The organism is Ewingella sp. AOP8-B2-18 (assembly GCF_052376015.1).
Classification (GTDB): domain Bacteria; phylum Pseudomonadota; class Gammaproteobacteria; order Enterobacterales; family Enterobacteriaceae; genus Ewingella; species Ewingella allii.
Genome location: NZ_JBQSVB010000001.1, coordinates 631981 through 688870 on the forward strand (window position 1 = coordinate 631981; position 56890 = coordinate 688870).

At 55.1% G+C, this 56890-nt stretch carries 50 protein-coding genes, 1 tRNA gene and 1 pseudogene (2 of these 52 running past the window's edge); 26 read left to right on the plus strand and 26 right to left on the minus strand.

Annotation, left to right across the window (positions count from 1 at the left end; genetic code table 11):
• Window positions 1-483 carry the 3' portion of a GNAT family N-acetyltransferase gene (locus ACT3RR_RS02920; protein WP_084674052.1) on the plus strand. 18 nt of this gene lie to the left of the window's left edge, so the window shows 483 of its 501 coding nt (coding positions 19-501); its start codon lies off the left edge, out of view; its stop codon occupies window positions 481-483.
• A 12-nt stretch (window positions 484-495) separates the two neighbouring features.
• On the opposite strand, the gene ACT3RR_RS02925 is transcribed toward ACT3RR_RS02920, so the two are convergent.
• Window positions 496-1098, minus strand: a complete 603-nt coding sequence (locus tag ACT3RR_RS02925; protein ID WP_496199698.1) for a cupin — start codon at window positions 1096-1098, stop codon at window positions 496-498.
• A 246-nt stretch (window positions 1099-1344) separates the two neighbouring features.
• Here ACT3RR_RS02925 and osmE point away from each other — a divergent pair, with 246 nt between their 5' ends.
• On the plus strand, window positions 1345-1677 hold the full coding sequence (osmE, locus tag ACT3RR_RS02930) for an osmotically-inducible lipoprotein OsmE (RefSeq protein WP_034789322.1): 333 nt from the start codon (window positions 1345-1347) through the stop codon (window positions 1675-1677).
• Between the two features lie 118 nt (window positions 1678-1795).
• Here the strand turns inward: osmE and ACT3RR_RS02935 are convergent, their stop codons facing one another.
• Window positions 1796-3523 carry a potassium/proton antiporter gene (locus ACT3RR_RS02935; protein WP_353501597.1) on the minus strand — a complete coding sequence of 576 codons (1728 nt, stop codon included), beginning with the start codon at window positions 3521-3523 and terminating at the stop codon, window positions 1796-1798.
• Window positions 3524-3737: 214 nt separating this feature from the next.
• Here ACT3RR_RS02935 and ACT3RR_RS02940 point away from each other — a divergent pair, with 214 nt between their 5' ends.
• The gene (locus ACT3RR_RS02940; RefSeq protein WP_486030069.1) at window positions 3738-3938 is read left to right on the plus strand and encodes a hypothetical protein; all 201 of its coding nucleotides are present in this window, start codon (window positions 3738-3740) and stop codon (window positions 3936-3938) included.
• A gap of 82 nt (window positions 3939-4020) precedes the next feature.
• Here the strand turns inward: ACT3RR_RS02940 and ACT3RR_RS02945 are convergent, their stop codons facing one another.
• Window positions 4021-4605 (minus strand): nuclear transport factor 2 family protein, encoded by a 585-nt coding sequence (locus tag ACT3RR_RS02945; RefSeq protein WP_496199699.1) that lies wholly within the window; start codon window positions 4603-4605, stop codon window positions 4021-4023.
• Between the two features lie 136 nt (window positions 4606-4741).
• On the opposite strand from ACT3RR_RS02945, the gene ACT3RR_RS02950 reads away from it, so the two are divergent.
• Entirely contained in the window at window positions 4742-5608 is an 867-nt protein-coding gene (locus ACT3RR_RS02950) for a LysR substrate-binding domain-containing protein (protein ID WP_485903281.1), read from the plus strand.
• 98 nt (window positions 5609-5706) lie between these two features.
• Entirely contained in the window at window positions 5707-6300 is a 594-nt protein-coding gene (locus tag ACT3RR_RS02955) for a GNAT family N-acetyltransferase (protein ID WP_496199700.1), read from the plus strand.
• Between the two features lie 425 nt (window positions 6301-6725).
• On the opposite strand, the gene ACT3RR_RS02960 is transcribed toward ACT3RR_RS02955, so the two are convergent.
• From ACT3RR_RS02960 to ACT3RR_RS02975, 4 genes are read right to left on the minus strand one after another with little or no spacing between them, the layout of a single operon-like run.
• Window positions 6726-7703 (minus strand): ROK family protein, encoded by a 978-nt coding sequence (locus tag ACT3RR_RS02960; protein ID WP_496199701.1) that lies wholly within the window; start codon window positions 7701-7703, stop codon window positions 6726-6728.
• Complete coding sequence (locus ACT3RR_RS02965) at window positions 7700-8566, minus strand: ABC transporter permease (protein WP_034789356.1); 867 nt, start codon at window positions 8564-8566, stop codon at window positions 7700-7702. Before ACT3RR_RS02965 ends, ACT3RR_RS02960 begins: the two co-directional genes overlap by 4 nt.
• Window positions 8566-9486 (minus strand): ABC transporter permease, encoded by a 921-nt coding sequence (locus ACT3RR_RS02970; protein WP_034789358.1) that lies wholly within the window; start codon window positions 9484-9486, stop codon window positions 8566-8568. The genes ACT3RR_RS02965 and ACT3RR_RS02970 overlap by 1 nt, the downstream gene beginning before the upstream one ends.
• 1 nt (window position 9487) lies before the next feature.
• Window positions 9488-11014, minus strand: coding sequence for an ABC transporter substrate-binding protein (locus ACT3RR_RS02975; protein WP_353501603.1), 1527 nt, complete (start codon window positions 11012-11014; stop codon window positions 9488-9490).
• 335 nt (window positions 11015-11349) lie between these two features.
• On the opposite strand from ACT3RR_RS02975, the gene ACT3RR_RS02980 reads away from it, so the two are divergent.
• The 4 genes from ACT3RR_RS02980 to hemB all read left to right on the plus strand — a co-directional run bounded on the left by ACT3RR_RS02980 (window position 11350) and on the right by hemB (window position 17083).
• Window positions 11350-12522: an ROK family protein gene (locus tag ACT3RR_RS02980; RefSeq protein ID WP_496199702.1), complete on the plus strand. Its 1173-nt coding sequence runs from the start codon at window positions 11350-11352 to the stop codon at window positions 12520-12522.
• Window positions 12523-12562: 40 nt separating this feature from the next.
• Window positions 12563-13996, plus strand: coding sequence for a M81 family metallopeptidase (locus ACT3RR_RS02985; RefSeq protein WP_496199703.1), 1434 nt, complete (start codon window positions 12563-12565; stop codon window positions 13994-13996).
• Window positions 13997-14035: 39 nt separating this feature from the next.
• Window positions 14036-15874, plus strand: coding sequence for an ABC transporter ATP-binding protein (locus ACT3RR_RS02990; RefSeq protein ID WP_496199704.1), 1839 nt, complete (start codon window positions 14036-14038; stop codon window positions 15872-15874).
• A gap of 234 nt (window positions 15875-16108) precedes the next feature.
• The gene (gene hemB, locus ACT3RR_RS02995) at window positions 16109-17083 is read left to right on the plus strand and encodes a porphobilinogen synthase (RefSeq protein ID WP_034789371.1); all 975 of its coding nucleotides are present in this window, start codon (window positions 16109-16111) and stop codon (window positions 17081-17083) included.
• 80 nt (window positions 17084-17163) lie between these two features.
• Here the strand turns inward: hemB and ACT3RR_RS03000 are convergent, their stop codons facing one another.
• From ACT3RR_RS03000 to ACT3RR_RS03010, 3 genes are all read right to left on the minus strand, one after another.
• Window positions 17164-18183, minus strand: a complete 1020-nt coding sequence (locus tag ACT3RR_RS03000) for a glycoside hydrolase family 18 protein (protein ID WP_353501607.1) — start codon at window positions 18181-18183, stop codon at window positions 17164-17166.
• 45 nt (window positions 18184-18228) lie between these two features.
• Window positions 18229-18894 (minus strand): acyl-homoserine-lactone synthase, encoded by a 666-nt coding sequence (locus ACT3RR_RS03005; RefSeq protein ID WP_353501608.1) that lies wholly within the window; start codon window positions 18892-18894, stop codon window positions 18229-18231.
• A 104-nt stretch (window positions 18895-18998) separates the two neighbouring features.
• Complete coding sequence (locus ACT3RR_RS03010; protein ID WP_353501609.1) at window positions 18999-21302, minus strand: glycosyl hydrolase family 18 protein; 2304 nt, start codon at window positions 21300-21302, stop codon at window positions 18999-19001.
• Window positions 21303-21590: 288 nt separating this feature from the next.
• On the opposite strand from ACT3RR_RS03010, the gene ACT3RR_RS03015 reads away from it, so the two are divergent.
• A complete protein-coding gene (locus ACT3RR_RS03015) occupies window positions 21591-22307 on the plus strand; it encodes a helix-turn-helix transcriptional regulator (RefSeq protein ID WP_353501610.1) in 717 nt (238 codons plus the stop codon).
• Between the two features lie 59 nt (window positions 22308-22366).
• Here the strand turns inward: ACT3RR_RS03015 and ACT3RR_RS03020 are convergent, their stop codons facing one another.
• From ACT3RR_RS03020 to dalD, 3 genes are all read right to left on the minus strand, one after another.
• Window positions 22367-23662 carry an MFS transporter gene (locus tag ACT3RR_RS03020; protein WP_353501611.1) on the minus strand — a complete coding sequence of 432 codons (1296 nt, stop codon included), beginning with the start codon at window positions 23660-23662 and terminating at the stop codon, window positions 22367-22369.
• 77 nt (window positions 23663-23739) lie between these two features.
• Window positions 23740-25209, minus strand: coding sequence for a xylulokinase (xylB, locus tag ACT3RR_RS03025; protein WP_496199705.1), 1470 nt, complete (start codon window positions 25207-25209; stop codon window positions 23740-23742).
• A 10-nt stretch (window positions 25210-25219) separates the two neighbouring features.
• Window positions 25220-26617 (minus strand): D-arabinitol 4-dehydrogenase, encoded by a 1398-nt coding sequence (gene dalD, locus ACT3RR_RS03030; RefSeq protein ID WP_353501613.1) that lies wholly within the window; start codon window positions 26615-26617, stop codon window positions 25220-25222.
• A 207-nt stretch (window positions 26618-26824) separates the two neighbouring features.
• Between dalD and ACT3RR_RS03035 the strand changes: the two genes are divergently transcribed.
• A complete protein-coding gene (locus tag ACT3RR_RS03035) occupies window positions 26825-27769 on the plus strand; it encodes a sugar-binding transcriptional regulator (RefSeq protein ID WP_496199706.1) in 945 nt (314 codons plus the stop codon).
• 2 nt (window positions 27770-27771) lie between these two features.
• Here the strand turns inward: ACT3RR_RS03035 and ACT3RR_RS03040 are convergent, their stop codons facing one another.
• Window positions 27772-27987: a YgdI/YgdR family lipoprotein gene (locus tag ACT3RR_RS03040; RefSeq protein ID WP_353501615.1), complete on the minus strand. Its 216-nt coding sequence runs from the start codon at window positions 27985-27987 to the stop codon at window positions 27772-27774.
• Window positions 27988-28397: 410 nt separating this feature from the next.
• Here ACT3RR_RS03040 and opgB point away from each other — a divergent pair, with 410 nt between their 5' ends.
• From opgB to zinT, 5 genes are all read left to right on the plus strand, one after another.
• Window positions 28398-30698, plus strand: a complete 2301-nt coding sequence (opgB, locus tag ACT3RR_RS03045; protein WP_396132058.1) for a phosphatidylglycerol--membrane-oligosaccharide glycerophosphotransferase — start codon at window positions 28398-28400, stop codon at window positions 30696-30698.
• Window positions 30699-30863: 165 nt separating this feature from the next.
• Window positions 30864-31844 carry a chemotaxis protein gene (locus ACT3RR_RS03050; RefSeq protein ID WP_353501617.1) on the plus strand — a complete coding sequence of 327 codons (981 nt, stop codon included), beginning with the start codon at window positions 30864-30866 and terminating at the stop codon, window positions 31842-31844.
• A 781-nt stretch (window positions 31845-32625) separates the two neighbouring features.
• Entirely contained in the window at window positions 32626-33441 is an 816-nt protein-coding gene (locus ACT3RR_RS03055; RefSeq protein ID WP_353501618.1) for a LysR family transcriptional regulator, read from the plus strand.
• Window positions 33442-33601: 160 nt separating this feature from the next.
• Entirely contained in the window at window positions 33602-33943 is a 342-nt protein-coding gene (locus tag ACT3RR_RS03060) for a phage holin family protein (protein WP_353501619.1), read from the plus strand.
• Between the two features lie 125 nt (window positions 33944-34068).
• Window positions 34069-34704, plus strand: a complete 636-nt coding sequence (gene zinT / locus ACT3RR_RS03065; RefSeq protein WP_496199707.1) for a metal-binding protein ZinT — start codon at window positions 34069-34071, stop codon at window positions 34702-34704.
• A 90-nt stretch (window positions 34705-34794) separates the two neighbouring features.
• On the opposite strand, the gene ACT3RR_RS03070 is transcribed toward zinT, so the two are convergent.
• The 6 genes from ACT3RR_RS03070 to ACT3RR_RS03095 form a co-directional block, all read right to left on the minus strand.
• Window positions 34795-34870: transfer RNA gene (locus ACT3RR_RS03070), tRNA-Asn, on the minus strand.
• 132 nt (window positions 34871-35002) lie between these two features.
• A complete protein-coding gene (locus tag ACT3RR_RS03075; protein WP_496199708.1) occupies window positions 35003-35776 on the minus strand; it encodes a FadR/GntR family transcriptional regulator in 774 nt (257 codons plus the stop codon).
• Window positions 35777-35792: 16 nt separating this feature from the next.
• Window positions 35793-36578, minus strand: coding sequence for an ATP-binding cassette domain-containing protein (locus ACT3RR_RS03080; RefSeq protein WP_496199709.1), 786 nt, complete (start codon window positions 36576-36578; stop codon window positions 35793-35795).
• Window positions 36575-38371 carry a dipeptide/oligopeptide/nickel ABC transporter permease/ATP-binding protein gene (locus ACT3RR_RS03085; protein ID WP_496199710.1) on the minus strand — a complete coding sequence of 599 codons (1797 nt, stop codon included), beginning with the start codon at window positions 38369-38371 and terminating at the stop codon, window positions 36575-36577. Before ACT3RR_RS03085 ends, ACT3RR_RS03080 begins: the two co-directional genes overlap by 4 nt.
• On the minus strand, window positions 38368-39315 hold the full coding sequence (locus tag ACT3RR_RS03090; RefSeq protein ID WP_353501624.1) for an ABC transporter permease: 948 nt from the start codon (window positions 39313-39315) through the stop codon (window positions 38368-38370). The genes ACT3RR_RS03085 and ACT3RR_RS03090 overlap by 4 nt, the downstream gene beginning before the upstream one ends.
• Before the next feature lie 15 nt (window positions 39316-39330).
• On the minus strand, window positions 39331-40905 hold the full coding sequence (locus tag ACT3RR_RS03095) for an ABC transporter substrate-binding protein (protein ID WP_353501625.1): 1575 nt from the start codon (window positions 40903-40905) through the stop codon (window positions 39331-39333).
• A 161-nt stretch (window positions 40906-41066) separates the two neighbouring features.
• Between ACT3RR_RS03095 and ACT3RR_RS03100 the strand changes: the two genes are divergently transcribed.
• Together ACT3RR_RS03100 and ACT3RR_RS03105 are read left to right on the plus strand one after the other, a co-directional pair.
• Window positions 41067-41717 (plus strand): DUF1028 domain-containing protein, encoded by a 651-nt coding sequence (locus ACT3RR_RS03100; RefSeq protein ID WP_353501626.1) that lies wholly within the window; start codon window positions 41067-41069, stop codon window positions 41715-41717.
• A 221-nt stretch (window positions 41718-41938) separates the two neighbouring features.
• Window positions 41939-42391, plus strand: a pseudogene (locus ACT3RR_RS03105) (LysR family transcriptional regulator); the annotation flags it as partial.
• 246 nt (window positions 42392-42637) lie between these two features.
• Here ACT3RR_RS03105 and lsrK read toward each other — a convergent pair.
• Both lsrK and lsrR read right to left on the minus strand, forming a co-directional pair.
• The gene (gene lsrK / locus ACT3RR_RS03110; RefSeq protein ID WP_486030015.1) at window positions 42638-44227 is read right to left on the minus strand and encodes an autoinducer-2 kinase; all 1590 of its coding nucleotides are present in this window, start codon (window positions 44225-44227) and stop codon (window positions 42638-42640) included.
• 67 nt (window positions 44228-44294) lie between these two features.
• Window positions 44295-45269 (minus strand): transcriptional regulator LsrR, encoded by a 975-nt coding sequence (lsrR, locus tag ACT3RR_RS03115; RefSeq protein WP_496199711.1) that lies wholly within the window; start codon window positions 45267-45269, stop codon window positions 44295-44297.
• A 233-nt stretch (window positions 45270-45502) separates the two neighbouring features.
• Here lsrR and lsrA point away from each other — a divergent pair, with 233 nt between their 5' ends.
• From lsrA to ACT3RR_RS03150, 7 genes are all read left to right on the plus strand, one after another.
• Entirely contained in the window at window positions 45503-47053 is a 1551-nt protein-coding gene (lsrA, locus tag ACT3RR_RS03120) for an autoinducer 2 ABC transporter ATP-binding protein LsrA (RefSeq protein ID WP_496199712.1), read from the plus strand.
• Window positions 47047-48111, plus strand: coding sequence for an autoinducer 2 ABC transporter permease LsrC (lsrC, locus tag ACT3RR_RS03125; RefSeq protein WP_496199713.1), 1065 nt, complete (start codon window positions 47047-47049; stop codon window positions 48109-48111). Before lsrA ends, lsrC begins: the two co-directional genes overlap by 7 nt.
• On the plus strand, window positions 48111-49133 hold the full coding sequence (lsrD, locus tag ACT3RR_RS03130) for an autoinducer 2 ABC transporter permease LsrD (protein ID WP_496199714.1): 1023 nt from the start codon (window positions 48111-48113) through the stop codon (window positions 49131-49133). Before lsrC ends, lsrD begins: the two co-directional genes overlap by 1 nt.
• A 13-nt stretch (window positions 49134-49146) precedes the next feature.
• The gene (lsrB, locus tag ACT3RR_RS03135) at window positions 49147-50163 is read left to right on the plus strand and encodes an autoinducer 2 ABC transporter substrate-binding protein LsrB (RefSeq protein ID WP_353503937.1); all 1017 of its coding nucleotides are present in this window, start codon (window positions 49147-49149) and stop codon (window positions 50161-50163) included.
• Between the two features lie 29 nt (window positions 50164-50192).
• Window positions 50193-51068: a 3-hydroxy-5-phosphonooxypentane-2,4-dione thiolase gene (lsrF, locus tag ACT3RR_RS03140; RefSeq protein WP_353501632.1), complete on the plus strand. Its 876-nt coding sequence runs from the start codon at window positions 50193-50195 to the stop codon at window positions 51066-51068.
• 14 nt (window positions 51069-51082) lie between these two features.
• Window positions 51083-51373 (plus strand): (4S)-4-hydroxy-5-phosphonooxypentane-2,3-dione isomerase, encoded by a 291-nt coding sequence (lsrG, locus tag ACT3RR_RS03145; RefSeq protein WP_353501633.1) that lies wholly within the window; start codon window positions 51083-51085, stop codon window positions 51371-51373.
• Between the two features lie 954 nt (window positions 51374-52327).
• Complete coding sequence (locus ACT3RR_RS03150) at window positions 52328-52564, plus strand: hypothetical protein (RefSeq protein ID WP_353501634.1); 237 nt, start codon at window positions 52328-52330, stop codon at window positions 52562-52564.
• Window positions 52565-52618: 54 nt separating this feature from the next.
• Here ACT3RR_RS03150 and ACT3RR_RS03155 read toward each other — a convergent pair whose 3' ends face one another.
• Window positions 52619-53689, minus strand: coding sequence for an ABC transporter substrate-binding protein (locus ACT3RR_RS03155; RefSeq protein ID WP_496199823.1), 1071 nt, complete (start codon window positions 53687-53689; stop codon window positions 52619-52621).
• Window positions 53690-53869: 180 nt separating this feature from the next.
• Window positions 53870-54781 (minus strand): LysR substrate-binding domain-containing protein, encoded by a 912-nt coding sequence (locus tag ACT3RR_RS03160; protein WP_496199715.1) that lies wholly within the window; start codon window positions 54779-54781, stop codon window positions 53870-53872.
• A 141-nt stretch (window positions 54782-54922) separates the two neighbouring features.
• Here ACT3RR_RS03160 and ACT3RR_RS03165 point away from each other — a divergent pair, with 141 nt between their 5' ends.
• Complete coding sequence (locus ACT3RR_RS03165; protein WP_496199716.1) at window positions 54923-55705, plus strand: hypothetical protein; 783 nt, start codon at window positions 54923-54925, stop codon at window positions 55703-55705.
• A 7-nt stretch (window positions 55706-55712) separates the two neighbouring features.
• Here the strand turns inward: ACT3RR_RS03165 and ACT3RR_RS03170 are convergent, their stop codons facing one another.
• Window positions 55713-56558 carry an amino acid ABC transporter ATP-binding protein gene (locus tag ACT3RR_RS03170; protein ID WP_496199717.1) on the minus strand — a complete coding sequence of 282 codons (846 nt, stop codon included), beginning with the start codon at window positions 56556-56558 and terminating at the stop codon, window positions 55713-55715.
• Between the two features lie 19 nt (window positions 56559-56577).
• Window positions 56578-56890, minus strand: the end of a protein-coding gene (locus ACT3RR_RS03175) for an amino acid ABC transporter permease (protein WP_353501639.1). 596 nt of this gene lie beyond the right edge of the window; the window shows 313 of its 909 coding nt (coding positions 597-909); its start codon lies beyond the right edge, outside the window; its stop codon occupies window positions 56578-56580.

The following is a 56890-nucleotide window of genomic DNA, read 5'->3' on the forward strand; positions in this document are numbered from 1 at the left end:
CCATCCAACGCCTGTGCTGTGAAGATTGCCAACCTTGCGGATGTTCCCCAGTACCTCGAGGTGATCACAGAATACCTGCATGGCGAATGGTCTGCTTTTCCGCACTGGGCCCAGAAAGAGTATATTCGTCAGCGACTTACCCAGAGACTTGCCAGCAAAGGCCGCCAGTTCGTGCTGGTCGCTTTTGATGAGAATAACGAGGTTGTCGGCACTGCCGGCGTGATGCGCTATGAGCTGGACGACGTGGCCGAGCGCAAATATTGGCTGGGCGAAGTCTTTACCCGCCACCACCTGCGCGGCCGTGGTATTGGCTCCGCCTTGATCAATGCCAGCATCGAGCGCGCGCGCGCGGCGGGTGTTGATACCCTTTGGCTTTATACGCCGGACCAAAAGGGACTTTATTCCCGTCTTGGCTGGCAGGAAGTGGAAACACGCGAAGTGGACAACGAGCAGGTCACGGTTATGCAGCGCCCGCTGCGCTAATCCTGCCTCATCTTATTTCGCCGTGTGCCAGTAGTGCATACTTCCTTCTGAATGGCCGGTGACCGGATCGCTCTCCGGCATCGGCACCTGATTTATCGCCTTAATTCGCTCCGCCATCTTCTTCGGCTCATCGTGGCACAGGTCGGCGGTGACGTTCGGCGGATAGGCGCCCACCAGCATAAAATTGTCATCCGCTGAAATCTGTTTGTGGCCGACGCCGGCCGGAATAAGCAGCACATCGCCAACATTAACCTCAATGATCTTGCCTTTCTCTCCCCCCAGTTGCAGCTTGGCCGCGCCTGCGTACACGCCGACCACTTCATGGGTATTAGAGTGAAAGTGGGTGAAAGGGTAGACCGGGTAGCGCCACTGCGGCGGCCAGCCGTTAGCGCGGAACAGATGTTCAAGGTATTCGGCGTTGTCAGCCACTTCTGGCGGGATAACGTGATGATAAATCAGCACCGGCAGCTTGCTGTTGGGCACGCCACCGTCCGGTTTGCCGGTATGTAGGATCTCCACGGCGACCTCCCGAGGTTGGGCTTTAAGGGTTAAAGGTAAGGGCAGCAGGGCGGCAACGCTGAGTAAAGTACAAAATCGACGTCTGTCCAAAGCCATTAGCACTGCTCCTTGTTACAAAAGAGAAACCAATAACCCTAAGTTCAAGGGTTTACTTCCTTCATTTATAGAACAAAGTGGCTGCTTTCACATCAGCTGAACGGCAATGTCGGCTATTCTTTAACCGCTCTTATCAGAAAAAGCCTAATTAGCCGACTTATTCACATATAAAAGTCATATTAACTGGCGAAATTGACCGTTTCTTCTAGTCTTAACTAAACATAAGCACTTCAGGAGAAAGAAGTCATGAATAAGAAGATGTTAATTATTGTTGCTACAGCGGTATCAGTCCTTGCTGGGTGTCAGACTTACGATCGCGCAGCGAGCTATGTCAAAGAGCCTGTGGTCAGCGACGTTAAAGTCGGTATGACCAAAGCGCAGGTTCGTGCTCTGGCGGGTCCACCTTCAACAGAAGCGACGCTGGTCCATGCTAAAGGGACTTGTCAGACCTACGCCGTTGCGCCACGTGATGGTAAAGCTCAGACTTACTTCGTCAGCTTTAACGACACGGGCCACGTAATGAATAAAGGCTACCAGTCTTGTTCTGATTACGACAAAGACCCACAAGCCGGCCAATAACGGTTGATTTAGCGGCTAGTTTGCTGGCCGCTAAAGAAGAAAACGCCTGTCAGGTTTAACCTCACAGGCGTTTTTTTTATGATTTTTTTGGCGGGAAGTTTAGCAGGAAGCCTGTTACTTAGGCTTTTTCGGTCACAATTCTTACCCCGACTTTGCTCACGTCTTTGCCATCCATCTCGGCAATGGTCCAGGTTAAGCCGTCCCATTCAATATGGTCACCAATAACCGGCTCGCCGCCCAACAGCTGAATAACGAAGTTGCCCAGTGACAGGGATTTATCCACCGAGTCATCCAAATTCAGGCCATAAAGCTGTGAAATGGCGTCCAGCGGGGCATCGGCTTGCAGGATAAAGTCACCGAAGAATCTGTCATCCAGCACCACCGCGTTGCTGTCGCTAAACAGCTTGCCCAGCTCTGGCAGGTCTTTTTCCTGCCCAATCACGCAGAGAATATCCCCCTCTTTCAGCCGCGTGCTGCCCGTGGGGTGCAGCATCTCAGTGCCGCGAAACAGGGCGGCAATGCGCGTTTCAGCGGGCATTTTCAGGTCACGCAGCGCCGCGCCCACGCACCATTTCTCAGAACCCAGCTGGTAAATAAACTGTTCCCAATTGCTGTACACGTCGATATCCAGCCCCACGCGGGAAATTGGTGTCGGCATCGGCGGCACGATCACCTTAGCTTTCTTGGCGGCAAAGCCCAGCGAGGTGCCTTGCAGCAGCAGGGAAACCAGCACCACGAAGAAGGCCACGTTGAAGTACAGGTTGGCCTGCGGGATGCCCGCCATCATGGGGAATACCGCCAGAATCACCGGCACCGCGCCGCGCAACCCGACCCACGAAATAAAGAAACGCTCGCGCAGGGTAAAGTTTTTGAACGGGAACAGCCCGACGAATACCGAAAGCGGGCGGGCAACCAGAATCATCCACAGAGACAAGGCCAGCGCGCCGGCGGCAATCGGCAGCAGATCGCTTGGCGTCAGCAGCAAGCCGAGCACCAGGAACATGCCGATTTGGCTCAGCCACGCCAGCCCGTCGAAAGTCTGCATAATGCCGTGGCGGTTGCGGATCGGCATATTGCCCAGCACCAGACCACAGAGATACACTGCCAAAATTCCGCTGCCGTCCATCGCCACCGTCAGGGCGTAGACCATCAGCCCGCCGCTGAAGGCCAGCAGGGGGTATAAGCCGGTGGCCAGAGAGATTTTGTTGATCAGCTTATGCAGCAGCCAGCCGCCGCCCAGCCCGAAGAAAATGCCCAAACCAAATTGCTGAATCACGTCGAGAACGAACATCCAGCTCAGTCCGTGCTGGCCTTTGGCAATCATGTCGATCAGGGTGATGGTCAGGAATACCGCCATCGGGTCGTTACTGCCTGACTCAATCTCCAGCGTGGCGCTGACGCGTTCGTTTAAGCCTTTGCCGCCAATCAGTGAGAACACCGCCGCGGCGTCGGTGGAGCCGATGATCGCGCCAATCAACAGGCCTTGAATCATATCGACTTTAAACAGCCATGCCGCCGCCATGCCGGTTAACCCGGCGGTAATGAGGACACCGACGGTGGCCAGCGACAGGGCGGGCCAGAGGGCCACGCGAAAGGAGGAGGCCCGGGTGCGCATGCCGCCGTCGAGCAGGATCACCGCCAGCGCCAAGTTACTGACTAAATAGGCCGCCGGATAGTTGTCAAAGGCGATGCCGCCAATGCCGTCAACCCCCGCCAACATACCGATGGCGAGAAAAATGACCAAAATGGGAATTCCGAGGCGGGAAGAGAGCGAACTGAGCAGAATGCTTGCTGCTACCAACAGGGCGCCGACGAAAAAAAGTGTGTTGATAGTGCTTGCGTCCAAAATGCCTTCTCCTGCTAATGCGCCGATAAAACCTGATTAAGCCAGTATGCCATTGACTCACGTATTAATTTATCAGGAAAAAGTTATCGTCGCTGAAGGAATATTCAGATATTTATTATTCGAACTCTGGCGGAATAAAACTATGCTTAATACTGAGCTCATGGAACCTGATATGAGCATCCGGCTTCAGTTTGATCACCAGAAAGAGGAACTTATGAGCGAATTTACTGGCATCCATCGCGAAGTCCTGAAAGACGGCACTATTAAGCACGTACTGGTGCGCGATAAATCTGGCCATGAACAGGCCAAAGCGGCGAAAGACTATATCTCTGAGGGCATTCAGCCCGATTTAGACGACCTGCCGGAAGTCTCGACGGGCAGCGAGTACCCGAAAACGGGCAAAGGTAACGGCTAGCTTTCGTCTCTTGCTTAACGCAGCCCGCGCCGCTGTTGGTCGCGCGGGCCTGCCATCTCTGTTTCAGAACAACTTTACCTCGCTACTCTTTCGCCTCAGCCAGCCACTGTTTGCCTTTGGCTTTCATCTCTTGTTCCTGCTGGCTAAATTTGGTGGCGAACACCCGTTTCACTGGGAAACCACTCTTCTCCAGCAGATAGGCTAGCGCCGCGTATTCGCGCGGATATTTCTCCACCGTGGCCTGATCGATATCCACCACGCCGACTGGGAAGGTGAAGTTACCCATATCGTAAATCGACTGGCGCTTAACAATGCGCCACACACCGTCGCGCTTCTCAACTAAGTCATAGAAACGGTTATGACCGTTACAGCCCAGCCCCAGCGAGGCATTTTCGCCAATAATAATGGCATTGGTTTCGACAATCGCCCGATCGCCATTAAAGGTGATCACCGGCGAGCCAATCACATGCTTGGTGCTGAAGCCAGAATTGCCCATTTTCTGTGACCCTTTGACGAATTCGCTGAACAGCCCTTCAAACCATGTGACTTCAATAGTGCCGTCGTCATGGAACAATTCGAGCAGTTGATCCCACTCAGCTAAATCGCGATGTATCCAGCCGGTCATTAGGTCGGCAATGTCTTGGCGGTCTTGCAGTGTATTGCTCATGGTGCTGCTCCTGATGATTCGTTGCTTAGTCATTTTCTGCTGACAGCATCGGCGTCTAGAGCCATCAAAACAAATAGTTTAAATTGAGCTATTAATCATTTTAGTTGATGAGTGCTAAAACATGGATTTGCGGCAAATGCGTTACTTTCTTACGGTCGTCGAAGAGGCTCATTTTGGCCGTGCCGCCCAGCGTCTCAACATTGTGCAGCCTGCGCTGAGTATGCAGATTAAAGCCTTGGAAGAGGAGGTGGGCGGGGTGCTGTTCCTGCGCACCACGCGCAAGGTGGAGCTCACCGAGGCCGGGAAACTATTCCGCGCCGAGGCCGAACTGGCCGTGGCCCAAGCCGAGCGGGCAAAAAGCGTGGTGCAGCGCGCCCTGCGTGGGGAAACCGGCAAGGTAAGGATTGGTTTTGCGGGCAACGCGGTATTCACCGGCAAGCTGCTGGCGGATATGCGCGCCTTCACCGCCGCCTATCCGCAGGTGGAGATTGAGCTGCAAGAGCTGGCCCCGCAGTGGCAAAGCGAGGCGATTCTGGCGGGCAAAATTGATGTCGGCTACTGCCCGGCAATGGGCATTGAGTTTGACAGCCAACTGAGTACCGAGCTGATTGGCGACTGGCCGATGATTATCGCACTGGCGAAGGACCACCCTTTGGCGGGCGCTGAACTTCTCACCAGAGAGATGATTGCCAACGAGCCGCTGATTGTCTATTCCACCGGCAAAGCCGATGGCGGGCAGGTGGCGCAGTTGGAGCGAGCCTTGGGGAGTCCGCCGTGCATTGCTCATCAGGTTTCAAGCACGCTGAGCGTCTTGATGCTGGCGGCCGCCGGACAGGGGATTGCGCTGGTGCCCTCGACTTTCGAACAGGTGCCGTTGCCGGGTCTGCTATACAAGCCGCTGGATAACTTCAGCCTGCGCGCCAATATGATTTTGCTGCATCGCACGCAAGAAACCACGGGTTCGGTAAAAGCCTGGCTGGCGCTTACCCAGGAGAATAAGTGAGTTAAATCAGCCTTGTAAGTCTAAAGAAATTCCGTATAACGGTAGTGTTACTAAGAATTACAGAGTCCATTAACGGCCACTCGGCTACAAGGAGAGTTATGCAAGAGTTTATCGTCCCTGTTATCACTCCCACGATTGAAATCACCACGCCGCGCCTGATCATGCGCCAATGGCGCGAAGAGGATCTGGCACCTTTTGCCGAGCTGAATGCCGATCCGCGCGTGATGGAGTTTTTCCCTTCGGTTATGACCCGCGAAGAGAGTGACAACTTGGCCGAACGCTGTAGCGCCTTGATAACCGAACGCGGCTGGGGCATCTGGGCGCTGGAGACGCGCGACGAACACAGGTTTATCGGTTTCCTCGGCCTGCACACGCCGGGCTACCCGCTGCCTTTCAACCCCTGCGTCGAAGCCGGTTGGCGTCTGAGCGCCGAGTCATGGGGCAAAGGGCTCGCCAGCGAAGCCGCGCAGGCCGCCCTAAAGGTAGGTTTCAACCAGCTCGACCTGCATGAAATCGTCGCCTTCACCGCGCTGATAAACCTGCGTTCTCAGGCAGTAATGAAGCGCATGGGGATGACCTGTGACCCTGCGGAGAATTTCAATCACCCGGTAATAGCCGAGGGGGACAGACTTCAAGAGCACTGTCTTTATCGCCTGCGGCGGGATGATTGGGCGGCTGCCCAAAGCCGCTGAGATTTTTGCGTTGGCATGCAGACTGGCCCCTAAGGTCAAAACCGTGGGCTCGCCGCCCATACGGACCTGAAGGTCAAAACCTTGCGTTGCCACGCAAACTGGCCCAAAGGGTTTTAAACGAAACCCTTTGGAATCCTGCGTTTTTTTGCTGCTGTAAGATCGAGGCTGCGCAGGGTCGGAATGGACATGTTTCAGTCGCTTTGGTGACAGCCGCGAAGAGCCGCCGCTTAGGCGGTTCCCTCGCTGCGGGATTACAACCCGCGTAAAAAGCCACGCGGTTTTCCACCTCTTGCTCGGCGTCACTTCTGAACGCGACCTACTGGCTTATCAACCGAACCTTTTCAGTAGGGTTTGTTTAAGCTTTGGGTTTGCTCCTCCCCCTGGTAAGGGGGAGGCCGGTGTGGCGGCAGCGCACGCTTTTGACCTTAAAGCGTCTGGCGTTCGCTCAAACGCCCCAACACGCTTGCCCCAATCATCCCACCATTGCCGCCAGCGCCAGCAAACTTGCCAGTGACGACCAGAGGTTCCGGGTAGCGATGCAGCACGCCGTGGCGGACGGCCAGATCTAGCGCGGTGATCAGGGGGATGGCGTTGGCTAAGCCGCCGCCGACCACGATTTTAGAGGGGCCAAGGATGTTGACCAGCAGCGCCAGAGGTTCGGCGACCAGTTGCAGCCAGGCTTGGATGGTTAAATCTGAGTCCGGCTGGCCGTTTTGCCAGCCATCGACGATTTGCTGGCTGGTGCGATCTTGCTGATTAAGATGCTGATGCAGGCGCTCCAAACCGCGCGCGCCGCCGAGTATATCCAGACAGCCGTGCTGGCTGCAGGCGCAGGGCAAGCGCGGGATATGGTAGGTCTTGCCATTGATCGGCAGCTCGGTGCGGGTGATTGCGCCGTGGCCCCATTCGCCGGTGACGCCGCCGTGACCGCGCACCAGTTGGCCGTTGATCACCAGACCACCGCCAACGCCGGTGCCGAGAATAATTCCCGCCACAATCGGCTGATTCTGCGCGTTTCCGGTGTAGGCTTCCGCCAGTGCAAAACAGTCGGCGTCATTGGCGGCGCTCACCGGGCGCTGCAAGGCGAGGCTAAGGTCAGCCGCCAGCGAACGGCCGGTAAATGCCGGAATATTGGTTGCCAGCAGCTCGCCGGTTTGTGGTGAAACCAAACCCGCCGTGGAGATAGCCAGCGGCGTGTCAGCAGGGTAGCCCGGCGCGTACTGGGTGATCAAACCCTGTACGGCGGCGACGAAAGCGTCCCACGAGGCAGTCGGAGTCGGCACCTTGCCAAACTCTTCCACTTCTCCTGAACGTGCGGAAATACCAAACTTAATAAATGAACCGCCGATATCGGCACAAAAAACCGCCGCATCAGCTGACGCAGCGGAGAAAGGTTTGCTCATGAGCGGGTATCCAGTAAATCGCGTAATCCATCGCCCAGGACGTTAAACCCGAGCACCGTCAGCATGATAGCCAGACCGGGGAACAGCGAAAGGTAAATATTTATGCCGAGGAAGTTTCGGCCATCGCTCATCATAGTACCCCATTCCGGCATGGGTGGCTGCACGCCTAAACCAAGAAACGAAAGGCTGGCGGCGGCCAAAATCACCGTCCCGGCAGTCAGCGTCGATTGGACAATAATCGGCCCGACGGCGTTGCGCAGAATGTAGTGCACGATAATCCGGTAATGTGACAAGCCGAGTGCCTGCGCCGCCTCGACGTATTCCATCTGTTTCAGGCCCAGAGTCAGGTTGCGGCTCAGACGAGCATAAACCGGAATAGCGAACAGCGAGATGGCAATCAGCAAGTTGACTAATCCACCGCCCAGAATGCTGACCACCAAAATCGCCAGCACGATGCCGGGGAAGGCAAACAGCATGTCCATAAACCACATAATGACCATGTCGACGTAGCGCCCGGCCATCCCGGCGATCACCCCTAGCGGGATGCCGATAAGCATCGCCAAGCCGACGCTCAGTACCACTTCAATAATGGAAATCCGCGCGCCGTAAATTACCCGAGCGAAAATATCGCGACCGTAGTCGTCGGTGCCAAACAGGTGGTCCGCCGAAGGGGCGAGGAGGGTATCAATCAAGTCCTGCGCGTAGGGATCGTGACGGGTGAGCCACGGCGCGAAAATACCGACTAAAACAATCGCGCCGACAATCAGACCGCCAAAGGTCACCGCCGGATGACGCCATAACCAGCGGAAGAACCGCAGCGTGCGCGGCTTGCGACGGGGTAGTTGCGTGATAATGGCAGACATTAATCGAACCTTATTTTTGGATTCAAGAAGGCAATCAACAGCTCGCCGAGCAGATTCATCACCACCACGCCGCACACTGCGACCAGCGCCACGCCCTGAATAACCGGGTAATCGCGATAGCGCACCGAGTCCACCAACAGACGCCCGATGCCCGGCCAGTTAAACACCGACTCGGTGACCACCGCGCCGCCAATCAGGCTGCCGAAGTTGAGGGCGACAATGGTGACAATCGGGATCAGCGCGTTGCGAAACGCGTGGCTGCAATAGATAGTGACGGCGGACAGCCCTTTGGCGCGGGCGGTGCGGATGTAGTCCTCCGACAGGACGTCGAGCATGCTCGAGCGGGTCATGCGCGCCATCACCGCCATAGGTAACACCGCCAGCGTCACCGACGGCAGGATGTAACTCTTCCACGAGGTCGCGCCGAGCAGCGGCAGCCAGCCGAGCGACACCGAGAAGTAGTTCATCGCCATCAGCCCGAGCCAGAAGTTAGCAATAGAAGCCCCGGCAATCGCCAGCAGCATCACGCCGTAGTCCGGCCAGCGATTGCGATACACCGCGCCAATCATCCCGGCGGGCACGCCAATGACCACCGCCAAAAAGTAAGCCAGCACGGCGAGCGCCAGCGTATAGGGCAGGCGCTCGCCGATCTCCTGCGTCACGGGCTGCTGCGATTGCAGCGACAGCCCGAGATTCCCGTGCAAAACGTCGGTGGCAAAATGCACGTACTGGGTGACGATCGGCTGATCCAACCCAAGGCGCACGCGCATATTGTCCACCGCTTCCTGCGTTGCTTCCGGCCCGGCCATCAGGCGCGCCGGGTCGCCCGGCAGCGCGCGGATAGACCCAAAAATCAGCATCGACACGCCGATCAGAATGACCGGGAAGGCGATGAGTTTTTTTGCCAGATAAGCTTTCATATCAACCCTTATGTGCGTCTTTTACAACAATCTGACCGCCCGGAACCATGGTGACGCCGGACACGCCGGTGCCTGTCGCAAACAGGTCATTCTGGTAGTACAGCAGCACTTGCGGCGCCTGCTGGTTGATCTCTTTCTGCGCCTCGACGTAGATGGCGTTGCGGGCGTTTTCATCCTGCGTTGACGCCGCCTTGTCTAGCATTTCATCCAGTTTAGGGTCGTTGAAGAAGCCGAGGTTGGCACCGCCCGGCGCAAAGCTTTTGCTGTAGTAGAGTGGGCGAAGTTGCAGATCCGCGCCGTTAACGCCGGAAGACCAGGACGCCAGCACCGCGCCGGTGTTATCGGCCTTTTTGCCTGCCTGATCGGCAAAGGCGGCTTTGGCCCACACGCCGCTTTCCATCTGGCGGACGTCCAGCTTGACGCCAATTTTCGCCCACATGCTTTGCAGCACTTGGCCGATACGCGCGTCCTGCCCCTGTACGGCAATCGACATAGTAAAGCCGTTCGGCAGCCCAGCCTCTTTCAGCAGCGCCTTGGCTTTCTCCAGATTTAGCGGGTACGGATTGAGGGTTTTGTCATAGCCCGCCGTCACAGGCGCGAGAGGCGAGTTAGCCGGAATGGCGAAGCCGGACATGATGGCGCGCACCAGACCCGCGCGGTCGGTGGCGAAGTTCAGCGCCTGACGCACGCGCACGTCATCTAACGGCTTAAGGTCGGTGTTGAGCGCCACCCAGAATACGGCGGAGCCAGGGCTTTCATGCAACTGGAATTTAGGATTGTTTTTCAGCACGTTGGCGAACTGCGGCGGCACTGGGTTAATCACGTCAGCTTCGCCCGCCTGCAGGGCCATGTTCATTACCGACGGCTCGGCGCTCCAGGTCCACTTCAGGTCGTCCGGCCCGCTGGTCTTATTCCCCCAGTAGCCCGGATATTTCTCTTCCAGCACGAATTCACCGGTTTTGTACTGCACCATTTTGTACGGCCCAGTCCCCACGGCTTTGCTATCCAACGTGCCGGCTTTGTCGGCGGTTGGGCTGACCATCAAGGACGCGCCGGTCGTCAGTAAATTGAGGAAGGCGGGATAAGGCTTCTTCAGGGTGAACAGCACCGTCGAGTCATCCACCTTGGTGACGCTTTCGAGGAAGGTGCGCAGGCGCCCGCTGGCCGCCAGACCGCGCTTGGCGTCGAGGTGGCGGGCGAAGTTGGCGACCACGGCATCGGCATTAAACGGCGTACCGTCGTGGAAAGTCACCCCGCTGCGCAGCTTAAAGGTCCACTTCAGGCCGCTCTCATCGCTGCTCCACGAGGTGGCGAGCGCCGCCTCTGGCTTCAGCTCGGGCGACATGCGCAGCAGACCTTCATACATCGGGTCCAGCACCGTACCGGTAAAGGTAGCCGTCTGGTTGCCGGGGTCCATGCTGCGCGGCGCTTCGTTCTGCATGATGGTCAGGGTGGCCGCGTAGAGCGGGGAGGAAAGTGCGGCAAGCAGCGCCGTACTTAGTAGAGTTAATCGCATTTTGCTGTTCATCGTATTTCCTCTGCCCAAAATACCCGTCATCTTTCGAACCGCAGAGGCGTTGGCTGCTTTATCTCGCCCGAATCACTGATCTGTGTAAGTTCATCGAGGTTCGTTGGTTTGCCGCCTGCCTGCCTTCGAAATATTTTGGGTATTACGTGTAAATGATTAAAAGGTGATTCGAAAACATCAAAAACAGTGTGAACGTTTTTTTGCGTAATTAGTTCATATGAAAAACTTATGTTGCGATGTTTGGTTCAAAATGTGAACTAATTGGCATTGATATATCCATTTTTAATGTTTAATGTCAACGCAGCTGATTGAAATTTGAGAGCCCGGAAACAAATATGCTAACCACCTTACAACAACAGATATTAGGGGCTATCACCGCAACGGATGGCCTGAGCCGCACTGACCTTGTTCAGCTCTCCGGCATGAGCAAGGCCGCGGTCAGCGGGGTGGTGCGCGAGATGATTGACGCCGGACTGCTGCTCGAATCGCAAACCGTGCCGAGCGCGGGGCAGGGTCGCCCCTCGGTGCGTTTAACCGTCCACCCGGACGGCGCCTATTTCGCGGGCGTGTCGCTATTACAAGATCCGGCGCACATGGTGCTGATTAACCTGCATGGCGAGATCCTGTCGCGGGTGACATTCCCCCTCGACAATCAGCCTCAGCGGCTGGCGGATAACATCGCCACCGCGCTGCCGGAGCTGTTGGCGGCCCACGCCGACGCCGCCGACAAGCTGCTCGGGCTGGGGGTGACGCTGTCGGGCTTCATCGATGAACATCAATCCACCTGCGTGCAATCCACGCTGCTGAGCTGGCGCGACGTGCCGCTGGCCGACCTGATCCGCCAAAGCATTCACCAGCACTGCCCGACGATTAATCAGGGCGGCGGCATTGCCGTCGCCATTGAAAACGACGCCAAGGCGCTGGCGGTGAGTGAGAAACGCTTCGGTCACGCCCGCGAACTGAGCAACTTCACCCTGGTCAGCCACGGCGCGGGTATCGGTAATGCCCACTTTATCTCCGGCCAGCTGCACCGCGGTTTTCACGGCGGCGCGGGGGAGATTGCCCACTGCACCATTGAGCTGGACGGCCTGCCGTGCCGCTGCGGCAAGCGCGGCTGTCTCGACACGCTGGCCTCTCTCAACGCCATTATGGAGCGCGCTAAGGCTGAGGCTCTAGATGTCGAATCCTTGGCGGAATTGGAAAAGCTGGCGGCGCGCGGCAGTAACGCGGCAATTGGCATTTTGCATCGGGCGGGCACCGCGCTGGGCCTGGCGATTTCGCATCTGATTCAAATTAATGACCCGGACATGATCCTGATTGCCCATCAGGAACAGAGCTTCTCCGGGCTGTTTGGCACCGTGGTACTGCAGTCGATAGATGCCAACGTGCTGCCGGGCGTGGCCGGGCTAACGCCGGTCAAAACCTTCGCGCTTAATGACGATACCTGGGCGCGCGCTGCGGCAAGCATCCCGGCGCATCGTTTTTTGGTCGGCCTGAAATCTTGCTGAAACGTTTACTTTCACACTCTGAATTCTGAGGTTAAACACCATGCGTATAGCAGTCGGCGGTATCCATATCGAATGCAGCACTTACAACCCGGTGCTCAACGAAGAGAAAGACTTCCGCATTACCCGCGACGGGGCGCTGCTCGCCGCGCCTTACTTCAAGTTCTTGCAGGATTACCCGGCCACCTTCTTGCCAACCATTCACGCCCGCGCTATTGCCGGTGGCCCGGTGTCCCGCGCAACCTATGAAAAATTCAAAGCAGAATTTTTGAGTGGTTTGGAGGCGCAAAAGCCTTTTGACGGCCTCTACCTGCCGATGCACGGTGCGATGTATGTCGAAGGAATGGAAGATGCCGAAGGGGACTGGATCGCCGCGGCCCGCGAGGCGGTGGGCGACGACTGCCCGATCAGCGTTAGCTACGACCTGCACGGCAATGTGTCGCAGAAAATCATTGATGCGATTGATATGTTCTCCACCTATCGCACCGCGCCGCATATTGATACGGAAGAAACCATGCGCCGTTCGGTCGCCATGCTGATTAAAACCCTGCAAACCGGCGTCAAGCCGACCCTGCTGTGGGCACCCGTGCCCGTGGTGTTGCCGGGTGAACGCACCAGCACCGAAGATGAGCCAGCGAAAAGCCTGTATGCCCGCCTGCCGGGTATTGATGAGATTGACGGCATCTGGGACAGCTCGCTGATGGTCGGCTATGTCTGGGCTGACGAGCCACGCGCCACCGCGGCGGTGATCATGACCGGCACTGACCAAGCCGTGCTGGAGCGCGAAGCCAAAAAGCTGGCGCAGGCTTACTGGGACGCACGCGAAGATTTCGTCTTCGGCTGTGAAACTGACACGGTGAAAGCCTGCGTGACCAAGGCGATTGCCAGCCCGACGCGCCCAGTGGTGCTTGCCGACTCCGGCGATAACCCGACCGGCGGCGGCGTGGGTGACCGTGCCGACGTGCTGGCCGAGCTGATTGCCCAATATGCCGACGGCGTGATTGTTGCCGGTATTGCTGATTTACCGGCTACCGAAGCCGCATTCAACGCAGGCGTGGGTTCGCGCCTCAGCCTGACCCTCGGGGCGTCGCTGGACCACTCCAGCCCACAGGTAAAAGGCGAGTTCGAGGTGGTTCTGCTGCTCGACGCACTGGCCCCGGCTGACCGTCAGGCGGTGCTGCGCACCGGCGGCATTGATATCGTAGTGTCGGCGCGCCGTCGCCCTTATCACAACATTAGCGACTTCACCGCGCTGGAGCTGGACCCCCACAGCGCCAACATCGTGGTGGTGAAATCGGGCTATCTGTCGCCGGAACTGGCGCCGATCGCCAGCCCAAACCTGATGGCGCTGTCCAACGGCGTGGTCGATCAGTTTGTCGAGCGCCTGCCGCGCCTGCGCAAAGTGCGCGACACCTTCCCGTTCGACAAAGACTTTACCTACACGCCAGAAACCTTGCTTTCAGCCCGCAGCCGCTAATTGTTGGCTTAACCCGTTTGCCCTTGCCGGAGAAAGAACATGAACGCCACTACCCCGCAACAAGCCGCCGCGCCACGCCTGCCGGTGCTGGAAGTCAAAAATCTCACCACCTCGTTTCGTGGCGAAGATGATTGGCTGCCGGTGGTGCGCGACCTGTCGTTTGAGGTCTATCCGGGGGAGACGCTGGCGATTGTGGGCGAATCCGGCTCGGGCAAAAGCGTCACTTCGCTGTCGGTGATGCGCTTGCTGAAAGCCCAGTCGAGCAAGATTGAAGGGGTGGTTAACCTCAATCAGCGCAGCCTGCTGGGGCTGTCGGACAAGGCGATGCGCGACATTCGCGGCAACGAAATGGCGATGATTTTTCAGGAGCCGATGACCTCGCTCAATCCGACGTTTAGCATCGGCAGGCAGATTGCCGAAAGCCTGAAACGCCATCGCGGGATGTCGTCGAAACAGGCGCGGGCCGAGACGCTGCGCCTGCTGGAGAAGGTGCGTATTCCTAATGCGCAGGCGCGGTTTGATGAGTATCCACACCAGTTTTCCGGCGGTATGCGCCAACGGGTCATGATTGCCATGGCGCTGGCGTTAAAACCCAAACTGCTGATTGCCGATGAGCCCACTACCGCGCTGGATGTCACCATCCAAGGGCAGATCCTCGACCTGATTAAAACCTTGCAGGAAGAGGAGGGGATGGCGGTGCTGTTCATCACCCATGATATGGGCGTAGTGGCGGAAATCGCTGACCGCACGCTGGTAATGTATCGCGGCGAGTGCGTAGAAAGTGGCGAAACCGCCGAGATGTTCCATCGTCCGCAGCATCCTTATACCCGCGCCCTGCTGGCGGCGGTGCCGAAGCTTGGCTCAATGCAGGGGCGGCCTTGGCCGCTGCGTTTCCCGCAAATCGATCTGCAAACGGGCGCCTCGACCCAGCCGCTAGAAGTCGCCAATACGCCAGACAGCGGGCAGAAGCCGGTCTTGTCGGTGAAGAATCTCAGCGCGCGATTCCCGGTCTACGGTGGTTTGTTGAGCCGACAGGTGGGGGCGGTTCACGCGGTAGAAAACATCAGTTTTGACCTGTTGCAAGGGGAAACCCTGTCGCTGGTGGGGGAGTCGGGCTGTGGGAAATCCACCACCGGCCGCGCCGTCACTCGTCTGATGACCCCGCACAGCGGCGAAATCGACTTCGACGGCTTTGACGTGATGAACATTGATAAGCGCCAGATCCTGCAAATGCGCCAGCGCATTCAGATGATTTTTCAGGACCCGTTCGCCAGCCTCAACCCGCGCATGCGTATCGGCGACGCCCTCATCGAGCCGATGCTGCAACATAAGCTGCATAACCGCGCCGACGCCAAAGAGAAGGCCGCCGCGCTGCTGCACAAAGTGGGGCTGTCGCCGGACATGATGCGCCGCTTCCCGCATGAGTTTTCCGGCGGCCAGCGCCAGCGTATTTGCATCGCTCGCGCGCTGACCCTCGACCCGAAAGTGATTGTCGCCGACGAATCTGTCTCGGCGCTGGACGTGTCGGTCAAGGCGCAGGTGGTGAATTTACTGCTCGATTTGCAGGAGAGCATGAACCTTTCATATCTGTTTATTTCCCACGACATGGCGGTGGTGGAGCGGGTCAGCCATCGGGTGGCGGTGATGTATCTGGGGGAAATTGTGGAAATCGGCCCGCGCGCCGCCATCTTCGACAATCCTCAGCACGCCTATACCCGCAAGCTGATGGCTTCCGTCCCGGTGCCAGACCCGGCGCGACGCGGCCTGAAGCGCCATATGCAGGTGGAAGAGTTGAAAAGCCCGGTGCGCGACAACGGCTATGTGCCACCGATTCGCCAATATAATGAAGTGTCGAAAGGCCATTTCGTGCAGGTTTAACGCTATTTTACTGGCTATGTTGAACGCGGCGGGTGAGCTACCGCCGCGTTCAGACTGTCTATGGCAATGCGCCGATCGCCGCCGCAAGGTTTTCTTAACATCCCCTCACGTAAAGTTAATCCTTTCCTTAAAAGTTGTTATAAAATAGCGCTCTCGCTTTCGACGAGTTCCCTCGTCAGACTTGGTATGCGAACTACATTCAAAACGCAACAGGTTAATTTCTTAGGAGTTTTCATGTCTAACCAGTTCCCAAACTCACGCCTTCGCCGCCTGAGACAGTCCGATTCCATGCGCGCTCTTTTTCAGGAAACCGAATTTAGCGTGAATGACTTGGTACTGCCGATTTTCGTAGAGGAAGAGACATCTGAATACGTGCCGATCGAAGCCATGCCTGGTGTGATGCGTATCCCTGAATCCCGCCTGGCGTTTGAAATTGAACGCTATGCCCGCGCCGGTATTCGCTCGGTGATGACCTTTGGTATCTCCAAACATATGGATGCCACCGGCAGCGATACCTGGAATGAAAACGGTCTGGTGGCGCGCATGGCGCGTATTTGTAAAGACACCGTGCCGGAAATGATCGTGATGTCCGACACCTGTTTCTGTGAATACACCTCCCACGGCCACTGCGGCGTGCTGCATGACCACGGCGTCGACAACGACGCTACGCTGAAAAACCTCGGCAAGCAGGCCGTGGTGGCCGCCGCCGCCGGGGCTGATTTCATCGCGCCTTCTGCGGCTCAGGACGGCCAAGTACAAGCCATCCGCAGCGCACTGGACGAAGCGGGTTTTATCGACACCTCCATCATGGCGTACTCCACTAAGTTTGCTTCTTCTCTTTATGGGCCATTCCGCGAGGCGGGCGGCAGCGTGTTGAAAGGCAACCGCAAGCAGTACCAGATGAACCCAATGAACCGCCGCGAAGCCGTGCGCGAATCGCTGATGGATGAGCAAGAGGGCGCTGATGCGCTGATGGTGAAACCTGCCGGTGCTTACCTCGACGTGATCCGCGATATCCGCGAAGCATCGCGCTTACCTTTGGCGGCGTATCAGGTCAGTGGTGAATACGCGATGATCAAATTCGCTGCGCAGGCCGGTGCCATTGACGAGCGCGCCGTGGTGCGTGAAAGCTTAGGTGCCATTAAACGCGCCGGTGCCGATATCATCCTGACCTACTTCGCGATGGATATTGCTGAAAACGGTCTCTAATCGCTTGAGTCGTTAGCAAGAAAAGCCGGGCTTTGATGCCCGGCTTTTTTATCCGTTAAACACAGCGAATATCAGTCAGGTCATTCGCAACGGCGGTTTTTTGTTGCCGGGTGCAATTGATAATAAGCGCGACCATAGGGCTTACTATTATTAGTCGGCGGTGTAGCCACTTTCAGCCCGGAAACAAACAGTTGCGAATATTCACCTGAAACCCTCTGTTCCGGGTTACTGCTGGTTTCGAGATCGACATAGGTATAGCTCGATGGGTTATCTCGGTTAAATGACCAGATACCAATAAAGCTCAGTGGAGTGAGTTTGGCAAAGCGAGTTAGCGTATTGACATCGTCGAGCTTGAACATACTGGCATCATCGTTAAGTCCAATCATCGGCGTGATTGCTACCTTGCTTAATCGTTCTTTTTCAGTGAGATCGGGATAAAGCGGGGCAATCTGCGCACTGATGCTCAGGGCCGCGTCGACCGCTGCCTTACCCATGTCAGTTTGGGTCGAAGGGTCATTATCGGGATCGCCATAGTCCATTGCCATACCGTTTACGCTGAATTCAAAACCGGCATCTTTCGCCAGTTTGAGAATCGCGACGCCACTTGGATTCAAACCCGTAGGCATGGTTGGGAGGGTGAAACTGATTGCCACGTCGGGTTTGCGGCTGGCGACATTCTTCAGTGCAGCACAGATCTTTACGGCATCGAACAGGCCATTTTCCAAATCAAAGTCCAGCCCTTTGGCTTCGTAGAGTTCAATGGTGGTGATATAGATCTCTTCGAGTTCAGTAATGGAGAAATGGGTTGAGATATCAGAGTTAGAAGCCCCGCCAAATGAAATGATAACCGACAGCCCCGCGCTGTTTAGCTCTTGCGCGAGAGGGAGCGCCCAGTCTAAAGGCATGGCAGAACTGGCTGCCCAGCATGGCGTATTGGTTTCGGGATTCAGTGTGATAAAACCAAAAATCAATCCATCAATTTTCCATCTTAGCGCCCGCTCGTAATAGATTGGATTTGGGCGGCCCTGCGGATAATTTTGCCAGTCGCTCCATTGTGCATTAATCGTGACATCAATATAGGGGGTATATGAATTAGGCATAATAAATTCCTCGCATATGGTATTAGGTCTATTTTAAAAATGGGATCACAGAGTTTTATTAAATAGTGCATTATAAGTTTTAGTATTAATATTCATAAAAATAACCGTGGTATCGGTTTTGCCAATACGAATAACTTCGCCAACCCGATTAATGGAAATACCCTGAATCAAGAGCATTCTTTCAATGGCGGTGGTGGTGACAAAGACATAACGCGAAATATCATTGTGCTGAGCGTACATCACCAAATTGCGTAATAAGCGAATAACGGATTGCGAAAAGCCGTAACTTTTTGAGTCGGCATTTTTTTCAAATGAGAAGCGGGAAAGCTCGCAGACGCTGTCAGAGCTTGGCATTGGCTGCTCGCTTTGCCAAAGGTAGGGGAAGATTTCACTGAGCATATAGGGGCTGGTGGTCGGCAATAGCCTGACGCAGCCTTTAACATTATTATTAATGTCAGTGGTAACAATATATTGGGTTTGGTCATTGTCGAACTGATCGATTTCTAAATCATCAATGCTCGATACATCCCATTTGAGTCGTTGTTTAAATACGCGATGGCGTAAACCAAACATCGATAATAAGAGTTCTTGATTTTCCATTCCCCCAGAAATACAGCCATACAAAGAAGGGGGTGGAATATCTTTATTAAGGGTCTGGTGGCTGAGAGGAATAATCGTTCTCGCCAGCGGAATAATATCTGCTGTGCTCATGGTTAATTCTCATCATTTAAAGAGGAGTGCCTGCCGTAGCGGGGACTCATTTTTACCAGGAAAAACTGGGGAACAGAATGTTCCCCAGATGGAGTGTGACTTACTTACTTGTTATTACCCGGATTGCGGCCGCGTGGTGCGCAGGCTCTGCGAGACGGGCTGTTTGGCTGGCCGTCAGTTGGGTTAGCACCCAACTTGAGCCATGGTTCACCACCAGCCGAGTCTTCAGTGCCAGGCTCAGTGCCCTGCGTCCACCATTTCGCCACATAGTTGCTGCCTTTCCAGCTCACATGGTCGCCTTGGTTATACACAGCATTAGCATCCCATTGTGGGTAAGCGGAAGCGGGTTTCACAGTGACATCGTAAGATGCCGTGCTGGTCAGCCCACCCACGTCAGTGACGGTCAGTTTGAAGGTCAACTTCTCGTCAGCCAGCACCGATGGTGCGATATAATTCAGCGTGCTGCCGGTTACTGAAGTCGCCTTGACGTTAGCCGGTAGCGTCCAGAAGTAGCTTAATGGCTGGCCTTCTGGGTCAGACGATTTAGTCCCGCTCAGAGTACCTGAAGCGCCACTGTTAACGGTCTGGTTGCCAGAGACAGAAGCCACTGGTGGCTGGTTTGCTCCACCAACAACGGTGAAGGTATAGCTGCTTGTACCGGTTTTGCTGCCGTCGGACACGGTCAGTGAAACGGTGTAGCTGCTTTGGAAGCCCGTTTGCGGAACTTTTGCATAAATGATCGGGTCTGTCAGCCTACCCCTGAATTCCAGACCGGCTGGCACGCTCCACTGATAAGTGATGGGATCACCCTCTGGGTCGAAGGAATGAGTTCCATCAAAGGTCAACTCGGTCGCTGGTAAGACCGGGCTTTTCGGCCCTTCGATTTGCGCGACAGGGGCGCGGTCAACCGGATCTGGCGAGGTGTTGATGCCTTTGAAGTAGAACGGCGACATATCAATTTTTTGCGTGATAATCGGCGAGCCCAGACCTTCGCGAGCTGCGTTGACCAGCAAACCGTTGTCCTGATCGGCAGTCCAGGTAAACACGCCGCCCAGCCCTCTATTGCGTGCATAAGCCGCTTTAGCTTTGACTGAACGTGGTGTATCCAAGGACAGGAACAGCTTAGACGTTGAGCTATACAGGTAATCCGCATCAGCCACTTCATCGGTATAGAGGTCAAAGCCGTTTTTACCTTTTTGCGCTTCTAAATCGAGGTAGTTGTTGATGATGTCATACCATTCGGTACTACCAGACTCGAAAGTCCCCGTGGTGGTAGCCGCGCCCGGCTCATAGGTGCCGACCAGTGGAGAAAGTTGCGAGATAGAGGCATTGCGGGCGTTACGGGTGTAACCGGCATAGCCGATATTGATATTGCTTTGCTGAACACCCAGACCAATCAGGAAGTCCACGGCTGCGTCGGTGCCATAGGTGGTGGCTTCGGTTTTGTGCAGGTTAGTGTGGTGGTTCAACGCCGGAGCCCAAGGGGTGCCGAAGAAGTCATAAGTCATCAGGTTGATGCCGTTAAGACCTGCATCCAATAAGCCCGGAATGTCCGATTTTGCCAGAATGGCCGGATCCGCGGATGACGCGATACTGATCTTGGTATTCGGCAGACCCGCATTATTGAAGGCGTTGCGTAACTCTCTGATCAAATGCACGTAGTAGACGCTATCGTCTTCAGCATATGGGTTGTTGTTACCCGGCGCACCTGGGTATTCCCAGTCGATATCCACTTCAGAGAACATTGGGAAACGTTTAAAGATATCCACAATGCTGGATGTGAAGCGTACACGCTGGATTGGATCGCGAGCCATGTTGTAGAAACCATTACTCATGGTCCAGCCACCGACGCTGAAGGAGAGCACCAGATCATGGCCTTCGGCTTTGGCGCGTTTTTGCAGATCACGTAGACCACCGAGCACACCCTGAACTTTCTCCTGCTGGAAATCGGCAGGCATGGTGACATCTAGGTAGCTTGGAAAGCCGTTGTTAACGAAAGTCTGGGTATCGCCCCACACGTCAAGGAAAGTGACAGAGCCGTCCTGGTCATGCAGACCGAAGGCCGCGGCGCCATTAGCGATCGCGGTGGATTTCTCGCCCAGGTCGCCGAGAATACCAACGAAACCGATGATCAGTTTGTCGAAAGCCGTCGGTGCGACCAATGCAAGGTCAACGCCACGGCCCCGGTCAGCGGGTTGCTGGCTGCCTTGCAGACGGCCGTCATACTGCGACCAGTCTGTGTAGTAACCAAATACCTTAGGACGACCGGCGTTGTTGTACTTGTTGTACACCGGCTTAGCTACGCGGGCAGAGGTATAGCTGTATTTCTCTGTAGAAGTAGCGGGATCAAAACCATCGATGCGGTAGGATTCTTCTGTAGCAGCATCAGGTTTAATGATATTTGACATAAGTATTCCTTACATTTCGCTAAGAGATTAAGTTTCTATACCGAATAAAAATTCGGCTATAGAACCCGTTGAGATATTCCAGACTTCGAGAATGAGTTTGGACTCAATTAATATTTATGCAAATTAGCGATATTTTACTTAATCTTTATTGCTCATGGACTTATAGATAATAAAGAAAAAAAGTGATCAAACCTGACAGTTATTGCAGGTTCCTGAATGTGGAATAATTGACAGTTCCCTTAAGCTTTCTATAATCACAGCACGGCTCACCTTATGCGTGGTTAGAATATGATCAAAAGTGAGGATGTATATACTAAGTTTACCGATCTCAATTACCTGGTCGATGACCAAATAAAAATCAAACTTGATAGGTGGATTTACTCAATAAAATTCGATAGTTATGCCTATGTCATCGTGCCCACTACCGGCTTCGATGACCTCTTTATACTGGAGGGTTTTAATGCGGAATGGAGGCGGCAATATATAGAGTATGGCTTTAACAAAATCGACCCAATTATTAATAAAGCACAGCACTACCAGTCACCTAATATTTGGACAAGCATCGACTTATCTTTAGATGACCAATTTTTGAATTGCGCAAGAATACACGGCATTCGTTATGGCTATTCAATATCATTACCCTTGAACGAGAAATATATTGGCGTGCTAAGCGTGGTCCGAAAAGATGATTATTTTATTTCCAATAAGGACTCGATAAGTATTATTGGCATGATGTCTATTTATCTACAGGAGTTTAATAATTGTGCAGCAAAACACTTTAATAAGTCTAATGAAGAGCGGATTGTTTTACCTTCGTTAACCAGCCGAGAGCAGGAGTGCCTGCACTGGCTGGCCGAAGGGAAGACCAGTTGGGAAATCAGCCGAATCCTCTCCATCTCGGAAAGAACGGCGGTTTTCCACATTAATAACTGCATGTTGAAATTGGGGGCGAAGAACCGGGTGCAGGCGATCATGAAGGCGGTGAGGGCAAATGTGTTGAAGTGAAAGGATGAAAAAAGCGACATCAACAGATGCCGCTGCGCGACGAGCTCGGCGTTTTGCGCCTAACGGGTTGGTCGCTGTAGTAGGTTCGGGTCCAGCACCACGCGGCTCGCCGCTTTGGACGGATGCCCCGGCTGTTCCACTCTGACCATCAGGGTTAACACCGCAGCAATCAGGTAGAGTGCGGTATACACCCACACCACGCCGACAATATCAAAGAACGGCAGAATGATTGAAGCAATGGCGGGCGCCACAAAGTTACTTAGCCCGGCAGACAGGTTATAAATCGAAATGGCCGCGCCTTTATGGTTAGGCTCCAGCACCGGGAAAACGGCGGTCATGGGCACAAAGGCGGCGACGGTAATGCCTAACATCACGGCAGGGACTAGCGCGACCCAGAAATTATGCCCGGCATAGACCGGCAGATAGTAGAAGGCCAGGCTGGAGATTGCACAGCCAATACAGCCAAACCATCGCACCTGACGCAGCCAGCCAATTTTCTCGCCTAAAATTCCCCACATTACGTTCGTAAAAATCGTCACGAAGAAGAACACCGCCCAGATCTGTAGCCACTCCGACATGCTAAACCCAAGGCGGCCGACGAACAGCATCGGCATGATCACCGCGAAGCCAAACAGCGAAATGGTATTAATGATGCGAATCAGGCAGGAGAGGAAAATATTGCGATTGGTGAACAGAATGGTCACCGCGCGGCTGAGTTCGCCGAGTTTCTCTTTCGGGCTGAGATGGGCTTTACTGCTGGGTTTACCGACTTTTCGCAGCAGCGTCATCGCCATAATTCCGCCCACCGTCACCCAGGCAATAGCGAACCACAGCGTGCCGGTTTCGCCCATAAACGGAATGGTAAAGCTCGGCAGATAGCTCCCTACGCAGCCAATGCCGATGGAGTACATGGCCCAGAACCAGCCCATGGCGGAAGAAAGATTCTGCTTGGGCACGGTTTGCACCACCAACATGACGAACGAGTAGATAAACAGCGGGTAAGCCAGCCCGCGAATGCCGTAGAACAGCAGCATCAGCGGGTAATTCTTCATACCCAGCCCGAACAGCATAAACAGCGTGTGCATTACTATCCACAGGATGAAACCGATGCGCATGGCTTTCTGCGGCGTGATGATCTCCGCCACCACGCCGGAACTCCAGGCCGCCAATGCCGCCGCCAGTCCGTAAACCGTGAACACCACGGCGGATTGCGAGGCGCTGAAGCCCATGTCGATGATGTGTTTAGACAGAAAAGCCATTTCGAAGCCGTCACCGCTCATGAAAATGGCGATAGCGATGTAGCCCCAGAGCAGGTTCTTTGGTAAACCGAACCAGTGGGTTGCGTGTTTTTGCATGTCGAACTCCTGTGCTGCGTCGCCGCAGCGGCTGGTGAGTAGGGGCAGAGATGGGGCGCTTAGGCGCCCTCGGGGTGTTATTTTTGGGCGGTTCTCAGCGCGACCTGTTGCTGGTAAAGCTGCCGGTAGGTCTGCAATCGCTCGCGCAGCATGTCGCGGTTTTCGGCCTGCGGCTGGAAGCGGCGGGCGATCTCCGGCTTGCGGCACGCCTCGGCGACATCTCCTCCGGCAGCCAGCCAGCCCAGACGCGCCGCGCCCAGCGCGCCTCCGGCTTCCCCGCCGGAATGGGTGACAATCGGCAGGTCCAGCGCGTCACTGACCAACTGCGCCCAGCGATCGCTGCGCGCACCGCCGCCGACCAGCGAGCATTGTTGCAACTGAGTTCCTGCCTGTTGCATCACCGCCAGCCCGTCGGCCATGCCGAAAGCTACCCCTTCGAGCACCGAATATCCCAGCGTGGCGCGATCCGTGCTGTGGGTCATGCCGTGGAAAACGCCGGTGGCCTGTGGGTCGTTGTGCGGCGTTCTTTCGCCGGACAAGTAGGGCAGAAACAGCGGAGCCTGACGCTGCTGGGCCGGGCTAAGCTGGGTAATTTCCGCCAATAAGGTGGTTTCATTGCTGCCAATCAGCGTGCAGTACCAGCGCAGCGCGCTGGCGGCGGTCAGCATCACGCTCATCTGGTGCCAGCTGTTGGGCAAGGCGTGACAGAAGGCGTGCAGGGCCGATTGCGGGTTGGGCCGGAAACGGTCATTTACCGCAAACAGCACGCCAGAGGTGCCGAGAGAAATAAAGGCGTCACCCGGCGTGACGGCGCCAATACCCACCGCGCTGGCGGCATTATCGCCACCGCCGCCGGCAATGATCACGTTATCGCGCAGGCCCCAGGCGCGGGCAATATCGTTTTTCAGCGTGGCGCTGATTTCGCTGCCTTCCACCAGTCGCGGCATCTGATCGCGGCTCAAACCACAGGCCGCCAGCAGGGAGTCTGACCAGTCGCGCCTGGCGACATCCAGCCACAGGGTGCCAGCGGCGTCTGACATCTCCGACACCTTCTCGCCGCTCATCATCCAGCGCAGATAGTCTTTCGGCAGCAGCACGGAGGCGGTTTGCTCGAAAATCTGCGCCTCGTGGCGGGCGACCCACAGCAGCTTCGGCGCGGTAAAGCCGGGCATGGCCAGATTCCCCGCCACCTTAAGCAGTTCGGGGGCCGCCTGAGTCAGCTGCTCGCACTGCGCCGCGCTGCGGGTGTCATTCCACAAAATGGCCGGGCGCAAAACCCGCCCGTCGCGGCTGAGCAGCACCGCGCCGTGCATCTGGCCCGACAGGCCGATGGCGCGGATCTCCGCCCACTGCTGTGGCACTTTTTGCCGCAGACGACCCACCGCGCGCTGGGTTGCCTGCCACCAATCGTCGGGGTTTTGCTCCGCCCAGTGCGGCTGCGGGCGGCTGATTTCCAGCGGCTCACCGGCGCTGGCCAGCAGGTGGCCGTCGGCATCAATCACCACGGCTTTGATTTCTGACGTGCCTAAATCCAGTCCGAGATACATCGCTTTCCCCCTAGGCGCGCTTGGCGTCGGTCAGCCACTGGTTAACCCGCGATACCGACTGGCGCAGCAGATCCGCGAATTCAGTTTTACCGGCGAGGCTGCCAAACAGCTTGTCGTCGGCGGCAAAGCGGGCCAGCGGATCGGCGCTGTCGAACAGGGCGTGAACCGCCGCTGCGTCCAGAATGCCGTCCTGATACTCATAGGGCAGGCGACCTAAATGCCATTGCTGCATATAGACAAAGAACAGGGCGGGAAGCGCGGCGGTGGCGCGCGGCGTCTGCCCGCGCTGATAGCACTCTTGCAGCGTTGGGGCGATAAAGCCGGGGATTTTCGAGAAGCCGTCGGCGGCCACGCGCTGATTGGTGTCCTGAATATACGGGTTACTAAAGCGCTCCAGCACCACGTCGCGGTAGGCTTCAAGGTCCAGCGGGCTTGGCGTCAGAGAAGGGATCACATCTTCGGTCACATAGTCATAAGCCATCTGGCTAATAGCCTCGGTGCGGGTGCTTTCGTCAATAAAGCTTTGCCCCAGCAGGGTTCCGGCCCACGCAATACAGCTGTGGCTTGCATTAAGGATCCGGATTTTGGCTTCTTCATAAGGCAGAACGGACTCGACCATTTCGACGCCAACCTGCTCAAGTGGTGGGCGTCCGGCAATGAAATCATCCTCAACCACCCACTGGATAAAGGCTTCGCCCATTACCGGCGCGCGGTCTTTGATGCCGGTGGCCTGCTCGACGCGAACGGCCACTTCGGGCGACGGGCGCGGGGTGATGCGATCCACCATGGTGTTCGGGCTGCGGGTATTTTTCGTCACCCAGTCGAGGGTGCTCTGCTGCTGGCGCAGGGTTAAAAACTGCAACAAACCACTGTGGAATCGGTCGCCGTTGTGGCGCAGGTTGTCGCAGTTCAGCAAGGTCACTGGGCCGCCGTCATTGGCGATGCGTCGCGCCAGAATGTGGCTGATGGCGCCGTAAATGGTGCGGCAGCCGCCGTTGAGATCGGCCTGCACGTCGGCATTGCTTTGGTCCAGATTGAACTGGTTATCGAGGTAATAACCAGCCTCGGTCACAGTAAAGGAGATCACTTTGGTGTGCGAATCGGCCCCCTGAGCAATCAGCGCTGCTAGCTCGTTATCCCACGGGATGATTTTTTGAATCGAGGTGATGGTTTCGTATTCTCGCTCACCCTGCGGGGTCACGGTTTCCAGCACATATTGGCCGTTTTGGGCTTGCAGAGCCTCGAGCAGAGGCACGCCGTCTTGGCGAATATTGCCCAGCGCGATTGACCACTCTCTATGGCCTTCTACCAGCAAACGGTGCAGATACCATGCCTGATGCGCACGGTGGAATGAGCCGCTGCCGATATGCAGCCAGACGGAGGGGGTTGGGGTCAGTGAGGTGTTCATAGGATCTCCACTCGGGTTAGTCTTCGGATTTTTGGGCTTAAGCTCTTTTATTGGGCTTTTGCTCGAATAAAAGTAGCTTAATAGAACATTTGCCCTACAAGTGGGCTTAAGCTCACACTTTCCGATCTTGGGAGAATTTTGCTGTCACGGCGGGGTGTAAATGGCGATAACATGGTGGAAGTGAAATTAGCGAGTCGGGAAGTACGCATGAATAAGAGTGACAAGAAGCTGGATCTGGCTGCGCGGGCGGCGTGGATGTACTACGTGGCGGGGCAGACGCAGAATGAAATCGCCGACTCGCTGGGCGTTTCTCGCCAGGTGGCCCAGCGTCTGGTAGCCAGCGCGCTGGATAACGGGCTGGTCAGCGTACATATTTCCCACTCAGTGGGGCGCTGCATGGAGTTAGCCGCACAGCTGAAAAAACGTTTTGGTCTGGGGGTTTGCCAAGTGGTGCCGGGGCAGGGAATGAGCGATGCAGGCATCAGCCACGCCATTGCCGTCGCTGGCGCGGAGGTGATGATGCAGTATATCAAACAGGAACAGCCGATGATTATCGGCGTCGGCTCGGGGCGCAGCCTGAAGGCCGCCATCGACGAACTGGCCGATGTAGAACGCCCGCAGCACAGCAGCGTGTCGCTGATTGGCGCCATTGCCTCGGACGGTTCCTGTACCCGCTACGACGTGCCGTTGCTGATGGCGCAGAAAACACAGGGGCGCTATTTTATTCTGCCCGCGCCGCTGTTTGCCGATGGCGAAGATGACCGCGCCGTCTGGTGCAATCACCGGATTTATCGCACCGTGAGCGAAAAAGCCAGTCAGGCCGATGTGACCTTTATTGGCATCGGGACTATCGAGCCGGGCTGTCCGTTGCACAAAGATGGCTTTATTAGCGAGCAGGACGTCGAGCGTTTAATGGCGAAAAATGCCGTGGCGGAAGTGCTGGGCCACTTTATGGGGCCGGAGGGGGAGCGCGTTGAGAGTGAACTGAATGCCCGTTTAACCAGCGTCGGCCCCACGCCCCATGATGATAAACCGGTCATTGCCCTTGCTGGCGGAAGTGCCAAGCATCTTGCCATTCGCGCCGCGCTAAATGGCAAATGGATCAACGGCTTGGTCACGGATGAGGCCTGTGCCGAGTGGCTGATGCACTAAACTTATTTCTTGCTGATATCGGCGATATCGTTGGTGTTCATCAAATGATAATCGCCGTTTAAATCGATGTAGCTGGTCATGCCGCTGTCGCGGTCTTTGTCCGGCTCGCCGTGGCTGAGAATAGAATCCCCGGCTTTGGTGCTTATTACGTAATCACTGGTGCAGCCAGAAAGCGCCATCGCCAGCAAACCGACTGCTAAAAAAGCACGTTTTTTCATCAATTACGTTGTCCTGTTCAAATATCGTGATGACTTCGCGACTTAAAATACCCGATAGCGTACCCAGGCGCACCCTCTTGCAGCATCTAACCTCCAATTCACACCAAAATAATCACCCATGAGAATTAGCTGAAAAGCGCGCCATTGCTGGTGATACGCACGATTTGATTTGTCTAGGGTGAATGTTTCAGTAAGATTAAACGAAGGTTAACTTTTTGTTGAAAACGGGCGATGCAGATCACGTTTTGGGCAAATATTCTCGCTTTCTCCCCTTAACTTGACCTCAGGCAGCAAACAGGCGTTGACCCTGTTGATTTTATTACGCTATATAGCGCATCCCCCGTATTTTTCGGCCCTGCGGTTGGCAGGCAAAACATCTTTTTATTACCTCTAAGTTTCAGGGCGCAGCAATGGTCACAGATTTCATTTCATTCTTTTTATTTGTCTCGTCCATTTTCTTATATGTGCGACGCGCATCCGCGGGCCGTATTTGGTTCTCTTTGCTGTTGTTTTTCCTGACGCTTTACGTGGTTCTTAATTTGGTGCTGATTGGCAGTAACTATTTTACCGGCGACGGCATTACCGACGCGGTGCTTTATACCGTGACCAGCAGCCTAAAAGGGGCAGGGCTGAGCAAATATATTCTGCCATTCGCCGGGCTGGTGGTGGCGCTGGTGGTCATCGTTTCACTGCTGGTCTGGTGTCTGAAAAAGCGCCGCGCCAGTAACAGTAGTTGGGTATATAGCGTGTTTGCCGTGGTGCTGGCGGTGTTCTCCGTGGGATCTACTCAGGCATTCCAGAACATTTCCCGTCTGGTGAAAACCCAAATGAGTGGCGATACCGCCGACTTCGACACCTATTACAAAGTGCCGCAGAAGGTGATTAAGGGTAAGAAGCCGAATCTGGTCTATATCTTTGGCGAGAGCCTGGAGCGCACCTACTTTGATGAGCAGACCTTCCCCGGCCTGACCACTGAGCTTGCTAAACATAAAGATGCCAGCATCGATTTTACCGGCACGCGGCAGGTGCCAGGCACCGGATACACCATCGCGGGGATGGTTGCGTCGCTGTGCGGCATCCCGCTGTTTGCGCCTTTTGATGGCAACGCCTCAAGCGCGCTGTCGACCTTCTATCCGGAAAATGTCTGTCTGGGCGACGTGCTGAAAGGCGCGGGTTATCAGAACTACTTCTATCAGGGCGCGGAGCTGGCTTTTGCCGGAAAGGGCACTTTCTTGAAGTCGCACGGCTTCGATAACTTGTATGGTTACAACGAGTTGCGCAGCACGGTCAAAGACCCGGCCTATAAGAATGACTGGGGCTGGTACGACGACACCTTATTGGATGAAGCCTACAAGAAATTCGTCGAACTGAGCAAGGCGGGCCAGCCTTTCTCACTGTTCGCGCTCACCGTGGATACCCACCACCCCGATGGTTTTATCTCGCGCGGCTGTACCAAAAAAGAGTATCTGGTGAACAATAAGGATAACCGTTCGCTCAGCGCGGTGGCCTGTAGCCAGCAGCTGGTGGCGGCGTTTATCGATAAAATTAAAGCCTCCGGTTACTACGACAACACTATTATCGTGGTGAGTTCAGACCATTTGGCGATGAACAACACGGCGTACAGTATGCTCACCAAGAAAAATCGCAAAGACCTGTTCTTTGTGATGGATGGTCGTAACCCGCAGGCTGAGCTGAACAATGTGAAACGCAGCACCATTGATAATGGCGCGACGGTGCTGGATCTGATGGGTGGCGATAACTTTATTGGACTGGGGCGCAGCGGCCTGTCGAGCACTTCGCTGGCCACGCAGTTTATGAATATCGACGAGAAGATTGAAGGCTGGAAGCCTGCGGTCATCAAACAGTGGGGCTTCCCGAATCGCATCAGTAAATACAGCATAGATAATAAAGCCAACACCTTTACCTTCTCCGGTATGACCATTAAAGCGCCGTTTATCCTCAAAGTCGGGGTCAATAAAGTGGAGCCGATGTTTGACGTCTATCTCTCCACGCCGCTGAAAAAGCAGCTGGCTTCGTTAACCATGGGCGATAACTTCGTCTGGGTAGATAAGTGTTATGAGATGGGGCGCGTGTGGGCACCGGAGCTATCACTGAATACCGGACTTTGCGTCGCTTCGGGCAATCTGGCGTCAAAACCGCAGATCGTGCAGGCCAGCGGCGCGGTCTATAAAGGCAAGGTGGATTTTGAGCAGACCTCGGGCAGCCAGCAGGTGTATCAGAGCACGGTAGACCAGCTCAATATTGATGACGACGCCACCAAATATCAGTCTCAGGCTATCGTCTTTATGCTCCCCGGCCTGCCACAGCAGGTGCGAGCCATCAGTGGCATTTCCAATGTCGAAGAGTGGGGGCGCTGGTCAGATGCTAATTTGGCTCCGGCGGTGAAAATCGATTATGTTGATCCTCTCCCGGCCAGCTTCAATCTGGTACTGCGCGCCCGAGCCTATGGCAACAACATCGGCAAGCCAATCTCGGTAAAAGTGGGGGACGAAGAACAGTTTGTGACCTTTAACGCGCAGGACGACACCGTGACCCTGCCTTTCACCAATCCGGGCAATGCGCAGAGCATCGTCATTACGCCGCCATCGCCTACTGAGCCAACCGAAGGCACCAGCAGCGGTTTTGAGCCGAAAAAGTTGGGCATAGGCTTAGTCTCGCTGACGGTGGAAGATCGAGATACTCAGTCCTAATTTGCCGCAGTAAAATATCCGCGCCACGTCACAAAAAGCCCGCATTAGCGGGCTTTTCTTATGTTCGAGCCTAAGTATTTTATGCCGATGGTCGATAACCCAATTAAGCCAGCGACCCTTGCGTCGCTAAGAGCGCCTCGCTCAGCATTCTCTCTTGGGGAAGACATGGATAATTTTCAGAAAGAAATCGACGAGAGAACCAATCTCACCTCATCAAACCGTTTTGAATTGTTGCTGTTCCGCTTGGGGAATTCTCATGACGACGGGCAGTCTGAACTCTATGGCATTAACGTGTTCAAATTACGGGAAATTGTGGTCATGCCGCCGTTGACCAAGGCGGCGGGGATGGCCTCACCAATGATGGGTATGGCGAATATTCGCGGGGAAATTATTCCGGTGATTGATCTTCCGGCGGTGGTGGGCTGTGAGCCAAAAACCGGGCTGAATATCCTGCTAGTGACTGAATATGCCCGCAGTACGCAAGCTTTTGCGGTGGAGTCGGTGGATGACATTGTGCGCCTCGACTGGAGCCAGGTGCTGGCGGCAGAAGCTGGTGTGAAGAGCCGCAACATCACCAGCATTGCGCGTCTGGATAACGATAAATCCAGTAACCGCCTGGCGTTGGTATTAGATGTCGAGCAAATCCTTTACGACATTATTCCCCCCGACCGTAATACCAAAATTGATGCTAAAAAAACCAAAGCGTTTGCGTTAGAGCCGGGTGCGGTAGCCATTGTCGCTGAAGACTCTAAAGTCGCACGCTCGATGCTTCAGCACGGTCTCGACAGCATGAAAGTGCCCAGCGTGATGCACGTAACCGGGCTTGAAGCATGGAATAACATCAAAAAGATCGCCGAACAGGCCAAGGCTGAAGGACGGCCAATTTCCGACAAAATCGCCTTTGTGCTTACCGATCTGGAGATGCCCGAAATGGATGGCTTCACGCTGACCTTAAATATCAAGCGTGATGAATTCCTGAAAAATATCCCGGTCATCATTCACTCCTCGCTTTCCGGTAGCGCCAATGAAGATCACGTGCGCAAAGTGGGTGCCGACGGTTACGTTGCGAAATTTGAAATAAATGAATTGGAAGCCGCCATTCATAAGGCTCTGGATGGCAAAAAAACGGGGGCACTGAGTAAGTAAATTCCCTCCCTGGCCAGTGCTAACTCCTAGTCTGTTAACGCTGGCCGATCAGATGACTTATCAAAAGTTAATTCCCTTTCTTATTGGTTTAAAAATCAGCTTATTCAACTCCGAACTTGCCACTTATTATTTCAATAACACTCTTCTTAACAACAAAAAATCACCTTGGCACTTAGAATAAATTAATATTATCTAGCAATATTTTATATTGCTACCTGTCATATTTACATTGCGCAAGATCTATATAAATCATGATGTTCATTATTTGGTTTGCCTTGTCTAAAAAATGGTTTGATATATATGTTGATTTTTATTTAGTACGTTATTTTAATCCATGCACAACAATCTAGACAGTTATTCTTGAAACTTTACACTGTAAAATATATCGCTAACTCCACATTGGGCATATATTGCTCTTGTTAAATCGTTATTATTGTATCTAATTATGAGCGCCTAAGCATGGCGAAGGCTTTGTCACACCTTTACTTTTTCAGGTAGATAGCGATATAGACCTGCGTGTTAGTACAACATTTACTCTACGGCAATAAGAATGTTAGAGAATGTTTAAATACCTATTGTAAGTAATTAATGAGCAATTAGAGCATGTATGTTTATTCTTTTAAAATCATCACGATTATCACGCGAAGGCATGATAACTATTTTTTGGTCAGAGATGACTAAACTTTGCACCTTGAAAAAAACAAACTTAGCTACATTTAATTAACTACGAAATGGGACATAAACTATGGGGTTATTCACATCTATCAAAATGAAGTATTTCATGACTATCATTGAGGAAGGTAGTGTAGCAAAGGCCTGCGAAAAGCTTCATTTGACACGAACGCCGGTGAGTAAAGTCATCGCAGACATTGAAAGCTCAATCAACATGCAGCTTTTCACCAGAAACAGCACCGGACTTCAACCTAACAGCCATGGAATCAAGCTGTATGAAGAACTGCTGCCCATTTACCATCAACTGATTGATGTTGAGCGCTCATATATTAATAATAAGCAGAGAGAAATTGTAAAAATCTTAATAGATGACAGCGTACCTCCACTGGTCTCGAGTTTTGTCGCCAACTACCTTTCATTTAACTCCCATAGCGTTGATATTAAATATAAAGATATCTTTTCCGATGAGGGCTACGATTTCTCCTTAGGTCGCTATGACTTAATCCTGACGGCAAAAAAATTCCCAGAGGCTTATCCCATTTTTGACTCGACTACCTTTAGTATTAGCGCCACGATACCAGAGCGTTTAGCCCGCGACGTTTTAAAGAGTGGACCAGTGAATCTCTATTGCATCGGGGCTAATGGACAGGCTATTTACAACGATGAGCATTTCAGTTGGCTTTCTCAAGAGAATTGCATAGAGAGTGCAGAAACTGATGTAAGTAACATGTTGCTGAAAATGTCCCGTGGACAAGGTATCGCTATCATGCCTGAGGCGATGGCCAAGGTGTACTATATTCCGCGAGCGGAAGTTGTGCGGCTTGTTAATGGGAGTCTTCCTATTTACCATTATTCCAGTTTGAAAAGTAACAGGATTAGAGAGGTGAGCAACACCATAAATAATCTCACTGAGACAAATTCTTAGTATGTTATAAGGATATTTTACTTCGCATACTATGAATATCTCTTTTAAATAACGTATCCCATACATAGACGCGGTAAAAATGACAGGTTTAATATCTTCACCTTTTGTGAAATATTTTATCTCTTTATTCGTATGGCGGCGTGCCAAAGGAAAAATAACTATGGAAGCAATCCACGGCATCTATACTATTTTCCATTTTCTCTGGATCCATCCTTTGGCTTTTTTCTCCGGGCTATCAACATTTGCTATATCTTGTTGGTCCGGAGGAATTGAAGGTCTATCACCAGGGAGAATCTTTGTTAATTCCATCATCTGCGTATTATGCACATTGGCCTTTTTGGCTGCTTTCAATCAGGAAGGGCATCATCAAGTTTTTTTACCCCTGATAGGGATTGTGGTGGGTTTTGTTGGGGCAGAGAGAATGCGGAATGCGGTTCTCAATACTTGGCTGCTGCACCGACGACGTTATTGGCCCCGTGATAGAAAAAACCGGGATGAGTAATCGTTATACCCATCTAGGGAAACCCGCCGTGGGGTTTACTGAGTCGTGCGCTTGAAGCTCGTTGAAAAAATTCAGGATATGTTATAACGTAACAACAATTTGATAAGGACTATCAGGAGAACGTTATGACAAAAAGCATACCTTTTACTTTATTCACTCTGGGGATTTTACTGTCCAGTTCACAGGCCTTGGCACATGGCGCACCCATGTCGGAAAAAGATCGCAAAGCTAGCGAGGGTGTATTTGAGAACACGGATGTTAAAGATCGTGCCCTCACCGATTGGGATGGCGTATGGCAGTCGATTAACCCATATCTCTTGAACGGCGACCTTGACCCGGTTTTGCAGAAAAAGGCCAAAGAGAATAAAAGTAAAAGCGTGGAGGAGTATCGCGAGTATTACAAGAAGGGCTATGCCACTGATATCGATATGATTGGCATTGAAAAAAACGTCATTGAATTTCACCAGAATAGCCAGGTGAGATCATGTTACTACCATTATGACGGTTTCAAAATCCTCACCTATTCGTCCGGCAAGAAAGGGGTGCGTTACTTGTTCGAATGCCGCGACAAGCAATCCACCGCGCCAAAATATGTGCAGTTTAGCGACCATATTATTGGGCCGAAAAAATCTTCTCACTACCATTTATATATGGGCAATGACTCTCAAGAAGCCTTGCTGAAGGAGATGGACCACTGGCCAACTTACTATGAATACTCTTTAAGCAAAGAGCAGCTCGTCCACGAGATGCTTGAGCATTAATCGATTGGCTGTGGAGAATCTCCACAGCCAATAAGCTATCGCACAAAGCAAAACGCCCGCTTAAGTTTCCTTAAGCGGGCGTCTCTAATATGGCTCCTCTGACTGGACTCGAACCAGTGACATACGGATTAACAGTCCGCCGTTCTACCGACTGAACTACAGAGGAATCGTTGGAACGGGGCGAATAATAGCGATTGCCCGCAGGCATGTCAAAGGGACATCTGCATATTTATGTCCGTTTGCTCGCTGTTTAGCCAAGTAGCTGAGAATTGAGCCGAAAAGCGGCGTTTGCGGCGCATTATTGCGGCCCATCTCGCAAAAACCTCTCTTCGAGCGTCGCCTCAAGACCGAGCATCGCGTCTTCGGCATGCTGCATATGTTCGGTCATGACCTGAGTGACTACGTCGGCATCTTTACGGCGCATAGCTTCAATCAGACGATATTGATAGTTAATACCGACGCTGCGTTCTACAGGCTCGGGGCGCAGGTAAATGTCTTTGCAGACCGCCAAATCTTTGAGCAAGCGTTGCAGGAAGTGGCAGATAAAGGCCAGCAGCACGTTGTCAGAATAGCTGGCGACCACGCCGTGGAAGTCCAGTTCGGCCATTCGCTGCTCCCAGCGTTCTTCTTCATCTGCCGGTTCGTGGTCATAAACCGTAATCAGCTGGTGCAGCTGCTCGAAGCCCTTGGCATCAATATTGTCGATGGCACTGACCGCCACCAGAGGCTCTAACGCCTTGCGCAGTGCATAGATATTGCCGATGGAAAGCTGGCGGGTAAAAAGATAATTAGAGAGCAAACTCATGGCGCGGGATTCGGTCATGGATTCGATAAATGCGCCGCCGCCGGGGCCGGTTTTAGTGCGGATCAGACCCTGCACCTCCAGCGATTTCAAGGCTTCGCGCACGGTGCCTTTCCCTGCTGCGTAGCGGGTTATCAGGTCTTTCTCCTGTGGCAGTCGGTCTCCCGGCAGAAGGTTATCGCTAATAATGCTCTCTTTTATGGCATCGACAATTTCATCGGTGCGTTTGCGGCGCGTCGGTTCGCTCTGAGTTGGCCTGTCTGTACTCATAAAATCCTTCATCCCTTCAAACCCGTGGTGCGCTGGCGAGTAGCCGCTGCGTATAATCATGCTGTGGTGCGTTGAACAGCCTATCGCTTGGCCCACATTCTACCAAATCTCCGTGATACAGCACGGCCACCCGATCGGCAATCGACTCCACCACTGCTAAATCATGGCTGATAAACAGATAGGAAAGCCCAAACTCCCGTTTTAATTGGTCTAATAGCAACAACACCTGCGCCTGCACCGATACGTCGAGCGCGCTGACCGGCTCGTCGAGCACCAAGATACGCGCTTCCGCTGCCAGTGCGCGAGCAATCGCCAGCCGCTGTGCCTGCCCGCCGGAAAACTCATGGGGATACCCAGACAGCGCGTCGGCGGGCATCTGCACGGCATCCATCAGTTCCAGCATCCGCGAACGACGGCGCGCGGCGGGGTAGTTGCACAAATATCGCAGAGGCACGTCCAGCGTATCGGCGATGGTTTTGCGCGGATTGAGTGAAGCCACCGGGTCCTGAAACACATACTGAATCATTTGGCCGAAGGCTTTGTCGCCGCGCTTGGCGTGTGCCGACATCTCTTCACCCATTAGCTTGATGCTGCCGGACGTCGGGCGTTCAAGGCCCACCAACATTCGTGCCAAAGTACTTTTGCCTGAGCCGCTCTCGCCAACAATCGCCAGCGTTTCCCCTGCGTCTAGGTGCAGGGAGACCCCCTTGAGCGCCTCTACCTGATGTTTGTGGCCGGAAAACCAGCCGGACGCGCTGCCGAAGGTTTTCACCAGCCCGGTGGTTTCAATCACCTTGTTCATGGAGCCTCCTTCAGTGAAGCTTCTTGGCGATAAAGCTCGCCGACTTGTTTAAGGAAAGCACGTCCCTGACCGAGCTTTGGCACGCTGGCAATTAGGCGTCGGGTGTAGTCGTGTTGAGGTTGGCGAAGCACAGACTGTGTCTCGCCAGTTTCAACGATTTCACCGTGGCGCATCACCGCTACGCGGTCGCAAATCTGCGCAATAACGCCAAAATCGTGAGTGATAAATAGCAGAGTTAGACCGCGTTCATGACGCAGCTTTTGCAGCAGTTCGAGAATGCGGGCCTGCACCGTGACATCCAGCGCGGTGGTGGGTTCGTCAGCGATAATGACCTCGGGGTCATTGGCCAGCGCCATGGCAATCCCCACTCGCTGGCGCTGGCCGCCTGAAAGCTGATGCGGGAAGGCGTCAAAGCGAGATGCTGCTTGATCAATGCCGACGCTTGCCAACAGCTCCAGCGCCCGCTGTTTGGCGGCTGAAGCTGCTAGCGGCTGATGGGCCTGAATAGCTTCAATGATCTGAGCGCCGATAGTGAACTGCGGGTGCAAGGTGGTCAGCGGATCCTGAAAGATATAAGCCACTCGCGCGCCACGCCGCTGCTGCAACTGGCTTTGAGGAAGAGATAACATCTCTTCGCCGCTAACGTAAATCGCGCCGCCGGTTATCTCGCCGGGCGGGGAGGACACCAGCCCCATGATGGACAGCGCGGTGACGCTTTTCCCCGAGCCACTTTCGCCTATCAGCCCTAAACACTCACCCTGCGCAACGTAGAAACTAATGCCTTTCACTGCCGCCGAAACATGGGCGCCGGAGCGGAAATTCACCTGCAAATCGACCACTTCCAGCAGGGCTTTATCACTGTGCCGCGCCGCCGGTACCCGAGGGCGTTTTACGCAAGTCACTGCCTGAGCGCGCTGCAGCACGCCGGACTTGAGTCGCGGATCTAGCAGGTCACGCACGCCATCGCCGAGCAGATTAAAGCTCATCACCAGCAGGAAAATCATTAAGCCAGGCACCACCGAGACGTGCGGCGCGCTGAACATCTGTGCGCGGCCCTGTCCAAGCATTGAGCCTAAATCGGCATTGGGGGGTTGCGTCCCGAGGCCGAGGAACGACAGTCCGGCAGTTTCCAAAATCATCCAGCCGACGGTAGTCGACATGGTTACCACTACCACCGGCATGACGTTTGGCAGCACTTCAGTCAGCAAGATTTGCAGGTGATTTTTACCCGACAGCCGCGCCGCCTGAATAAAGTCGCGCTGGCGCAGGCCGACGGTCAGGCCACGAATATTACGGGCAAAGAAGGGAATGTTGACCACCGCGATAGCGTAAAGCGCATTCAGCAGGCCGGGGCCGAGCACCGCGACAATCACCAACGCCAGCAATATGTAGGGAAAGGCCATCAGCATGTCTATCAGCCGCATCAGCAAGCTGTCGGTTTTTCCCCCGGCATAACCGGCGATCAGCCCAATCAGCGTGCCAAAAAATGCTGCCAAAAGCGTGGCGCAAATGCCCACAGCCAACGACACGCGCGTGCCCCACAGCAGGCGTGAAAGCACGTCACGGCCCAAGGGGTCAGTGCCGAGCCAGTGTCCTTGTGAGAAGGGCGGCAGTAGGCGATTGAGTAAGTCGGTCGCGTCAGGATCTGGCAGAGGCAACAGCGGAGCCGCTAGCGCTGCCGCAACAGCCAGCACTAACAGGATTAGGCCCAGCGTGGCCAGTCTGTTGGCCAGCAACAGTGCCCAGAGTGATTGGCGATGGCGCGGCGCGGTGGTCGTTGTCGTCGAGTTCATGATTTTAACCTCGGGTCGAGAAGCGCCTGAAGAATGTCAGCACAGAGATTGATCAGCACGTAGGCCGCTGCTGCAATGAGCACGCCGCCCTGAACCAGAAGCAAATCGCGAGTCGCCACGGCTTTCACCATCATCGCCCCCAGCCCCGGCCACTGAAAAACGGTCTCGATATACACTGCGCCACCCAGCACAAAGCCTGCCTGAATGCCGATCACCGGAATAACCGACACCAGCGCCATACGAAACGCGTGCTTATAGATCACTTTTCGCTCGGAAAGACCTTTGGCACGGGCGGTTCGAATGAAGTCTTGTCGCAGCACTTCCAGCATGGCGGTGCGCGTCAGGCGGGCAATTACGCCGGTAGCAACAATCGCCAGCGTAATGGCAGGCAGGGTGAGGTGATGCAGCAAGTCCAGCGCACCACCACCACCCCAAATGGCGTACATGCCTGAAGCAGGAAACCACTGGAGCTGCACGGCAAACAGCATGATCATCAGCAGGCCAATCCAGAAAGAGGGCATTGAAATGCCCAGCAGCACTAGCAGGGTTATCAGGCGATCCCCCCAGCCGAACTGACGCACTGCGGAGAAAATCCCTGCCAGCAAGCCCAGAACTGTGCTTATCAGTAACGCGCAACCACCCAGCAGCAGCGTGGCACCAAATCGCTCCAACACTTCATCAATCACTGGCCTGTTAAGCACGTAAGAGCGCCCAAAGTCGCCGTGCAAGATATTCCCGGCCCAGATGAAATACTGCTGATAGAGCGGCTTATTCAGCCCCAACTCCTGATTAATGCGCGCGACGTTTTCTGGCGTCGCCCACGCGCCCAGCAGCGCCTGCGCCGGGTTGCCGGGGATCATCGCCATAATCAGAAAGACAATCAGCGACAGCCCGATAAACACCGGAATGGTCGCCAGCAGCCTTTTCAGTACGTAACCCATCATCGTGGTTCTCCCCGTTTACTGTTTGGTTACCCGATTGAGCAACAGATTGAAATTCGGTTGCAGAGCAAAGTGCTGAATGCGCGTTGACGTCACGGCGTTTTGTTTCCAGTTAGCGACGAAAATCCACGGCGCGTCGTCATGAACCTTCTGCTGTACCTGACGATAGAGTGCACCGCGTGTGGCGGTGTCCGTGGTCAGCCGCGCCTTTTGCAGCAGCGCGTCAACCTGCGGGTTACTGTAATACCCGGAGTTAAATCCTCCCGCTTTCGGCCACGCGTCGGTGCGCAGCGTGAGGAATGGCAGAGTGTCCGGGTCATTGGTCATCCACGCCATTTCCGCCATATGGGTTTGGTTATTCAGCCCGGCGTTCACCTTCGACAGATAGGTATTCCACTCATAGGTTTGAATCGCTACATTCAGGCCGACGGCTTTCAGATCGGCCTGAATAGCGGTCGCCATCGGGATAGGGTCGAGCATGCCGGAGCCACCCTCTGTCACGTAGAAGGTCAGCGTCGCCCCTTCGGCTCCTGCGGCTTTGAGCAACTCACGCGCTTTGGCCGGGTCATAAGGGTAGGGTGAAACCTCTTTGTTAGCCGCCCAGCCAAAAGCACGGGGGATAGGACCATCAGCCACCTCGGCGGAACCTTGCAAAATATTGTCTGCCAGAGACTGTTTGTTCACCGCGTAATTCACCGCCTGCCGCACGCGTACATCATTGAAGGGTGGCACCTGCGTATTGAGCATCACGTACCAGACGTGCGGGCCGGTGGTCTGATACATACGGAAGCGATCGTGCTTTTTCTCAAACAGCTTTACCGTGTCTGGCGGCACTTCCACCATGGCATCGATGCCGCCAGACAGCATCTCGGCCACCCGTGTATTACCGTCGGTTATCGGCCTGAATACGACGTTCTGTACCGCAGGTTTGCCGTCCCAATAATGCTCATTGGCATTGACCACCACCCGCTGATTGGCCTGCCACTCAGCAAAGCGAAATGCGCCAGTGCCCACCGGGTGGCGGCCAAACTCCTTGCCATATTTCTTCACGGCGGTTGGCGAGACAATCAGGCCGGTCGGCGTCGCCAGATTAGAGAGGAAAGGGGCGAAAGGCTCTTTTAGGGTGAACACCAGCGTATTGGCGTCCGGCGTCTCAATGCTTTTTATCGATGAAAAGAAGAAGGAAAGCGGGAAAGGCCCGGTGTTATGCCACGGATTTTTGTCATCCAGCATACGATCAAAGGTGAATTTTGCCGCTTCGGCGTTGAACGGCGTGCCATCCTGAAACGTCACGTTTTCCCGCAGATGAAAGCGATAGGTCAGACCGTCTGGGCTGATTTCCCAACCTGTGGCGAGGGCCGGCTCGATATCCAGCTTGCCTTCGCCATTGCGTACCAGTCCGTCGTAGATATTGACCAAAATACGTGAATCGTTTGCCGCGGTGGCGATTTGCGGGTCGAGGGATTGCGGCTCGGCAACTTGACCGATCAACAAGGCATCGGCTGGCGTTTTCGCCATGGTGGGAGCGCACCACGATAGCGCGCCGAAGCAGAGACAGAGCGGGAGAAACCTTCTTCGCAGAGTGTGCAGCATACCGACCTCGTGGCGAGTTGTGTGTCGTGTGACTCCTTTCAAAAGAGTCTGTTTATTATTTGTGCTTATTTTATTTATGCGTATAAATAGAATTAAATGCAATAATTTATACTCATAAATTTAACGAAGCTGTCATAACACGACAAAAACAGGGGGCGGTTTTGACCTTTTCAATCGTAGCGCGGGATGAACAAACGGGAGCACTGGGCGTTGCCAGCGCTACGGCGGGCCCGGCGGTGGGCGCGCTGGTGACCCACGGGCGCTCGCAAGTTGGCGCTATTGCTACCCAAGCCATGACCAATCCACTGTACGGCGAGCGCGGACTGGCATTGCTCCGACAAGGCGCAGACGCCGCTTTGACCTTAAAAAACTTGCTGGCCGAAGACTTCAACCGGCAGATGCGTCAGGTGCTGATTATTGATAATCAGGGCAAGATGGCGCATTGGAGCGGCGGAGAGTGCGGCCCGTGGGCCGGCAGTTTGGCGGGGGATTCGTGCGTGGTCGGCGGTAACTTGCTCACCGGCGCCAGCACGCTGTCCGACATGCTGGAAAGTTATGACCAAAACGGCGATTTACCCTTTGCTGATCGCCTTCTCAGCGCCATGTTCGCCGGTGCGCAGGCCGGTGGCGACAAGCGCGGGCTGAAGTCAGCGGCGCTAAAAATTTGGCACGACCGCGAATATCCCAGCGTTGACCTGCGTGTTGATTGGTCTGATCTCCCCCTTGCCGAATTGGCCGAAATCCTCCAGCAAACCCGCGAGCCTTCCTACGCCGACTTCTTCGCCTCTCTGCCTAAAGGCCATGTAGGCTAACGCGTCATAAGATTGCATTATGTTGGTGCAATAGGATGTGAATGGTGCGCGTGTGGGAAGTAATTACTTATGCGATGATTGAGAAATTAAATGTTAATTACAATGAGTTATATATATTTTTGTAATGATTGAGTTTTTGGCCCAGTTATTGCTCTCTTGATGTAGCTACTATGTTTGGCACCCCCTAAGGGGAACCTTTTCTGGCAACGTGGAGAACAGTGATGAACCTCAGACGCTTAAAGTACTTCGTGAAAATCGTCGATATCGGCAGCCTGACTCAGGCGGCAGAGGTTTTGCATATCGCCCAACCTGCGTTGAGCCAGCAACTGGCGACGCTGGAAGGGGAGTTGCATCAGCAATTATTAATTCGCACTAAGCGTGGTGTAACCCCAACCGAGGCCGGAAATATTCTTTACATGCACGCCCAGACGATTTTACGTCAGTGCGAGCAGGCGCATAGCGCCGTGAACTGTGCCGGTCAGGCACTCAGCGGGCAAGTGTCCGTCGGTTTGGCCCTCGGCAGCGCGGCACCCAACATGGCCGCCCAGTTGTTACAGGCCGTTCGCGAGCAGCACCCGCGCATTCTGTTGTATATCAACGAAAACTTTAACTCGACCCTCACCGAACTTGTCACCGAAGGTCGCATGGACATGGCAGTGATCGCCGAATCCCGCCCAGCCAAAGCCTTCTCCGTCGTCAGCGGCGCATCAGCCCGCCAGTCGCACCAGCTAAAAGTTTCCACCACCCAACCTTTGTCACCTCCGGCGCAGGCGGTTTATAAGATTTTGCAGGAGCTAATGGCAGGGGAGAGCAGCCGGGTGGCAGAGCCTTTACTGGCCGTTGGGTAAGAGTCCGGTTTAGCGGTTTAAGGTCAAGGTCGTGGGCGTCTGCACACACCGACCAACTGGCCCACCATCCCCTCATAACCCGGGTGCTTTCCACATCGACGTGGTCAACTGCCTATCTACCAGGCCCAACTGGTCGGCGTAAACGGCCTGCCAGTTGCTCTTCTGCAATAAATAAATCTCATGATTTGCCGCGTCGGGCTGATACTCCCTTTCCCAACGCACCAGCGATTCCCCGGTTTCCGCGAGGGTGGAGTAGACGCCCGCCGCGACGCCGGCCGCAATGGCGCAGCCCAGGGCGGTGGCTTCCTTCACGACCGGCACTTTTACCGGAATGCCGGTGACATCGCTGAGGATCTGGCACCACAACTTGCCCTTCGAGCCGCCACCGGCGAATACCAGCGACTTGGCGCGAACGCCGGAAAACTCGGCAATCAGGTCCAGATTGCAGGCGGAGACGATGGCGGCATTCTCTTCCAGCGCGCGGAAGAGCGTTTGCTTATTGCAGCGTTCGGGGTCAATCGACAAATTGATGAAAGAGGGGGCGGCGTGATACCACGTCTTGAAGTGCATCGCGTCGGAGAAAATCGGCGTCACGCCCCACGAACCGACCGGCACGCGGGCAGCCATGTCTTCTAATAATGAATAAGTGTCGACTCCCAAACGCTGGGAGAGCAGCTTCTCTTCGGAGCAAAATGCGTCGCGGAACCAGCGCATCGTCAGGCCGGTGAAGAAGCTGATTGACTCGGCTTGCGCCATGCCGGGAATCACGTGCGGGTTGATGCGAATGTTCATTTCCGGGTCGGTGACGGGTTTTGGCAGATTAACCACTTGCTGCCAGAAGGTGCCGCCCAGCACTGCCGTCTGCCCGGCGCGCACCACGCCCAGCCCCAGCGTGCCGAGTTGCACGTCGCCGCCGCCCATGCCCACCGGCGTACCGGCCTGCAGGCCGCTGGCTTCTGCCGCCTTGGCGGTGACTGATCCAAGAAGTGTGCCGGTTTCGGCGACGGGAGAAAGCATATCGGCACGCAGCCCGGCCATGTCGAGCAGCTCAGGGCGCCAGTTGCGCGTGGCGAGGTCTAACATGCCCGTTGTGCCCGCGTTGGACGGGTCAACCGCCAGCTCGCCGCTCAGCATATAGGCCAGCCAGTCGCTGATCATGGTCACGGTGGCCGCCTGACGGTAAATGTCCGGGCGATGGTGAGCCAGCCACAGCAGGCGCGGCATGGCGCTTAGCGCCAGCGTCTGGCCGGAGCACTCATAGACTTCGCGCTCGAATTCATCATCATGGATCTCTTTAAGCTCGGAGACTTCACGGCTGGCGCGAGCGTCAACGTTGGCGCAGGCCCAAATTGGCTCACCGGCTTTATTATAGAGAACGATACCTTCGCGCATTGAGCAGGCGGCGACGGCGCGAATGCTCGAGGCGGGGATCTGTGCCTCATGCAGCGCCTGACGGATACACTGGCAGGCCAACTGCCAGTTTTTACTCAGGTCGAACTCCATTGAGCCGGGTACGTCTGGCACCGCGAGGTGGATCCACTCGGCCTGTCCCGCGGCTATCTGCTCACCTTCGAGATTGAAAATAACCGCGCGAATGCTGCCCGTACCGGCATCCAGTGCCATCAAATAAGCATCGTGTTTTGTCGCAGATGATGTGCTCATAGTCGCTCTCTCATAACGGTTTTTGTCCATACCCGTTACCGCCGCCGCGCAGAGCACACCCTGCGCATTAGTCGAGCAGCGCCAGCATCGCCTGCGCCGTACTCTCTTCGGTAACCAGTGCGTTAATTCGTTTGCCTTTTAGCGCCGCGATAATCGCCTCGGCTTTTTCTACCCCGCCAGCAACGCCCAGCACGGTGGGGATATTGGCTAACTCATCCGGCGAAACGGCAATCAGCTCGTCGTGAATCGCCATGTTCTCCGCCAGCTCGCCGTTGCGCTGCATGAAGTAGCCGAGAATGTCGCCGACCGCCCCCTTGCGGCCAAAAATCAGCTGTTCCCCTTCGCTGATATAGCCCGAGCGCAGAATAGTGGCGTCGTGCTTCTGGTTCAGCGAGCCGATGCCGACGATGGCGATGTCCGCCGCGCAGGCCGCCAGCATTACGTCATGCACGTTACGCTCCTGGCGGAAAATCGCCGCCACGCTGGCCGACGAGGCCCGCAACGGCGCGGGAATAATGCTTACGCCGCAGGCCGCGTCGAGCTGGCCGATGCCGGTCATATAAGGGCCGACGCCGCCGGACAGCGTCACCATGCGGATTTGCTGTGAGCTGATAAAGCCGCTCAGGTGCTGCAAAGTGCTCATCGCGGTTTCGCCAAACCCCACTGCCAGCAGCTGATCGGGCTTAAGTAGCGTCATCAACATGTGCGCGGCACCCACGCCCAGGCGGCTGCTCAACACCCCTTCAGATAGCTGCGGCAACACGCGGACGTGCTGCAGATCAAAGCGATTTAGCAAGGTGTTTTCCAGCGCCAGACAACCCTCAAAGCGCGAGTTAATCTGCACGCGAATAACGCCCGACTGACGGCCTTTCTCCAGCAAACGCGAGACTTTCAGGCGCGTCAGCCCCAGCCGGTCACCGATCTCATTTTGGGTCAGGCCGTCGTGGTAATAGAACCACGCGGTACGTGCCAACAGCTCTTCTTCGCCCATGCCGTATTCCATTGGGATAGTCAGGTCGGACTGCGTTGCTTTGTCATTCATAGTGAACACTTATCAAAATGTAGATCAATTGTTCGTTAACAAAATGTTGTTAACTGTGATGTGTATGGCAAATCATGAATGATTGCTGTTCAAATCATAACGCAGAGTATATGGATTGAACAAACTGTGATCGCGGCTGAAGTTTTATCCGTCACCTGAGACTAGGATTTTGAACAATATTAAATGACAAATACATTTGTTCATTGAATGTGTTTTCACTCAGAGGCCCTTTCATGCAGACAGACTCCCTCGACGCGTTATTACAGGTTTCCGGTGTCAGCAAAGGTTTTTCCGGCGTGGCGGTACTGAAAAATATCGACTTCACCCTGCACGGCGGTGAGATCCACGCGCTGCTGGGAGGCAACGGCGCGGGGAAGTCCACTTTGATGAAAATCATCGCCGGGGTCGAGGTGGCAGACAGCGGCACGCTGTGGCTGAACGGCAAAATACAAACCGGCATGACGCCCGCCAAGGCCCACCAGGCGGGGATCTATCTGGTGCCGCAGGAGCCAATGCTGTTCCCGAGCCTGACGGTAAAAGAGAACATTTTATTTCGTCTGCCCGCTCATCAGGCTCGCGGCGATAAGCTGAAACAGCGCCTTGACCAGCTGGGCTGCACCCTGCCTCTTGGCGCACTGGCCGGAACGCTGGAAGTGGCCGACCAGCAGCTGGTGGAGATCCTGCGCGGGCTGATGCGCGACGCGCGGCTGCTGATCCTCGACGAACCCACCGCCTCGCTGACACCTGCTGAATCCGCCCGGCTCTTTACTCAGGTGAAAAAGCTCACGGCGCAGGGCGTCGGGGTGGTGTTTATCTCCCACAAGCTGCCGGAAATTCGCCAAATTGCCGACCGCGTGAGCGTGATGCGCGACGGCAAAATTGCGCTCAGCGGCGCCCTGAGCGAACTCGACAACGAGCAGCTGATTCAGGCTATCACCCCGCAGGCCGCACAAACCGCGCTCCCCGCCGAACAGAAGCTGTGGCTGGATCTCCCCGGTTCGCGCCGCAACGCTGCGGCAGGCCAGCCGGTGCTACAGGTGGAAAACCTCACTGGCGAAGGCTTTATTGATATCTCTTTAACGGTGAATGCCGGAGAAATTGTCGGGCTGGCGGGCGTGGTCGGGGCCGGACGCACCGAGCTGGCTGAAACACTGTATGGCCTGCGCGCGGCGCGGGGCGGGCAGGTGCGGCTGGCGGGGCGCGATATCACTTCGCTCAATACTCTGGCCCGGCTGGAGCAGGGGCTGGTATACCTGCCCGAAGACCGTCAGGCCTCCGGCTTATACCTTGACGCGCCGCTGTCATGGAACACCACCTCGCTGACCTTTAACCGCACCGGCTGGTGGCTCAACCCCAAACGCGAAGCCGCCGTGCTCGAACGCTACCACCGTGCGCTGGGCATTAAATATTCCCACGGCGAGCAGCATGCCCGCACGCTCTCCGGCGGCAACCAGCAAAAGCTGCTGATCGCCAAATGCCTGGAAGCCGCCCCGGCGCTGCTGATTGTTGATGAGCCAACCCGTGGCGTGGACGTTTCCGCCCGCGCTGACATCTACCAACTGCTGCAAAGCGTGGTGAAACAGAATGTGGCCGTGCTGCTGATCTCTTCCGATTTAGACGAGATAGAAGGGCTGGCGGACCGGGTTTTTGTCATGCATCAGGGGGAGATGAGCGGCGAGCTGCGCGGCGGCGACATTAACGTCAACGGCATCATGCATATCGCCTTCGGCAATGCTCACCAACCCGCACCCGCCAAGGCTTTAGATGGAGAAGCGTCATGCTGAAACTGATTCAGAATAACCGTGAGCTCACCGCGCTATTGGCGATTGTCGCGCTGTTCGGCCTGCTGGGCGCGATGGACAGCCAGTCGTTTAGCTTTCAGACGCTGGGGATGATTTTCGGCAGCGCGCAGATCCTCATGCTGCTGGCGATGGGCGCCACGCTGGTGATGCTGACCCGCAATATTGACGTCTCGGTCGGCTCGATAACCGGGCTGTGCGCGGTGACGCTGGGCATCTTGCTTAACAGCGGCGTCGCCTTGCCGCTGGCCTGTCTGGCGACGCTGGCGGTGGGGATTGCGGCGGGCTTGTTCAACGGCGTTCTGGTGGCGTGGCTGCGCATTCCGGCGATTGTCGCCACCCTCGGCACGCTGGGGTTGTATCGCGGATTAATGCTGCTGCTGACCGGCGGTAAGTGGATTGAGGGGCTACCCGCTGACCTGAAATCGCTCTCTGCGCCGCTGGTGCTGGGCGTTTCACCTCTCGGCCTGCTGGTCATAGTGCTGCTGTTAGCCATGTTCTGGATGCTGTCGCGCACGGCGTTTGGCCGCAGCTTCTACGCCGTTGGGGACAATCTACAGGGCGCGCGCCAGCTCGGCGTGCCGGTGAATCGCATGCGCATTCGGGCTTTCGGCATTAATGGCGCGATGGCGGCGCTGGCCGGGATTGTCTTCGCTTCGCAAATTGGTTTTGTGCCGAATCAAACCGGCAGCGGGCTGGAAATGAAAGCCATCGCTGCCTGCGTGCTGGGGGGGATTAGCCTGCTTGGCGGCACTGGCAGCATCGTTGGTGCGGTGCTGGGAGCCTACTTCCTGACGCAAATCGACAGCGTGCTGGTGCTATTGCGCCTGCCCGCGTGGTGGAACGACTTTATCGCGGGCGTGGTGCTGCTGGCGGTGCTGGTGTTTGACGGGCGTTTGCGTCAGGCCCTCGACAAAAACCTGCGCCGCCAGAAGTACGCTCGCTTCCAACCCAAAGTGACGGTAGTCGAAAGAGCCAAAACCAAACCGTCGGAGCCGCGCACATCCCGACGCATGAACGCCAATAAAAGCGGGGTGCTGTGATGAACAACCTGAAGCGTTACGGCTGGGAAGGGGCGCTGCTGGCCCTGCTGGTGATGGAGATCTTACTGTTTGGCTTTGCTAACCCGCGCATGCTGGACATTAACACGCTGCTGTTTAGCACCAGCGACTTCATCACCATTGGCATCGTCGCGCTGCCGCTGACCATGGTGATTGTCAGCGGCGGCATTGATATCTCTTTCGGCTCGACCATCGGCCTTTGCGCCATCGCGCTCGGCGTGCTGTGTCAGGCGGGCGTGCCTTTGCCGCTGGCGATTGGCCTGACGCTGGCTCTCGGCGCGGCCTGCGGCCTGCTCAACGCCGCGCTCATCCTTTATACCGGGGTCAATCCGCTGGTGATCACCCTTGGCACCTTATACCTGTTTGGCGGCAGCGCACTGCTGCTTTCCGGGCTGGCGGGTGCTACCGGTTTCGAAGGCATTGGCGACTTCCCGGCGGCTTTTACCGATTTCGCTAACCAAGTGGTGCTGGGCTTGCCGATGCCGCTGCTGATTTTCCTTCTGGCAACGCTGTTCTTCTGGGCATTGATGCACCGCACCCGCACCGGCCGCAATGTGTTTCTGATTGGGCAAAACGCCCGCGTGGCGCGCTACGGAGCACTGCCGGTCAGCCGCACGCTGTTTGCGCTGTATGGCATGACCGGGCTGGCCTCGGCGGTTGCGGCGATAGTCATGACCTCCTACTTCGGCTCTGCGCGCTCGGACCTCGGCGTCTCCTTGCTCATGCCTGCCATCACCGCAGTGGTGCTGGGCGGGGCGAATATTTACGGCGGTTCCGGCTCGGTGTTAGGCACCGCGCTGGCGACCTTGCTGATTGGTTATTTGCAACAAGGGCTGCAAATGGTCGGTATCTCCAGCCAAGTTTCCAGCGCACTCTCCGGCGCGCTGCTGATTCTGGTGGTGATTGGCCGTTCAGCCAGCCTCAACCGTGGCCTCCTTCGCAGTGTTTTCCAGCGCTATTACCGCCGCTGGACTGCGCCTTCTGCTTCTCTGACCTCGAAATAATGTGGAGTGAATGATGAAAACAACCGCGTGGAAAAACCTGTTCGCCGTCAGCGCATTGGCTGTGGTTTGTGCCAGCGCACAGGCCGCAGATCGCATTGCCTTTATCCCGAAACTGGTCGGAGTTGGCTACTTCACCAGTGGCGGCAGTGGCGCAACGGCGGCGGGCAAGGAGCTAGGCGTCGACGTGACCTACGACGGCCCGACGGAGCCGAGCGTGTCGGGGCAGGTGCAGATGATCAATAACTTCGTCAATCAGGGCTATGGCGCCATCGTGGTCGCGGCGGTATCCCCCGATGGACTCTGCCCGGCCTTAAAACGCGCCATGCAGCGCGGGGTGAAAGTCCTGACATGGGACTCGGACACCAAGCCCGAGTGCCGCTCGATTTACATCAACCAAGGCACGCCGCAGCAGTTAGGTTCCATGTTAGTGGACATGACCGCCAGCCAAGTGACCAAAGAGAAGGCTAAGGTGGCGTTCTTCTACTCCAGCCCGACGGTGACCGACCAGAACCAGTGGGTGAAAGAGGCGAAAGCCAAAATCGCCAAAGAGCATCCGGGCTGGGAAATTGTCACCACGCAATATGGCTATAACGACGCCACCAAGTCGCTACAAACCGCCGAGGGCATCATGAAATCGTGGAATGACCTCGACGCCATCATCGCCCCGGATGCCAATGCCTTGCCAGCGGCGGCGCAGGCGGCGGAAAACCTCGGGCGCAAGAATGTCGCCATCGTCGGCTTCAGCACGCCAAACGTTATGCGCCCGTACGTCGAGCGCGGCACGGTGAAACAGTTCGGCCTGTGGGACGTAGTGGCGCAGGGCAAAATCTCGGTGTATGTCGCCGAACAGCTGCTGAAGAAGGGCGAGCTGAACGTCGGCGACAAGCTGGATGTGCCGAAAATCGGGCAGGTAGAAGTCTCGCCGAACAGCGTGCAGGGCTACCAATATGAAGCCAAGGGCAACGGCATTGTTCTGCTGCCGGAGCGCGTGGTGTTCACCAAAGACAACATCGGTAAATACGATTTCTAACATTAACGTCACTGTAAGGAGAACTTGAGATGGCTGATTTAGACGACATCAAAGACGGCAAGGATTTTGGTATTGGTACGCCGCAAAGCAACCGCGCTTTCTTCCTTAAAGGAAGCGGGGCGCTGGACTGGGGGATGCAGTCGCGGCTGGCGCGCATTTTCAATCCGGCCTCCGGGAGAACCGTCATGCTGGCGTTCGACCACGGCTATTTTCAGGGGCCGACCACCGGCCTTGAGCGTATCGATCTCAACATCGCGCCGCTGTTCGAACACACGGACGTTTTGATGTGTACACGCGGCATTCTGCGCAGCGTGGTACCCGCTGCCGTCAATAAACCCGTGGTGTTGCGCGCGTCTGGCGGTAATTCGATTCTCACCGAGCTGTCGAACGAAACCGTGGCCGTAGCCATTGAAGACGCGCTGCGCCTGAACGTTTCCGCCATGGCCGCGCAGGTTTATATCGGCAGCGAGCACGAGCATCAGTCGATCAAAAACATTATTCAGCTAGTGGATCAGGGCACCCGCTACGGCATGCCAACCATGGCGGTGACCGGGGTGGGCAAAGATATGGTGCGCGATCAGCGTTACTTCTCATTGGCCACCCGCATCGCCGCCGAGATGGGGGCGCACATCATCAAAACTTACTATGTGGACAGCGGCTTCGAGCGCGTCGCCGCAGGCTGCCCGGTGCCGATTGTTATCGCCGGTGGTAAGAAACTGCCCGAGCGCGAAGCCTTAGAGATGTGCTTCCAGGCTATCGATCAGGGGGCATCTGGCGTGGATATGGGGCGCAACATCTTCCAGTCCGAATCGCCGATTGCCATGCTGAAAGCCGTGCAAGCCGTGGTGCATCACAACGCAAGCGTCGACCACGCCTACGCGCTGTTTCTCGATCAAAAAGGCTGAGCCAAGGAGGAGTTATGGAAGTCACACTGGTAGAAATTAATGTCAAAGCCGACAAAGTCAATGAGTTCTTGAAAGTGTTTCACGACAACCACTTAGGCGCGATTAAAGAGCCGGGAAACCTGCGTTTTGACGTGCTGCAAGATGAGCAAGAACCCACGCGATTTTTCATCTATGAAGCCTACGTCGATAATGACGCCGTCGCCGCGCATAAGAAAACACCGCACTACCTTAAGTGCGTCGAGGCACTGGAGGGGCTAATGACCGGGCCGAGGAAGAAGACCAGTTTTAGAGGGATTTATCCGTAACTTTGGGGTGGCAACCCAAACCTGCTTTACCTTCAAAGGCAAAATTGTGTGCTGCCAAGCAGACAACGCATTTTTACCGTGCCGTTTCGTTGGAGTGCAATTTTGCTCCTCCCCCTGATAAGGGGGAGGCTGGGAGGGGGTATTGCAGAAAAAATCAGCGGCTTATGTGAGAAATACCCCACCCCAACCCTCCCCTAAATAGGGGAGGGAGCAAGTCAAAACCCATAATAAAACCCACTGACACGGCACGGTCTAGATGCCAGTAGGTCGCGTTCAGAAGTGACGCCGAGCAAGAGGTGGAAAACCGCGTGTCTTTTTACGCGGGTTGTAATCCCGCCGCGAGGGAACCGCCTAAGCGGCGGCACTTCGCGACGATCACTAAAGTGCCTGAAACATGTCCATTCCAACCCTGCGCAGCCTCGAACTCACAAAAGAAAAAACGCAGGGTTCCAAGGGAGGCGCGTTTACGCCTCCCTTGATCGGTGTGGGCCGACGCCCACGACCTTGAATTTGAATTTGAATTTGAATTTAAAGATTCAAAGATTCAAATCTTTAAAGATTAAAAAAGCGAGTCAGGGGCCGCCGCCCCCCCAAAACTGGAATGCATCTCGTAATTTATTTTGTCGCTGATGTAACCCGACAATAACCTTCCAAGACACCTCGCAGAGATGATTTTTCCCTCTGATAAGCCAATAAAAAAGGAATAGGCTGTCCTTGCTGCGGTGAAAACCGTGGTCGGGCGTAGGAACCTGAGGCAGTCCCCAATAGCAATTGTAGTGACGTCTTCGCTGCGTATTACATTGATTTTAAAAATGTAACTATGGTGGCTCAGACGGGGCAGCCTTCGGGCTGACCGGAAATTGGGACCGGTATTCCTACCTCCGTCTGAGCTGTCTCCCTATGCCGTAGGGGCTTAGGAGTCGGCCATAATTACTCTTCAGGAAGGTATATAAAATGGACAATGTTGCTACTTTAGTTAATTCATTTGATGGGCTTTACGATGCGACGCCTCTGACGGCGGTTGAACTGTGTGAACAATGTCGGGCACTGGTTTTTGCGATGACCGAATTAGCCAATCCTATTGCGAAAGAGCTGTTGAACTCGATTCTATGGGAACGTATCGATCAGCTTTATCAGACACTGACGGCTCTGGATGTGGACCCGCAGGCTAGATTTTCGGTGCTGATGTAATCGGCGAGGAGCTAAGGGAAGGCAGGGCGCGTGGCGGCGCCCTGCGAAGAGGGATTACTGCGGTGTAGCCCAAAACACGCCGCTGTAATCCAGCGAGGTGAACTTCTCGTGGGCCATCTTTAAATCGGCCAGTGGGTCGATATCTTTGAACAAGTCCGGGTGCAGGAACTTGGCAATCTCTTCGACGGCAATGACGTTGAAAGGCAGGTCATAGAACTGGTGGTACATCGCCAAAACCTGCTTGTCTTTAATGGATTTCAGTACGCTGATGCCATTGCGGCTCATCAAGGCGCTCAGGCTTTTCTGCACGGCCGCTTCATTGGTGCTGTAGCCGAAAGGCACGGCGCCAGAAGGTTTGTTGCCGCGGCTCCAGTCAGCGCCGGTCATCAGGTAGTAATCCGGGTTGCTGCTGATCAACTGCTCAACGTTGATATCGCCACCCATTGCCGGGAACAGTTTGCTGCCAATGTTCTGACCACCGGCCTCGTCAATAAACTGACCAAAGCTGCCTTTACCAAAGGTGGAGCAGCACTGTTCGCTGTGCAAACCTGCATGGCGCTCAATGAAGACGCTCGGGCGCTGGTCTGGCTTGAGCGTGGCTACCCGCTGGCGAATTAAATTCAGGCGCTGTTGGTAAAAATCAATAAAGATTTGGGCGTTTTTCTCTTCGTCAAACACCTTACCTAACATCTGCATGCTGGCGACAGTATTAGTCAGCGGCTGCTGGCGGAAGTCGATAAACAGCACCGGAATATTGAGTTTTTGCAGTAAAGCTAGGGTGCCGCTATCGGTCATTTTGCTTAGCAAGCCGGTATCGAAAATCACCAAGTCAGGCTTCAGCGTCACCGCTTTTTCGACACTGAAATCAGCCACGTATGGGTTGTCGAAAATGGGAATGTCTTTCATTTTCGGGAATTTTTTCAGGTACGCCTGATTCATATCTGCGGCTTTAGTTTGCAGCGAGTTGTCCATTGAAACGATATTTTTCAAAGGATCTTCCGGGTGCAGAATATTTAAGGCAATCAGGGCGCGCGAGTCTGCCAGCATGACGCGCTGGGGCGTATGGTCGAAGGTCACTTGGCGACCGGCGATATCAGTAACAGTGAAAGGTGCGGCCTGCGCCATAAATGAAATCAGCAGCGAGCTGGCCACCGCCAACAGGCGTGCGGGGCGAAGTAAACCAGTGAACATGACAATCCCTAGAGCGAAAAAGAAAGATGATAATGATAATCATCTCTTTTGGACTTGGGAACGGCTCGCACACAATTTGACATCAATCTTGTGGCTCAGGGCGTGTGTCTAACCTTATGGCTGGGCGATCAGCGGCATTCTGCTCTGCAGCCAATGCTTTAATTCCACAATGTCGGCGCGATCGGCTTTATCTGGCGAGGTAACAAAATAGTAATTTGCGCCCGGCAGGCACTGCTCAAACGGCACTTGCAAAATGCCTTTTTCGATAAAGTCCTTAGCCAGCAGGCTGCTGACGATGGCCACGCCCTGTCCGGCAATCGCCGCCTGAATGGCATGGGTTTCATCGGTAAAGCGCAGGCCGGCATCAATATTTAATCCGGCAGGGCCAAACTGCTGGCGCCAATTCTCCCAGTCCGGCGAGGGCTGCGGGATCATGCGATTTTCTACATGGAACAGCGTGGCAGTGAGTAAATCTTCCAGCCGCTTTAATCCCAGCGTAGGACTGGCAACCAGCACAAAACGGTCATGGGAGAGCAGGGTGGAGTCGAGCTGAACGCTGGCGTGCTGGCTGTAGCGAATAGCAACGTCCACGGTATTCTTGGTTAAATCCACCAGTTCAATGCTGGTATGAAGCCGCAGGTCGAGCGTCGGCGCATGGGTTTTCAAATCAGCCAGGCGTGGTACCAGCCAGTGTGTCAAAAAGTTCGAGGTGGTACTGAGGGTTAAGGCTGTGGGCTGGCGCGCGTGGTGAATTTCATTCACCGCGTCTTGCAGAGTGCTAAATGCCTGACGCGTTGCCTGACGCAGGATCAGGCCGACGGCGGTGAGTTTCACCTCGCGGGCGCTGCGTTCAAACACCTGAGCTGACAGCGATTCTTCCAAAACGCGGATTTGATGGCTAATGGCGGTGGCGGTCACGCCAATCTCTTCGGCGGCGCGTTTAAAGCTGCCCTGCGTCGCCACCGCGTCGAAGGCTTTGAGTGAACCCAGTGGCGGCAGGCGCGGTTTTCTTACGTTTGCACTCATGATGAGTTATTTTCATCCATGGCTGAAAATGATGACTTTGATTGACCCAAAATAAGCGGAGTAAGCTTGCTTTGCAATATCGGTATAGATGAAGTGAATTCATGCTTGTGCCGATGACCCTCAATCAAAGGAAGCTCTCTCATGACTCTGTGTATCGAGCAACGCCAGCTGCGGGCTGGCAATAAAGCTGAGTTATTCGCTCTGCTGTTTTCGTTTCAGGCGCTGGTTTCGGGCCTGCTGTTTTCTCTCGTTGGCTGGGCAGAGCTGTTTACTGCCAATTTATTGCTGGGCGCGGTGGTGATTTTTGCGACAGTCGGGCGCTCGGCGGCGGGGCATGCGATGTCGACTTTACTGGCCTGTCTGAACGCAGTCAGCCTGCTGATGGCATTACTTAGCTGGTCGGAGCGCGGCGTGGCGGATGCTAATACTCATTTGATCAACGGCATCGCCGCCATCCTGTTGGGGCTATTGGTTCTGAATGAGAAGTATGGCGCGCGGCCTTGGCTGCCAAGGGCTTTGCGCCGTCAGCACGGTTTCTCATGGGCGCTTGGGGCTGAGGTATTTTCAACGGCGGGGATTGCCACTGGGCTTTTTCTCACCGTCTTGGTGAGCCAAGCCTTCTTCATCCACCAGGCCACGCTGGAAACCGGTTTATTTCCACTGGTACTGACCCTCTTTATGCTGGCGCTGCGGATATGGGTTTTAAAACAAGGGGCCAACGCCGCGATCTCTCAGCAGGTCTATTTGCCCTACGTCCTGCCGCTGCGTGCGATGGGAGCAGCAGTCGGGGTCGGGCTGGCGGTATTTTTACTGCAGAGTTATCCGAATGGGGAAGGCTTTGCCGGTGCATCAGCCTTGCTATTGCTGTTAGCGCTGGGAAGCACTACGACAATGCTGGTCGCGGCGGATGCGCCGGCAGAATGAGGCCGGTTCACAGCACTTTTTCTAGGAAGCTGCGGGTGCGGCCGTGGCGCGGGTTATCCAGAACCTGCGACGCAGAGCCGCTCTCCACCACTTTGCCATCCACCATAAAGACCACCTGGTCCGCCACCTGACGGGCGAAACCGATTTCATGGGTGACGACGACCAGCGTGACGCCAGAACGCGCTAGCTTTTTAATGACGTCCAGCACTTCGCCGACCAGCTCCGGGTCCAGTGCCGAGGTGGGTTCATCAAACAGCATCACTTTAGGGTTGAGGGCCAGCGCGCGGGCAATAGCAATGCGCTGCTGCTGCCCGCCGGAAAGATGGCGCGGGTAAGCCTGAGCTTTTTCGCGCAGCCCGACGGTGTCCAGCAGCTCATAAGCACGGGCAATGGCCTGTTTGCGGTTCATCAGCCGGTGAACGATAGGGGCTTCAATGATGTTATCCAGCACCGACAGGTGCGGAAAAAGGTTAAAGTTCTGGAAGACGTAGCCGACGTTAACCCGTTGCTTGAGAATGGCCCGCTCCTTCAACTCATACAACTTGTCGCCTTTGCGCTGATAGCCAACATAGTCGCCATCAATCTGAATGGTGCCCTCATTGACGCGCTCCAGATGATTAATGGTGCGCAGCAGAGTGGATTTCCCTGAGCCGGATGGCCCGAGGATCACCGTCACGGTGCCGGGTTCGATGCTTAGGCTTACGTCATCCAGCGCCTTGTGTGCGCCAAAATGTTTGCTCAGATGGCTGATTTCAATTCTGCCCGGCGCCTGATGCTGCGGCTGGCGCAGCAATACCGGCTCGGCGGCTTTGGCCGTTGGGGGTGAAACGAACAGGTCAAAAGCTTCAGACATACATTTACTCCTTCGCGGCTTAGCCGCGCGCCCACAGGCGGAAACGTTGGATTGGCGTCGGTCGTAGCTCGCGCACGGCTCCGCGTGAGAAATAGCGTTCAACATAATATTGCAGCACCGACAGCACCGACGTGATAACCAGATACCAGACGGTCGCCACCATCAGCAGGGGAATTACCTGCTGGGTGCGGTTGTAGATCACCTGCACGGTGTAAAACAGCTCGGGCATCGACAGCACGTAAACAATCGAGGTGCCCTTGGCGAGACTGATCACTTCATTAAAGCCGGTAGGGATAATCGCCCGCAGTGCCTGCGGCAATATGATGCGGAAG

Bases quoted from the DNA above. Each gene is read 5' to 3' on its own strand.
- ACT3RR_RS02945 (WP_496199699.1), bottom strand. From the start codon at position 4,605: ATGAGCAATACACTGCAAGACCGCCAAGACATTGCCGACCTAATGACC.
- ACT3RR_RS02925 (WP_496199698.1), bottom strand. From the start codon at position 1,098: ATGGCTTTGGACAGACGTCGATTTTGTACTTTACTCAGCGTTGCCGCC.
- lsrG (WP_353501633.1), top strand. From the start codon at position 51,083: ATGGAAGTCACACTGGTAGAAATTAATGTCAAAGCCGACAAAGTCAAT.
- osmE (WP_034789322.1), top strand. From the start codon at position 1,345: ATGAATAAGAAGATGTTAATTATTGTTGCTACAGCGGTATCAGTCCTT.
- ACT3RR_RS03035 (WP_496199706.1), top strand. From the start codon at position 26,825: ATGAATAAGAGTGACAAGAAGCTGGATCTGGCTGCGCGGGCGGCGTGG.
- ACT3RR_RS03155 (WP_496199823.1), bottom strand. From the start codon at position 53,689: ATGGCGCAGGCCGCACCTTTCACTGTTACTGATATCGCCGGTCGCCAA.
- ACT3RR_RS02985 (WP_496199703.1), top strand. From the start codon at position 12,563: ATGCGTATAGCAGTCGGCGGTATCCATATCGAATGCAGCACTTACAAC.
- ACT3RR_RS02955 (WP_496199700.1), top strand. From the start codon at position 5,707: ATGCAAGAGTTTATCGTCCCTGTTATCACTCCCACGATTGAAATCACC.
- hemB (WP_034789371.1), top strand. From the start codon at position 16,109: ATGTCTAACCAGTTCCCAAACTCACGCCTTCGCCGCCTGAGACAGTCC.
- ACT3RR_RS03010 (WP_353501609.1), bottom strand. From the start codon at position 21,302: ATGTCAAATATCATTAAACCTGATGCTGCTACAGAAGAATCCTACCGC.
- ACT3RR_RS03020 (WP_353501611.1), bottom strand. From the start codon at position 23,662: ATGCAAAAACACGCAACCCACTGGTTCGGTTTACCAAAGAACCTGCTC.
- ACT3RR_RS02980 (WP_496199702.1), top strand. From the start codon at position 11,350: ATGCTAACCACCTTACAACAACAGATATTAGGGGCTATCACCGCAACG.
- dalD (WP_353501613.1), bottom strand. From the start codon at position 26,617: ATGAACACCTCACTGACCCCAACCCCCTCCGTCTGGCTGCATATCGGC.
- ACT3RR_RS03170 (WP_496199717.1), bottom strand. From the start codon at position 56,558: ATGTCTGAAGCTTTTGACCTGTTCGTTTCACCCCCAACGGCCAAAGCC.
- opgB (WP_396132058.1), top strand. From the start codon at position 28,398: ATGGTCACAGATTTCATTTCATTCTTTTTATTTGTCTCGTCCATTTTC.
- ACT3RR_RS03160 (WP_496199715.1), bottom strand. From the start codon at position 54,781: ATGAGTGCAAACGTAAGAAAACCGCGCCTGCCGCCACTGGGTTCACTC.
- ACT3RR_RS02970 (WP_034789358.1), bottom strand. From the start codon at position 9,486: ATGAAAGCTTATCTGGCAAAAAAACTCATCGCCTTCCCGGTCATTCTG.
- ACT3RR_RS03095 (WP_353501625.1), bottom strand. From the start codon at position 40,905: ATGCTGCACACTCTGCGAAGAAGGTTTCTCCCGCTCTGTCTCTGCTTC.
- lsrR (WP_496199711.1), bottom strand. From the start codon at position 45,269: ATGAATGACAAAGCAACGCAGTCCGACCTGACTATCCCAATGGAATAC.
- ACT3RR_RS03075 (WP_496199708.1), bottom strand. From the start codon at position 35,776: ATGAGTACAGACAGGCCAACTCAGAGCGAACCGACGCGCCGCAAACGC.
- ACT3RR_RS03000 (WP_353501607.1), bottom strand. From the start codon at position 18,183: ATGCCTAATTCATATACCCCCTATATTGATGTCACGATTAATGCACAA.
- ACT3RR_RS03055 (WP_353501618.1), top strand. From the start codon at position 32,626: ATGACTATCATTGAGGAAGGTAGTGTAGCAAAGGCCTGCGAAAAGCTT.
- ACT3RR_RS03085 (WP_496199710.1), bottom strand. From the start codon at position 38,371: ATGAACTCGACGACAACGACCACCGCGCCGCGCCATCGCCAATCACTC.
- ACT3RR_RS02960 (WP_496199701.1), bottom strand. From the start codon at position 7,703: ATGAGCAAACCTTTCTCCGCTGCGTCAGCTGATGCGGCGGTTTTTTGT.
- ACT3RR_RS03015 (WP_353501610.1), top strand. From the start codon at position 21,591: ATGATCAAAAGTGAGGATGTATATACTAAGTTTACCGATCTCAATTAC.
- ACT3RR_RS03040 (WP_353501615.1), bottom strand. From the start codon at position 27,987: ATGAAAAAACGTGCTTTTTTAGCAGTCGGTTTGCTGGCGATGGCGCTT.
- ACT3RR_RS02990 (WP_496199704.1), top strand. From the start codon at position 14,036: ATGAACGCCACTACCCCGCAACAAGCCGCCGCGCCACGCCTGCCGGTG.
- lsrD (WP_496199714.1), top strand. From the start codon at position 48,111: ATGAACAACCTGAAGCGTTACGGCTGGGAAGGGGCGCTGCTGGCCCTG.
- lsrC (WP_496199713.1), top strand. From the start codon at position 47,047: ATGCTGAAACTGATTCAGAATAACCGTGAGCTCACCGCGCTATTGGCG.
- ACT3RR_RS03080 (WP_496199709.1), bottom strand. From the start codon at position 36,578: ATGAACAAGGTGATTGAAACCACCGGGCTGGTGAAAACCTTCGGCAGC.
- lsrK (WP_486030015.1), bottom strand. From the start codon at position 44,227: ATGAGCACATCATCTGCGACAAAACACGATGCTTATTTGATGGCACTG.
- ACT3RR_RS03150 (WP_353501634.1), top strand. From the start codon at position 52,328: ATGGACAATGTTGCTACTTTAGTTAATTCATTTGATGGGCTTTACGAT.
- ACT3RR_RS03005 (WP_353501608.1), bottom strand. From the start codon at position 18,894: ATGAGCACAGCAGATATTATTCCGCTGGCGAGAACGATTATTCCTCTC.
- ACT3RR_RS03060 (WP_353501619.1), top strand. From the start codon at position 33,602: ATGGAAGCAATCCACGGCATCTATACTATTTTCCATTTTCTCTGGATC.
- zinT (WP_496199707.1), top strand. From the start codon at position 34,069: ATGACAAAAAGCATACCTTTTACTTTATTCACTCTGGGGATTTTACTG.
- ACT3RR_RS02965 (WP_034789356.1), bottom strand. From the start codon at position 8,566: ATGTCTGCCATTATCACGCAACTACCCCGTCGCAAGCCGCGCACGCTG.
- ACT3RR_RS02975 (WP_353501603.1), bottom strand. From the start codon at position 11,014: ATGAACAGCAAAATGCGATTAACTCTACTAAGTACGGCGCTGCTTGCC.
- ACT3RR_RS02950 (WP_485903281.1), top strand. From the start codon at position 4,742: ATGCGTTACTTTCTTACGGTCGTCGAAGAGGCTCATTTTGGCCGTGCC.
- ACT3RR_RS03165 (WP_496199716.1), top strand. From the start codon at position 54,923: ATGACTCTGTGTATCGAGCAACGCCAGCTGCGGGCTGGCAATAAAGCT.
- ACT3RR_RS02940 (WP_486030069.1), top strand. From the start codon at position 3,738: ATGAGCGAATTTACTGGCATCCATCGCGAAGTCCTGAAAGACGGCACT.
- lsrF (WP_353501632.1), top strand. From the start codon at position 50,193: ATGGCTGATTTAGACGACATCAAAGACGGCAAGGATTTTGGTATTGGT.
- ACT3RR_RS03050 (WP_353501617.1), top strand. From the start codon at position 30,864: ATGGATAATTTTCAGAAAGAAATCGACGAGAGAACCAATCTCACCTCA.
- ACT3RR_RS03090 (WP_353501624.1), bottom strand. From the start codon at position 39,315: ATGATGGGTTACGTACTGAAAAGGCTGCTGGCGACCATTCCGGTGTTT.
- lsrA (WP_496199712.1), top strand. From the start codon at position 45,503: ATGCAGACAGACTCCCTCGACGCGTTATTACAGGTTTCCGGTGTCAGC.
- lsrB (WP_353503937.1), top strand. From the start codon at position 49,147: ATGAAAACAACCGCGTGGAAAAACCTGTTCGCCGTCAGCGCATTGGCT.
- xylB (WP_496199705.1), bottom strand. From the start codon at position 25,209: ATGTATCTCGGACTGGATTTAGGCACGTCAGAAATCAAAGCCGTGGTG.